This window comes from Type-F symbiont of Plautia stali (assembly GCF_059731105.1).
This window is the reverse complement of sequence record NZ_AP035909.1, coordinates 3,480,146-3,536,697: the sequence shown is the minus strand read 5'-3', so window position 1 is coordinate 3,536,697 and position 56,552 is coordinate 3,480,146. Positions and strand designations below refer to the sequence as shown.

The following is a 56,552-nucleotide window of genomic DNA, read 5'->3' as shown; positions in this document are numbered from 1 at the left end:
CAGGCGTGGCGGGATCGCTGACGGTCGCCATCAGCGGCGGCGACGGCATTGCCGCCTCAGCGTCGGCGGATGCCAGTGAGCAGAGCAACAACGAAAATCTGAAGAAGATGCTCGATATTAAAAACCAGCAGCTGATCGGCAATTCCACCCTGAATGAGGCTTATGCCAGCCTGGTCAGCTCGGTCGGTTCCTCCGTCAATGCCGTGAAAACCAGCAGCGCCACCGCAAAAAGCGTCCTGTCACAATGGAGTCAGCAACAGCAGTCGGTCTCCGGCGTCGATATTAACGAGGAATATATCAATATGCAGATGTATTCCCAGTATTACCAGGCGAACTCTCAGGTACTGCAAACCGCGACCACGCTGCTCGACACCATCCTGAATATTAAATAGACCTTTACCGTAATGCGTTTTATCACCCGGAGAGAATGTCGCGATGCGCTTCAGCACTCACTATATGTATCAGCAGCATATTGAAAGCATCACTCAATCAATGGCGAGCGGAAATGATGTCAGTTCACGTCTTTCAGCAGGACAGACGCTGTTAACACCGTCTGATGATCCTGCGCGGGCATCGCAGGCGGTGACCCTGCAAAATGCGTTATCCGGACTCAGCCAGTTTGACACCGCCAGAACGTATGCCCGAAACGCGCTGGGCCAGGAAGATACCACGCTGAGCACGATTCAGAACCTGCTGTCGGGAAACCTGACGGAAAAAATTGTCGCCGGGGGTAACGGTTCTTATTCCGATCAGGATCGTCAGTCGCTGGCTGATGAATTAAAAGGGATCCGCAGCAGCCTGCTTGATTTGGGCAATACCCGCGACAGCAGCGGCCGTTTTATCTTTGCCGGTTATAAAACGGGCAGTGAAGCGTTCGACAAAACAGGCCGTTATGCCGGCGGCGACACGCCGCTGACGCAAAACGTCAGCGACAACGTTGCATTGCAGGTGGGGCATACCGGACGGCAGCTTTTTATGAGCGGCACCGGCGACGATCTGCTGGCGGCGATTGATCAGGCGGTTAACGCCTTAAATACGCCGGTGACCAGCGATGACGATCGTCAGGCCCTGCAGAATACCCTGGACAGCGTGAATAAAGCGGTAAAGAACAATATCGATAATATCGGGAAAATGCAGTCTGATGTGGGCACCGGCCTGCAACAGCTGGATGCACTCAGTACCACCTCGGATGCAGAAAAAATTAATTTAACCACGCGACTGCAACAGGCGCTGGGCACCGATTCTGAAACGCAGATTAGCCTGATTACACAATCCAGAATGTCTGAGTTTGCCATTACCGCATCGATGACGGTATTTCAGACCATGCAGAAAATGTCGATTTTTAATTTCAGGTGATAAAGCACGTAAATCCATTCTGACGATATGGTAAACGCGTCAGCACGACTTTATTGATCATTTAAATCAGCGGGATCATCATGTTTAAAAATATAAAAATTTCGGCAGGGATAAACTCCCTGATGACGCTCTTTGTCATTTTTCTGGCCACCATCTCCTGTTTCAATATCAGCAGCTCACACCGCTTCGACAGCCAGATCCGCGAGGCTATCAGTATCGCCTCTGCGGATAATCATATTCAGGATGCCACGACCAGTCTGAATAATGCTGTCGGCATCGCGGTCATCGCCACCTTTATTGAAAAAGGTAATTTCGAAAGAACCGGTATCCGCGCGGCTAATAAAGAGTCAATCGAGAGCATCGATAAACTGGTGGCCCTGGCGGATGAAGAATATAAAAAATTTACCCGTCAGCCTGCGCTGTCAACTGCGGAGCGTACTCAGGTTCAGAAGGTGACACAGGCCTATAATAATCTGCTGAATTTCACGCTGAGCATGAGAAGTGCCATGCTCGATCCCGCTCTGCCGCTGAAGGAGGTGGAGGTATTAGAGAAACAGACCAGTGAGTTTCGCGCCGCACTGAAAAGTGAATTAGATGCCTATCATGAGGTGCTGAGCGCCACCATCCTGGAGCACAAAGCGGAGGGCGACAGGGTCAATGCCCGGATGCTGACGGTCGCCATCCTCCTGGTGATCGTCTCGGTCATCATGGTGGTCATCGCGCGGGTCTGGCTGAAAAAAACGCTTTTTTCCCGTCTGCGTCAGACCCGGGAGACCTTTGCATTACTCGCTTCCGGCAATCTGAGTCAGCCTGTGGAAACGGGTGCCCGCAATGAAATTGGCGACATGCTGGTTGAGCTGGAGAAGATGCGCGTCGCGCTCACCCGCACCGTGTCAGACATTCGTCAGGAGGTGACCAGCATCTACGGCAGCGCGCAGGAGATTTCGCACAGCAACAATGAACTCTCTTCCCGTACCGAACAGCAGGCTTCCGCGTTGCAGGAGACGGCGGCCAGTATGGAAGAGCTGAAAATTACCGTTCGCCAGAATGCAGATAATGCGCACAGCGCCAGACAGCTGGTGGAGAGCGCCAGCAACAGCGCGCGCAAAGGCGGTGAGGTGATGGTCAATCTGGATGGCATCATGCAGGAGATCACCGAGAACTCGCGGCAGATTGCCGATATCAACGGCGTGATCGACAGCATCGCCAACCAGACCAATATCCTGGCGCTGAACGCGGCCGTAGAAGCGGCGCGCGCCGGTGAGCAGGGGCGTGGGTTTGCGGTCGTGGCCGGGGAGGTGCGCAGCCTGGCAAAACGCAGTGCGGATGCGGCCAAAGAGATCCGTCAGTTAATTAATGTCTGTGTGGCCAATATGCACACCGGCTCACAGGAGGTGGAGCTGGCGGGCGCAGCCATGGGAGAAGTGGTGAAGTCGGTTACGCAGGTCACGGATATTATGGCGGAGATAACCTCGGCCTCGGATGAGCAGAGTACCGGTATCAATCAGATCGCGCAGGCGGTGAATGAGATGGATTCTGTCACGCAGCAGAATGCCAGCATGGTGGAAGAAGCCGCCTCTGTGGCGCGCAGCGTTGAAGAGTATGCTCACAATCTGGAGCAGGCCGTGTCGCAGTTCCTGCTGCAGGAGAAGGGTGGTAATCACACCGCGCGTGACAGTCATCTCACCGCGCCGCTGGCGACAAAAAAACCGCTGACTCACCAGGAGCCTTCGTTCAGTAAAAATAAAGCAGAAAGTGACTGGACCAGCTTTTAATCAGATCCGCACTGAACAGATAAACAAATAATGGCGGTCTGCGGTTATTTGTTTATCAGAATGTTATCGGTCATGATCAGGCTGGCGAAATAGCTCTGTTTGTTTTCGCTTATCAGGCTATTTGATTTTATTTGTATCGTTAATAATTTCGCATAACCTTTACCTCGTGGAATCGCTAATTTTGGATGGTATCTATACCCCGGACGGTGTCATTGATAAAAAGGGGTTGTGGTTAAAGTATCGTTTCTGGGTGCGCAGAGAAGCCCTTAATTTACAGGTTAAATTACCGGCCTGCGTAGAATTAGACGATCTCATTCAGGCAGGCGCTATCGGGTTATTAAATGCCATTGACGATTATGACCCGAAAAAAGGGATTGCGCTGAATACCTATATTACTCAGCGGGTGCGCTGGGCATTAATTGATGAGCTGCGTGAGCGTGACTGGGTGCCGCGCCGGGTGCGCAGTAATTCACGTCGCCTCTCTGCCGTTATTCAGCGCCTGGAGCAGGCGAGTGGTCAGACGGCCAGCGAGGCTGACGTCGCGAAAGAGCTGGGCGTGTCACTGAGCGAATATCAGTCGATGCTGACCGAAAGTAACAACAGCATGATCTATTCGCTGGACGAACTGCAGGAAGAGTATGGCGATCGTTTCGAACAGCCCGACAGCCATCACGAAGCGTTAAATCCTTTAAACAGCGCCATGTTTTCCCGGCTGGCCGTTCAGATCAGCGATGAAATAAAGCATCTGCCTGAAAGAGAGCAAACGCTGCTGAATCTCTATTATCAGCAGGAGCTGAATATGAAAGAGGTCGGCTATATCCTGGGAATTACCGAAACACGCGTCAGTCAGCTTCATAGTCAGGCGATTAAACGGCTGCGCGCAAGGCTGGATTTACATCAATAACGCCGGGTTGCCCTTTTCCTGCAGGCATATAAACGATCAGCGAGTGAACAGATGATGAAAACAGGGTTGTACAGCTACGGCGATCGGCTGCAAAAAATATACGCCTTCAATCTCTCTTATTTACTGCTTGCCCAGCATCTTATTGCGCAGGATGTCGCGACGGCGGGCTTCTATCTGGGCATCAGTGACAGGCTGCTGACACGGCTGAAAAATCTGCCCCTGCCAGAGCTGCTGCGCATGGCGTCGGTGGACCAGCTGATCTGCCAGCTGCGGTTCGACAACGAATCGATAGTGGACGTGCTTACCCGCCGTTCGCGCCTTGAGGCACTGCAGAGCATTCATACCGGCATTATTTTATCGACCGGGCTGCTGCAGGCGAGACCCGATCCGCTGCTGGCTGATAGCCGCAGTAACGCGGCGGGGCAGCGCAGGTCAGTGTCGCCAGAAATGGTGAAAGTGCCTGACTCCCGGTTCCAGGCCTAATCGCGGATAAGGCGTCATCTGGCCTGACAGGCTGTCCGGACGGGTGCGCCAGGCGGCCCGACTCTGTGGAAACTGTGCCTTTGCCAGCCCCGGATAACCGATTCCGGGTCACACAAAGGCATAAATAATGACGAGGTTATTGTGCTGGTTGTTCTGGGCTATATCGTGGTTCTTGCCTCCGTTCTGGGGGGATTCACGCTGTCGGGCGGCGAAATGGGCGCGCTCTTTCAGCCAAATGAATTACTGATTATCGGCGGTGCAGCCCTGGGGGCCTTTATTGTCGGCAATAATGCCAAGGCAATTAAGATGACCCTGAAAGCGCTGCCTTCGCTGTTTAAAGGATCGAAATATACCCGGGAGGTCTATGTCGATGTGCTGACCCTGCTCTACCTGCTGCTGGTCAGCGCGCGGCAGAAAGGCATGATGTCACTGGAGGGGGAGATTGAAGATCCGCACAACAGCGCGATTTTTGTGAACTACCCGCGCGTACTCAACGATCCTTTTCTGATGAATTTCCTGCAGGACTATCTGCGTCTGATGATCAGCGGCAGCAGTAACGCCTTTGAAATTGAAGCGCTGATGGATGAGGAGATTGAAACCGCCGAGCATGAGGCGGAGATGCCTGCCGACAGTATCGGCGCGCTGGGCGATGGTTTACCGGCATTCGGCATTGTGGCGGCAGTGATGGGCGTGGTCATTGCGCTCGCCTCTGCTGACCGGCCAGCCGCGGAGCTGGGCGAGCTCATTGCACATGCGATGGTCGGCACCTTTCTCGGTATCCTGCTGGCTTACGGCTTTATCAGTCCGCTGGCTAACCTGCTGCGGCAGAAAAGTGCCGAAAAAATTAAGATCCTTTTTTGTATCAAGGCCGTGCTGCTGGCGACCATCAATGAATCTGCTCCGCAGATCGCCGTTGAGTTTGGCCGCAAAACGCTGCTCTCCACGTTGCGCCCCTCCTTTCTGGAGCTGGAAGCGCATATCCAGCAGGTGAAAGCGTCATCGCACACCCCGGCGACGGAAGAGGGCGCATGAGCAGGAAAAATCACGCCCCCATTGTCGTCAGAAAGAAACGTAAAGCAAAACATGGCGGGCACCATGGCGGCTCCTGGAAAATTGCTTATGCCGACTTTATGACGGCGATGATGGCCTTTTTTCTGGTGATGTGGCTGCTTTCAACCTCCACACCTGAAGCGCGCGAGCAGATTGCGGAATATTTCAAAATGCCGCTCAGCGTCGCGCTGTCGAAGGGGGATAAATCAAGCCTGAGTGACAGCGTCATCCCCGGTGGCGGTGATGATATGACGAAGCAGGAGGGCGAAGTCTCCCGACCGCTGCCGGATCATCGGGATCGCGCCAGCAACAAAACCGATCAGAATCTGCAGGCGCTGCGGCAGAAGCTCCAGAGCCTGATTCAGCAGGATCCCCGCCTGAGTAACTACCGGTCAAACCTGCAGCTTTCGCTGTCGGAGAATGGCCTGTTAGTCCAGATCACCGACAGCCGCGACCGGCCCATGTTCAAGGTCGGCAGCCGCGAGCCTGAGCCTTATATGCGGGCGATCCTCGAAGCGCTGGCCCCGGCGCTGAATGAACTGCCTAACCGCATTACGCTCACCGGGCACTCCGACTCGCAGCCCTATGCCGGGGGGGACGCGGCTTACAGCAACTGGGAACTCTCTGCCGACCGTGCCAACGCCTCACGGCGGGCGTTAATTCATGGCGGTCTTTCAGCCAGCAAGTTTCTGCGCATCGTCGGCATGGCGGACAGCATCAGTATCGACAGCAGCGGTCACGATAATCCGCTGAACCGGCGCATTACGATTCTGGTTCACAGCAAAGAAAATCAGCAGGATATCCTGAATCAGGAGTCCATTTTAACCAAAATGCCGGCCGCGCCAGAGAAAGCGTCACTACGTTCGCAGCTGACATTCACGCCTGTTGAGGCGAACGCACCGGGGCAGCCGGATAACGCTTCCGGGAAAACAGAACCGCAGAGGGTCAATAGTGGACATTAGTGATTTTTATCAGACTTTTTTCGATGAAGCTGATGAGTTACTGGCGGATATGGAAACGCATCTGCTGGCACTTGATATTCATTCACCCGATAAAGACTTACTGAACGCCATCTTCCGTGCTGCACACTCCATTAAAGGCGGGGCGGCCACATTCGGGTTTACGGTTTTACAGCAGACCACGCACATCCTGGAAAATTTACTCGATGAGGCGCGCGGTGGAAATCTCACGCTGACCAGCGACATTATCACGTTATTTCTTGAGAGTAAGGACATCATGCAGGAACAGCTGGATGCCTATAAATCATCCCAGGCCCCTGACGAAGAGCGTTTTCACGCTATCTGCGAAGCGCTCCGGCAGATTGCCTTAGAGAGTCACTCATCCCCGGCGCAGGCCGTCTCCCTGCCGCCCGCTGCGCCTGAAACCAGTGAGGTGATGCCACCGCCAGCGGTTTCCACGACGGGCACGCTGCTCGCCGTGACGCTGCGGGAGGTAAAAGCCGCGGACAGAGCGTCACTGAGCGATGAGCTGGCGAACCTGGGAACGGTGGTCAGCCAGCAGCAGGAGGGGGATCAGATGACGGTGATCCTTGATACCCGCGTCACGGCCGATGACATCAGTGCGGTGCTCTGCTTTGTTCTGGAACCGCATCAGATAGCGATTACGGAGGCGGGCACTCCCCGGACGGCGGAAAAGGCCGACGCGGCGTGCCTCGCGCCGCAGGGGGGTGAGGCGACGTCTGCCGTGCAGGCAGCCCCCCCGGCGGCACCCCGGCCTAAAGCGCCGGCGAAATCGTCGGTGAGTGAAAGCGGCAGCATTCGGGTGGTGGTCGACAAGGTGGATCAGATTATCAACCTGGTGGGCGAGCTGATTATCACGCAGACGATGCTGACCCAGCTCTCCTCCCGTCTTGACCCCACGCAGCATGACGCCTTAATCAGCAGCGTGAGTCAGCTGGAGCGGAATGCGCGGGATCTGCAGGAGTCGGTGATGTCGATCCGCATGATGCCGATGGAGTATGTGTTCAGCCGCTTCCCGCGACTGGTGCATGACCTGGCGGCGCGGCTGGATAAGAAAATTGAGCTTACCCTGCGCGGCGGTTCCGCCGAGCTGGACAAGGGGCTGATTGAGAAAATTATCGATCCGCTGACCCATCTGGTGCGAAACAGCCTCGATCATGGCATTGAGTCAGTGGAAACCCGCCTCGCCAAAGGCAAACCCGAAACAGGCAATCTGATCCTCTCGGCGGAGCACCACGGCGGCAATATCGTGATTGAGGTGATTGACGATGGCGCGGGCCTGAACCGCGAGAAAATCCTCGCCAGGGCGCACGCGCAGGGCATGGTGGTGCCGGACAATATCAGTGATGAAGAGGTCTGGATGCTGATTTTCGCGCCGGGCTTTTCCACGGCGGAAAAAGTCACCGACGTCTCCGGTCGCGGGGTGGGCATGGATGTGGTGAAACGTAACATCCAGGCGATGGGCGGCCATGTTGAAATCCGCTCTGTCCGGGACAAAGGCTCCACGATCCGCATTATCCTGCCGCTGACCCTGGCCATCCTCGACGGCATGTCGGTACGGGTTGGCGAGGAGATCTACGTGCTGCCGCTTGGCACCGTCATGGAATCCCGTCTGCCCTCAGAAAAAGCGCTCTATCGCATGGCCGGTAACGAAATGATGCTGCAGGTCCGGGAGGAGTATCTGCCGCTGGTGGAGCTGCGTCAGGTCTTCAACCTGCCGGATCAGCCAGAAGAACCGCATCAGGGGATTGCGGTTATCGTGCAGAGCGCGGGCTGCCGCTATGCCCTGCTGGTGGATCAGCTGATTGGTCAGCATCAGGTGGTGGTCAAAAATCTGGAGCTTAATTACCGCAAGGTGCCTGGCGTCTCCGCCGCGACCATCCTCGGGGATGGCAGCGTGGCGCTCATCCTGGATGTGGCCGTTTTAGCCAGGCTGGCAAAAGAGAAGCGACAGGCTACAAAAGCGGTTTAACAGCGTGCTTTCTTAAGGTGAAAAATGAATTTATCTGATTCGGAAAAGAAGGTTAGCGGCGACAGTGCCGGTCATGAATATCTGGTCTTCAGGCTGGGGGAAGAGGAATATGGCATTGATATTCTCAAAGTGCAGGAGATCCGCAGTTGCGAAAGGGTGACCCGCATTGCTAATTCGCCGGACTTTATTGCGGGGGTCACCAACCTGCGCGGCGTTATTGTGCCGATCGTCGATTTGCGGGTGAAATTCCGGCTCAGCTCGGCGGAATTTGATCATAATACTGTAGTCATCGTCCTCAATTTTACCACCCGCGTCGTGGGCATTATTGTGGATGGCGTTTCTGACGTCTTATCCCTGGCAGCTGAGCAGATTCGTCCGGCTCCCGAATTTTCAGTGACGCTGTCGACAGAATATATACAGGGACTGGGCTCGGTCGATGAGAGAATGTTAATTCTGGTCAACATCGAAAAGCTGCTGAACAGCGAAGAGATGGAGCTGGTCGAAAAAAACAGCGCCCTGCTATCCTGAACCTGCTGCCTCATTGCCCGGTCCGTTTTGCGCTGGCCGGGCCTTTTTTATTCTCCCCGGCATCCTGCCCGATCCGCGTAACAGACGTTTTCCCTCGCCTGCATCCCTCATGAAATAAGCGCCGACCCGGACGCGAAGCACCCGCCACAAAAAAGCCCGAGGCTGGCAGCAAACCAGCCTCGGGCGGGGTGTGACCTGACCCCCCAGAGGGTCAGGTCGGGAGAGCGGACGGGATTAACGCAGCAGTGACAGAATGTTCTGTGGTGACTGGTTAGCCTGTGCCAGCACGGCGGTACCGGCCTGCTGCAGCATATTGCCTTTGGACATATTCGATACCTCCGTCGCCATGTCCGCATCCTGGATACGAGACTGGGATGCGGTCAGGTTAACCACGGTGCTGTTCAGGGTATTCACCACGGAATCAAACCGGTTCTGCACCGCATCCAGACCGGAACGCAGCGAGCTGACGGTGCTCAGCGCGGCGTCAACGGTGGCCAGCAGCGTATCCGTATCCGCGCCGGTGACGTCATAATCGTCCATTTTCAGTTCGGCTGAGTCCATTTTTTTGAGCTCAATGTCGATAGTCTGTTTGTCATCCGCACCCACCTGAATGCTCAGAGACTGATCTTTACTCAGGACTTTGATGCCGTTGAACTCAGTCTGTTCGGAAATACGGTCAATCTCAGCCAGACGCTGTTTGATTTCGTCCTGGATAGACTGTTTATCTGAATCCGTGTTCGTGCCGTTTTTGGCCTGAACGGTCAGGGTACGGATTTTCTGCAGGTTGTCGTTCACTTCGTTCAGTGCGCCTTCCGTGGTCTGCGCAATCGAGGTGCCGTCGTTAGCGTTACGGGCTGCCTGGGTCAGGCCGTTGATTTTCGCGCTGAAGCGGTTACTGATCGCCTGGCCGGCGGCATCATCTTTTGCACTGTTAATGCGGCGACCGGAAGAGAGACGCTCAATCGCGGTGCCGAGGGTCGCCTGAGATTTATTCAGGTTGTTCTGTGCAATTAAGCTGAGGGTATTAGTATTAATTACCTGCATGATTCATTCCTTTAATAAAGTATTAGAGGGAGGGTTGAGTTATGCGTATTCGCTTCGCATGATAATAAATATCGGCGCGAGTGAGATTGACTGAAATTTTTTCTTGTCAGGTTATGTAATCGATCCTGTAAAGAAAAGCAGAGCAGCGAGCTCGCTTTATTGTCGGAAGAGCTTGCGTGAATTCTGTTCCGGCTAAATCACTTCATTTCTGGCGCTATTTCTGACGATGACGCAAAGAAAAGCCAGGGCGCCGTTTTAATCGCTGCTGCAATAAGGTCTTTTACTCAGTTCTGATTTATTTTCGCGGTGAGGATTTTATTTTTTCAGTACGGAGCCGATATTTTATAGCAAAGGATTCATCTTTATTTATTCATTTCACAGGGGGTTAACATGGCAATATCACCCAATGCCAGTGCTGGCGTCGGCGGATGGGATTATTCAGATCTGTTAAATGGGATCGCGCAGAACGAACAGCTGCGTCTGAAACCCTACACCACGCTTCAGACGAAGTGCAAAAATCAAATCTCCGCGTGGGGCAATATCAGCAGCCTGTTAACAAAACTGCAGAGCACCGCGAAAAAACTGGATGGTGAAGCGTTCAATACCCTGACCGTCAGCAAAAACAGCGCCTTTACCGCCACCGCCACCAGCAACGCCAGTGCTGACACGCACGCCGTCAGCGTTCAGCAGCTGGCCGTCGCGCACAAGCTGAGAACCGACCCCTTTGACAGTGCCGACAGTCAGCTGGGGTCCGGCACGGCGGGCACCCGCACCCTTATCATCAAACAGGGTGACGGTTCACAGGTGAAAGTGACCCTCAACGAGGATCAGACCTCGCTCAACCAGATTGCCAAAGCGATTAATACGCAGAACAGCGCGCAGGGCGGTAACATCACGGCGTCGGTTCAGCGTGACGGCAAGGGCACCTATCAGCTGATGCTCAGCTCCAGAAAAACCGGTACCGGCGGTGAAATGTCCGTCAGCGTGGAAAACGATGAAAAACTCGCGGGCATCCTTGATACGAGTAACGGCGGAAAAAGTGCCGATGGCAGCGGAAACAGCAGCGATAAGATGACGGTGGTGTCGGTGGCACAGGACGCAAAACTGACCGTCGACGGGATCGCCTACACCCGCACCAGCAACAACATCAACGACATCATTACCGGCGTCACGCTTAACCTGAATGCCACCTCCAAAGGCGGCGACACCGAGCAGCTGACCCTGACGGTCGACTCCAGCGCGATTAAGACCAGCCTGCAGGATTTTGTGAAGCAATATAATGCGCTGCTGACGGAAACCTCCGCAAACAGTAAGTTTGTTGCCAGCAGTGGCGACAGTGACACCTCAACCGAAAAGAGCGGCGTGCTGATGGGGAACTCAACCCTGCGCGGCCTGGTTAACGATTTTCGCTCGGCGGTCAACGACAGTTATGGCGGTGCAAAGGGCGGCTCCCTCTCTGCGTTAGGCATCACGATCGATTCCCAGACCGGGCAGATGACGCTGGATGAGAGCAAGCTGGATAAAGCCATCGCGGACGATCCTGACACTATCGGGCGAATCTTTAAGGGCAGCGGCACGGACAGTGGCCTGGCCTCCACCCTGAATGACATCGCGACAAAATATGTGGGTGACACCACGACCAAAACCGACGGCATCATCAAGAGCGTCACTAAAGATCTCAATACACAGATCCAGAATGCAGCCACGCAGATCACCAAAACCCAGGCGATGATCGACACCAAAATTGAACTGCTCAGAAGCCAGTATGCCAATGCGGATGCGCTCTATAACCAGATGAACAATCTGAGCAACACGCTGATCGAAATGTTCAAGAAGATGTAAGTCCGCCAGCCAGTAACTTTATCAGACAGGGCGTTGTCCCTGTTTTTCTTTTCGGGAGCAGAGGATGTACGCACGACAGAGCTCTAAGGCTTATGACCAGGTGTCGCTGGAAGCCAGACTGGCGGGTGCCACCCCGCATCAGCTTATCGCGATGCTGTTTGAGGCCGCGCACAGTGCGATGATGTGCGCGAAAATCTATTTTGACAAAGGCATGGTGGCCAGACGGTGCGAGATGATCAGTAAAGCGATCAACATTGTCGACAATGGCTTACGTGCCTCGCTGGATTTTGAAAAGGGTCAGGCGATCGCCGCCGATCTTGAGCGCCTTTATGACTATGTGTCACGGCTGCTGCTGGAAGCCAATACCGGCAGTGATGTGGAAAAGCTGCTGGAGGCGGACAGGCTGCTCATGGAGATGGCTACCGTCTGGGAGGAGATTTTACCCCTGATTCAGGAGCGCAGAGGATGACGGCGATTCCTGAGGAGGGTCAGGCACTGCCCGCGCTGCGCCAGCGCGTGCTGGAAGCCCTGAGCGAGGAGCAGTGGGACGCGGTCGCCGATCTTCTGCCGCGCTATCTCACGGCGACAGCGCAGCTGATGCAGGCCTGGCAGCAGGCGGCGATCCCGGACGAGAAGGCGGCGATCGCCGCGCTTCTGCAGGAGGCGCTGAAGGATCAGGCGGCGATCGCCGGACGGCTGCGCAGCCGGATGGCCTGGCTGGAAGAGAGGATGGTGAAGCTGCAGCAGGGCAAATCGGGCTGCCAGCTCTATGCGGCGCAGCTCCCTGGCAACCTGGCGTGATAAGCAGCCCTGTCTATTGATAATTAAGGGTCAGCTGGTTGCTGACCACCTGCAGGGCCGGGATCAGCGGCCCTGGGTGTGCGACCCGATAGTGAAAACAGAACGTCTGACTGGCCGACAGCGGGCTGCTGATCGGCCGCGTGCCCGACAGGCTTTGCAGCGGATAACAGACGGACGGCGTGCAGAGACGGATTTGCAGCTCTGGCGGCGGCGGACTCAGCAGCGCGATATGCCAGCTCAGACGCCGGACGCGGGTGCTGGCGGGTAATGGCCCCGGCGGGGAGAGCGGGCGGCCGATCAGCGTCTGCTCCCCCACGCTGACCCGCCCGCCCACGCTGGTGGCACTCCAGCTGCCGGCCGGGGCCGGACTGCCCAGGGCCGATAGCGCCACCAGCCCTGCAGTCAGCGCCAGCGCCTTCACGGCGCACCGCCGATGAGGCAGGTTAGGTGCACCGTCCGGTTGGGGCTGATTTCCGCATTCGACAGGACCACCAGCTGCGGATAGACCCGCCGCAGAAAGCGGGAGAGCATCAGCCGCAGCGACGGATTGACCAGCAGCACCGGCGTGGCACCCTGCGCCACCAGCTGAGCGATCGCCTGCCCGGTCTGCTCCATGATCCGTTCAGCAATGCCGGGCTCCAGCGCATTGCCATTCTGCCTGGCCTGAATCAGCACTCCCTCCAGTTGCGGGTCCAGCCCGGCCACATGAATATCGGGATCCTGACCAAAGCAGTGATGTGTGATGGCGCGGCCCAGCCGGATCCGCACCTGCGCAGTCAGCTCATCGGCGTCATACTGATTTCCGGCATGTTCAGCCAGCGTATCGATAATGGTGCGCATATCGCGGATCGAAATCTGCTCTGCCAGCAGGTTCTGCAACACTTTGTGGAACAGGGAGAGTGACAGCGTGCCCGGAATAAAGTCCTCCACCAGTTTGGGCATATCCCGTGAGAGGCGCTCCAGCAACTGCTGTGTCTCCTGACGGCTGAACAGCTCGTCGGTGTGCAGGCCGATCAGGTGGTTCAGATGCGTGGCGATGGCCGACGCCGGATCGACCACGGTGTACCCCATGATCTGCGCATGCTCGCGCAGCACCTCATCGATCCAGATCGCGGGCAGGTTAAAGGTGGGATCGCAGCCCGCGACGCCCTCCAGCTGCCCTTCGGCACAGCCGGGATCGATCGCCATCAGCCGTTCCGGCATCACTTCGCCGCGGCCGATCTCCACGCCCTTCAGCATGATCCGATAGCCCGCCGGTTTCAGATCGAGGTTGTCACAGATGTGGATCGGCGGCGGCAGAAAGCCCATCTTCTGAGCAAACTTCCTGCGGATGCCGCGGATCCGCATCAGCAGCTGGCCATCCTGGGCATCATCGACCATGGCGATGAGCCGGTAGCCCACCTCCAGCCCGAGCACATCCTCGATCTCCACATCGGACCAGGAGGCTTCCGGTGCCTGGGTGGCGTCACTCAGCGCCCCATGCGGTTTGCTGAGGTCGCCTCCCGCGCCTGCGGGTAGCTTCAGCTGCTGGCCGCGTAACCACCAGGCCATCCCCAGCAGCGACAGGGTAAACAGCAGGAAGATCATATTCGGCATACCGGGGATGATCCCCAGCAGCCCGATAACCCCGGCAGAGAGCATCATCACGCGCGGGCTGCGGAACAGCTGGCTGACCATCTGCTCGCCCACATCATCATCACTGGCGACGCGGGTGACAATCACGCCTGCGGCGGTTGAGATGATCAGCGCCGGGATCTGCGCCACCAGACCATCACCGATGGTCAGCAGGGTGTAGGTCTGCGCCGCGTCGCTGAAGGAGAGATCGTGCTGAGCGACACCGATGATCAGGCCGCCGATGATGTTGATCGCCATGATCAGCAGCCCGGCCATCGCATCGCCGCGCACAAATTTACTGGCACCATCCATCGAGCCGTAAAAATCGGACTCCTGCGTCACCTCACGCCGACGCGTTTTCGCCTCTTCTTCACCGATCAGACCGGCGTTCAGGTCGGCATCGATCGCCATCTGCTTTCCGGGCATCCCATCCAGCACAAAGCGCGCGCCCACCTCGGCGATGCGCCCGGCCCCTTTGGTGATCACCATAAAATTGATGATGATGAGAATAGCGAAAACCACAATGCCGATAGCAAAATTGCCGCCCACCAGAAAGTGACCAAAGGCTTCAATCACCCGACCGGCCGCGGCGGCCCCGGTGTGGCCCTCCATCAGAATAATGCGCGTGGAGGCGATATTCAGCGCCAGCCTCAGCAGGGTCGAGAAGAGCAGCACAATCGGGAAGGAGGAGAATTCCAGCGTCTTACGGGTAAACATGGCGACCAGCAATATCATCAGTGACAGCACGATATTGAAGGTGAACAGCGTATCCAGCACGATGGCGGGCAGTGGCAGCACCATCATCGCCAGGATCATCATGATCAATACCGGCCCGGCCAGGATCTGCCACTGCGTCTCTTTAAGCGGGGGCAGGCGGAGTTTAGTGGTTAAATTTGCCATCACTCTTGCGTCTCAGGGGCAAAATCGAGTGCCGCAGGCACGGCGAGATTGCCCGGTTTCTCAGGGGGAATGCCGCCGGTTTTCTGCCAGCGGCGCAGGTTGTACACCCAGGCAAGCACTTCCGCGACCACGCTATAGAGCGCCGCAGGGATCGGCTCGCCGATGTCACAGTGGCGGTAGAGCGCACGGGCCAGCGGTGCCGCTTCCAGCATCGGAACGGTGTGCTGCTGCGCTTTTTCGCGGATACGCAGGGCGATTTCGCCTGCGCCTTTTGCCAGCACCACCGGTGCCGCCATCTTTCCCTCTTGCCAGCGGATGGCGACAGCGTAGTGGGTCGGGTTATTCACAATCACATCGGCATCCGGCACATCGTTCATCATCCGGCTGCGTGCCATGGCGCGCCGCAGCTGGCGCAGCCGGCCTTTGATGTGCGGATCGCCCTCGTTCTCTTTAAACTCATCGCGGATCTCCTGACGTGACATCCGCAATTTTTTCAGGTGGCTCATCACCTGATAAAAGACGTCATAGCCCATCATCGGGATCAGGGCGGCAATCACGATAATCAGGCAGTGGGCGATCAGACGATGGGCCTCGCCGATGGCCGTGGCAGGCGATTCACTGGCGAGCTGGATAAAATGGCTCTTATTGCGGAGGAAACAGAACAGCGCGGCGCTGCCGACCAGCACCGCTTTCATCACGCTTTTTGCCAGCTCAGAAAGCACCTGAAACGAGAACAGCCGTTTAAAACCGGTTAACGGCGACAGGCGTTTCAGATCGACCTTCAGGGATTTGCTGCTGAAATGCAGGCCGCCAATCAGCAGTGACGAGGCGATGCCGACCAGAAAGAGTCCCAGCAGCAGCGGCAGCAGCGCGCTGAACATCAGGGAGAGCAATCCGCGGGTTTTATGCAGCATGGTGCCGGGATCGGAAAGCAGCAGACGATCAAACATCAGGCCGTTGTGCATCAGCTGCGCCAGCCGGTCAGCCATGCGCTCACCGCAGAGCACGATCAGCGCCCAGCCGGCCAGCAGCATCATCAGTGACGTCAGCTCTTTTGAACGGGGAACCTGTCCCTCTTCACGCGCCTTCTGGCGGCGCTGGGGAGTGGGTTCCTCCGTTTTTTCGGCATCATTCTCTTCAGACATAAACTCACCTGGCCTGACTACTGCGCCGCCGTCAGTCGCCGCGCGCCTTGGGGCGGCAATGCGCGTTCCTCAGCGGGGCGGCTGGCGGACACGGAACTCAGAACCCGAGATCCGCCAGCAGGTCGTCCACCTGATCCTGTGTGGCCACCACGCCGGTGCGGGTGTGATCGATCTGCGGGCCGTTTTTCAGGCTTTCCGGCTCCTGAGAGACCGGCAGCGTGATGACCGACATGTTTTCGACCAGCACCTGAATCAGCTCTTTCTCGATGTTCTCAATCAGCTGCATCATGCGCTGGATCACCTGACCGGTCAGATCCTGAAAATCCTGCGCCATCATGATCTCCATCAGCTGCCCGTTGGTCTGATCGGTCAGGGCAGGGACGTCGCGCAGAAAATCGCGGGTGTCGTTCACTAACTCACGGGCAATCGGCAGTTCAATCGGCTCCTTGAACCAGTCGTTCCAGCGTTCGCTCAGCGCGCTGGCCTGCGTGTTCATCCTGTCCTGCAGCGGGCGCGCCTCTTCGACGCAGGTCAGTACCCGATCGGCGGCGGCAGAGGTTTTGCTGACGATATAGCTCAGCCGTTCGCGGGTATCCGGGATCACCTCCGCCGCATCCATAATGGCGCGGTCCAGACCCAGGCTCGACATGCTGGTGCGCAGCTGACGGGTTAAATGGCCGATACGCGAGAAAATGCTTTTAAAATTGTCTGTTTCTGAGGGAGTTATCTGCGTTTCCACGGGCTTACCATCCAATCTTTTCGAAAATCTTATTTAATTTTTCTTCAAGAGTTGCGGCGGTGAAGGGCTTAACCACGTAACCACTGGCCCCGGCCTGCGCTGCCGCAATGATGTTCTCTTTGCGGGCTTCCGCCGTCACCATCAGGACCGGCATCGTGCTGGTTTCGGGCGTGCTGCGGATGGCCGACAGCAGCTCCAGACCATCCATATTCGGCATGTTCCAGTCGCTGATCACAAAGTCGAACGGCATCTGCCGCAGCTTATTCAGCGCATCCTGACCATCTTCGGCCTCTTCCGCGTTATGGAAGCCCAGATCTTTAAGCAAGTTGCGCACGATACGGCGCATGGTGGCAAAATCATCAACGATGAGAAAACGTATATTTTTATCAGCCATAAGAGAGAGATCCTGTTAAAAGGGGTTTTCGCCCGGCCAGGGGGTGAAGCCTGTGCCGTCTGGCGGATCAGCAGAGGACGCGCATTAAATCCGGCGAGCCTGTCCGATAATATTTTTCAGAATGACCTGCGCCATATCCTGCAGATCGACGATTTCGCTGACGGCATTCAGGGCCACGGCCTCACGCGGCATCCCGTAAATCACACAGGTCTGTTCGCTTTGCGCCAGGGTCTTTGCGCCCGTCTGATGGAGTTCCAGCAATCCCTTCGCCCCGTCATGGCCCATTCCGGTGAGGATCGCCCCGACCGCATTTTTGCCCGCCGCTTTCGCCACCGACTGCATCAGGAGATCGACAGAGGGACGGTGACGGTTGATCGGGGGATCGTCGTTCAGTCTGAGGTGATAATTGGCGCCGCTGCGATAGAGCGCCATGTGCCGTCCGCCCGGCGCAATATAGGCGTGGCCTGGCAGTACCCGCTCGCCATCCTCTCCCTCCTTCACCACGATCTGGCACAGCTTGTTCAGCCGCTCTGCAAAGGAGCGGGTGATACCTGGCGGCATGTGCTGCGCAATGACGATGCCCGGACAGGAAGGGGACATCGCCATCAGGATGTGGCGGATCGCTTCCGTTCCACCGGTGGAGGCACCGATGGCGATAATCTTTTCGCTGCCGACCAGCGGCGCTGAAATCATGCGCGGGCGTTCTGCCTGGGGCAGAGCGCGCCGGATCCGCGCTCTCGCGGCGGCGCGGATCTTCTCGGTGATGAGTTCCGCATAGTGCATCATGCCCTCATGCAGACCCATCTGCGGCTTGGCGACAAAGTCGACGGCCCCCAGCTCCAGGGCGCTCAGGGTGATATCGGCGCCTTTAACGGTCAGGGAGGAGATCATCACTACCGGCATCGGGCGCAGGCGCATCAGACGTTCCAGGAAGTCGAGCCCGTCCATTCGGGGCATCTCAACATCCAGCGTCAGGACATCCGGATTGTGCTGCCTGATTAAATCGCGGGCGATAATCGGGTCGACGGCGGTCGCCACCATCTCCATGTCGGGCTGGCTGTTGACGATCTGGGTCAGGATGGAGCGGATCAGGGCGGAATCATCAACGCAGAGAACCTTAATTTTGCTCATACCTTCTCCCTGTCGAGGTAATAGACCGACTGCCCCTGCAGGCGGAACGGGCTATCCGTGTGAGTGAAGTGTTCGGAATGGCCGACAAACAGCAGGCCATCCGGCTTTAATAATTTTGCAAAGCGGTTGAGTAACCGGTTCTGAGTCGGTTTATCGAAGTAGATCATCACGTTGCGGCAGAAAATGGCATCAAAAGGCCCGGTGATCTGCCACTGTGCAGCGATCAGATTCAGCGGCTGGAAGCGGATATCTTTTTGCAGCAAGGTGCGGACTTTAACCTGCTGCTGCTCTTCTGCCGCCACACTGCGCAGGAGATACTTTTTCTTCTGCTCCTGCGTCAGGTTTTCCACATCGGCCAGGCGATAGGTGCCTGCTCTGGCTTTCTCCAGCACGCTGGTATCAATGTCGGTCGCCAGGATACGCGGTCCGGTCAGACTGTTACCCAGCACCTCATCCAGCGTCATGGCGATGGAGTAAGGCTCTTCGCCCGTTGAGGCGGCGGTACACCAGACGCTGTAGTGGCCCGTTTTTCCGCGCGCATGGTCGGCCAGAATCGGGAAGTGGTACGCTTCCCGAAAGAAAGAGGTGAGATTGGTGGTCAGCGCATTCACGAAGTGCTGCCATTCCGCATGGTCCGGCGAACTCTCCAGAGCGCGCAGGTAGTGCCCGAACTGCGTCAGACCCCGTGCGCGTAAGCGCGGCATCAGCCGGTTACAGACCATATCCCGACGCTGCGGCGTAATGACAATGCCCGCACGCTGATAAATCAGCCTGATAATCTTATTTAATTCAGCATCGCTCAGATGGCACGGTGAATATCTGTCAGCGGGAGACGTTTTACTGTTATTTATTATGTCAGACATACGCGATAGCCTTTATTACGGTGTCAGGTAACCCTTAATCGGCCATTCACCATGAAACAGAATTCCGCCCGGCACGATGCTGTCAGGGGAAAAAAGAGATTAGCGCTGGCCGGCACCCTGCGGATAAAATAGCAGCCTGACGGATAATGGTGTGACGCCGCCTGTTTCCGCAGAGCATCATTTTTATCCGGCTGTGGTTATAACGACATGCTCATAATTTCCTGGTAGGCGCTGACCATTTTATTTCTGACCTGAATACCCATGTTCAGCATCAGCGATGACTTTTGCAGCGAAACCATCACATCATTTAACCCGATGTCGGCGGCGCCGCTCATAAAGGCCTGTGAGAGGTTTTTTGCACTATTCTGCGCCTGATTGATATCACGAAGCGTGTCCGCCAGCAGCGCTGAAAAGGGCGTGCCGCCTGCGTTCGCCTCATCTGCGTGATCGGACCCCTTCAGGCCCGACGCCTGGCGGGCCTGAAAATGAATCTGATCGAGAATGGCCGCCATTGAGTGAATCGCCATCGCTTTTTTCCTTCGCTTACGGATTACGTTACCGGGCAGACTTTTCTGCCATTTCACGATCGCTATGATAGCGAGGAAGCGAAAATAAATATAACAGGAATAGCTGACAGAAATTTTCGCTTATTACTGATTAAGGTTTTCATGAGTTTGTACATAATAGCGGGCCAGAATTTTCTTTTTCAGCTGCTATAACGGCACCCGTGCGTTATGAATGCGTAATACATTATTGCGTTATGTCGCGCTGACAGTGTGTCATTATTTTTTACAGGGAAATGGCATGAATGCCACCACGAAAAGCAACAGCATAAAGGATATTTCCGGCCTGCTGGCCGCGTTTGAGCGATTCCGCTCGAATCCGCAAATCATTTTTGTTGTTATTGCCGCTGCCGCGATCTCAGTCGTTATTATCCTCTTTTTCTGGGCGAAAACGCCGGACTATCGCGCCCTGTATAGCAATCTGAGCGATCAGGATGGCGGCGCGGTGGTGGCTCAACTCGCCCAGATGAATGTGCCCTACCGTTTTGATGAACGGCGCGGGGCCATTATGGTGCCGGACGATCAGGTTTATGGGTTGCGCCTGAAGCTGGCGCAGCAGGGGTTACCCCGGGGCGGCACGACAGGATTTGAATTACTGGATCAGGAAAAGTTCGGTATCAGCCAGTTCAGCGAACAGCTCAACTTTCAGCGGGCGCTGGAGGGGGAGCTTTCCCGCACCATCGATACGCTGGGGCCGGTCAGAAGTTCGCGGGTGCATCTGGCGCTGCCGAAAGCGTCCCTGTTTGTCGAGGAGCAGAAACCCCCTTCCGCCGCGGTCACGCTTAACCTGCAGGGAGGACGGTCGCTGGACGCCGGTCAGATCAGCGCCATCAGCCATCTGGTTTCCAGCGCGGTCTCCGGTCTGTCGGCCGATAACGTGACGATTGTCGATCAGAACGGGCAGCTGCTGACCCAGAGTGGGGCGCAGGCCACTCAGACCTCGCAGCTTGGCTATACCAGCAAAGTTGAAAACGACTACCAGCACCGTATTCAGGCCATTCTGGCGCCTGTCGTCGGCAGCAGCAACGTGCGGGCTCAGGTCACGGCCAGAATCGATTTCTCAACCCATGAGCAGACGGCCGAACGCTACCAGCCTAACAATGCCGATGACAAAAAGGCGATCCGCAGCCGGCAGAGCAGCGGCAGCGAGCAGGGCGGCAAAGCGGCGGTGGGCGGTGTGCCCGGCGCGCTGAGTAATCAGCCACCGGTGCCTGCGACCGCGCCTATTGAGACACCTGCCGCGGGTAACAACGGCGCGGCGACGGTCAGCCGCGAGCCCTACAACACCCGCAACGATGAAACCGTTAACTATGAGCTGGACCGCACGCTGACCCATACCCGCCGTAATCCCGGTGAGATCGCACGGCTTACCGCCGCGGTAGTGGTCAACTATCTGCCCGATAAAGAGGGACATCCGGCGGCACTCAGCCAGGCGCAGATGGATCAAATCAACCAGCTGGTGAAAGAGGCGATGGGGTTCTCGGCGCAGCGGGGCGACAGCCTGAGCGTCGTGAATTCACCCTTTACCCATCTGGATGATGAGGTGGCGGTGCCCCTCTGGAAACAGCCGCAGATGTTCGATCTCGCCCTGCAGGGCGGACGCTGGCTGATCCTGATTCTGGTCGCCTGGTTGCTGTGGCACAAAGCGGTGCAGCCATTCTGGATGAAGCATCAGCAGCTGGCGCTGCAGCGACTCGAACTGGAAAAGCAGGCGCGTCAGGCTGAGCTGGATGCAGAAGCGAGCCGAAAAGAGGCGATTGAGAAAAACAAGGTTAAACAACGCGTGGACACGGAGATTACCACCCAGCATTTGCGCAGCATCGCTGAGCAGGAGCCGCACGTGCTGGCGGCCGTGATCCGTAAATGGATGATCAGGGAGCTGAAGCCACAATGAATGCCGCTGAAAAGTGCGCCATGGTCATGCTGACGCTGGGTGATGAGTGCGCAGCCGAAGTCTTTAAACATCTCAACCCGCAGGAGGTGACGCTGCTCAGCAGCGCCATGTTTAACCTCCAGGGCGTCACCCACGACAACCTGGCGGGGGTCATGAAGGAGTTTGAGCGGGACGTCTCGGGCATGGCGGCGCTGAACGTGAATACCAATGAGTATCTGCGGAGTGTGCTGGTCAAGGCACTGGGCGAGGAGCAGGCCTCCAGCCTGCTGGAGGATCTGCTCGACAGCAGTTCCCAGGTCAACGGACTGGAAACGCTCAACTTTATGGAGCCGCAGGCCGTGTTTGATGTGATCCGCGAAGAGCACCCGCAGATCATCGCCACCATTCTGGTGCATTTAAAACGGGGGCAGGCGGCCGACGTGCTGGCCAGATTCGACGATCGGGCACGTAACGACATCATGCTGCGTATCGCCACCTTTGGCGGCGTGCAGCCCGCCGCGCTGCAGGAGCTGACCGAAGTGCTGAATAACCTGCTCACCGGTCAGAATATGAAGCGCAGCAAAATGGGCGGCGTGCGCCCGGCGGCTGAAATTCTGAACCTGATGAAATCCAATCAGGAAGAGGCGGCGATGGAGGCGGTGCGCGAGTTTGACCACGAGCTGGCGCAGAAAATCGTTGATGAGATGTTCCTGTTCGAAAACCTCATCGACCTGGACGATCGCAGCATCCAGCGCCTGCTGCAGGATATCGAAAACGAAACCCTGCTGATCGCCCTGAAAGGGGCGGAGCAGCCGCTGCGCGATGCCTTCTTCCGCAATATGTCGAAACGCCTTGCCGCGATCATGATGGACGACCTCAACTCCCGCGGGCCGGTCAGGATGTCGCAGGTCGAAGCCGAGCAGAAAACCATTCTACTGATTGCGCGCCGGTTAGCGGAAAGCGGCGAGATCGTGCTGGGGGGCGGAGACGATGTCTATGTCTGATCACGAACCGGAAGCGCGCTGGCAGCGCTGGCAGCCGAAAAGCCTGCTGGAGAGCAGTGAGACGGAGACGGCACCTGTGCTGCCTCCGCTCCCCGCCGCTCAGCCAGATAACGATGCGCAGTTTCAGGCGGAGCTTAACCGGCTGCGTCAGCAGGCTGAGCAGCAGGGCTTTGCCGCGGGCGAAGCGCGTGGCCTGGAGCAGGGTTACAGCAGCGGCTATCAGCAGGGATTCAGTGAGGGGGAAAAAGCGGGGTTAGCGCAGGCGGCGACGGAGACGGCTGCCCGGCAGCAGGCGCAGGTCAGCCAGTTTACCCAGCTGCTTCATGACTTTCAGGCGGCCCTCGACAGCCTCGATACGATTATTCCGGCCCGGCTGGTGCAGCTCTCCCTGAACGCGGTGCGCGCCCTGCTCGGTAAGCAGATCGTCATTGATACCGCGGTCGTGTTGCAGAAAATTGAGCAGCTGCTGCAGGAGAATCTCCACTTCACTCCCCCCATTACGCTGTGGGTCAGCGACGCCGATTTTCCGCAGGTGCAGCAGCAGCTGGGCACGGTTCTGGAGGAACATCGCTGGACGTTACGCGCCGATGAAAACATCCTGCCGGGCGGATGCCGTGTCACCGCCGATGAGGGAGAGCTGGACGCCATGCTGTCGACCCAGTGGCAGATGCTGTGCACGCTGAGTAAAGAGTGTTTCGGCGCATGAGTACGCGGCTGAAAACCTGGCTCGAAAGCCTGGTGCAGTGTGAGCAGCGGATCATGGCGCTGCCCCCTTATCAGCAGTATGGCAAGCTGGTGCGTGCCACCGGGCTGGTCATGGAAGTGGTGGGCCTGAAATTGTCGATCGGCACCCTCTGCCTGATAGAGCGAAAACGTCAGAGCGGCAGCGATTTTGTCGAAGCTGAGGTGGTGGGGTTCAATGCCCATCTGCTCTACATCATGCCACTGGAAAACGTCGAGGGGGTCCTGCCCGATGCGCGGGTGTTTGCCCAGCCGGAAACGGGGGGCGGTGGCAAACAGCTGCCGCTGGGCCCGGAACTGCTGGGGCGGGTACTGGATGCCAGTGCACGTCCGCTCGACGGGCTTGCCGCGCCGGGCCGCCATCATGCCGGTTCCCTGTTTACCGCGCCCTTCAATCCCCTGCTGCGGGATCCGATTAAACAGGTGCTGGATGTCGGTGTCCGGGCGATCAACGGTCTGCTGACCGTCGGACGCGGTCAGCGCATGGGACTGTTCGCCGGTTCCGGGGTGGGAAAAAGTGTCCTGCTGGGCATGATGGCGCGTTACACCAAAGCGGATGTGATCGTGGTCGGGCTGATTGGCGAGCGCGGACGTGAGGTGAAAGATTTCATTGAAAACATTCTCGGTGAGGAGGGGCGACGCCGCGCCGTGGTCATTGCCGCGCCCGCCGATGTCTCGCCGCTGTTGCGTATGCAGGGAGCCGTCTATGCGACCCGCATCGCTGAGGATTTCCGCGATCGCGGCAAGGATGTTCTGCTGATCATGGACTCACTGACCCGCTACGCCATGGCACAGCGGGAAATCGCGCTGGCGATCGGCGAGCCGCCCGCCACCAAAGGCTATCCACCGTCGGTGTTCGCGAAGTTACCGGCGCTGGTGGAGCGTGCCGGAAACGGCATCAAAAACGGGGGTTCTATCACCGCTTTCTATACCGTCCTGACCGAGGGCGACGATCAGCAGGACCCCGTGGCGGACTCGGCGCGCGCCATTCTCGACGGGCACATTGTCCTGTCGCGTCAGCTGGCCGAGTCGGGGCACTATCCGGCGATTGATATCGAAGCCTCGATCAGCCGGGCAATGACCGAGCTGATCTCGCCTGCGCACTACCGCAACACCCAGCGTTTCAAACAGCTCCTTTCGGCTTATCAGCACAATCGTGACCTGATCAGCGTGGGGGCCTACGCGGCGGGCAGCGATCCCCGGCTCGATAAGGCGATTGCGCTCTATCCGCAGATGGAAGGGTATACGCAGCAGGGGATTTATGAATGCAGTGACTATGACAGCGCGCTCGGACAACTGAACGCCCTGTTTCCTTCTGACGAATCAATAAGCGAGTAATCGAATGGCATCCCGTGCGCCAATGGAAATGCTGCGTGAAAAAGCCCAGGAGAAGCTGGATGACACGACCCGGCAACTGGGGGAGACGCGACAGATTTATGAGCAAGCCCATGCCCGGCTGCGCGAGCTGGAGCGCTATCAGCAGGAGTATCAGCATCAGCTCACCACCCGGGCTCAGGAGAGCGGTCTGCAGGTGTCCCATCTGCAGAGCTACCAGACATTTATTGAGGCGTTAGACCGCGTAGTGACGCAGTACAGCAGCCACGTCACCGCCTGTGAACACGCGGTTGAGCGGGCGGTGGGTGACTGGAAGCATGACCACCTGCGGCTGAACGCCTTCACCACCCTGATCAGCCGGGCAGAGGATATCGCCAGAGTGAAAGAGAACCGCCACGAGCAGAAACGCATGGATGAGTTCGCCAGCCAGATGTTAGTGAGGAAACGATCCGTATGAAGGTTATGGCCCTGCAGCGTCAGACCACGATGGCTGACACACAAACCGCTAACGGCCAGGTGGCAGATGAGACGCTGCACTTTGCCCGGCTGCTGGATGAGAAAAAAGAGGCCGTGGCTTCCGCCTCTCCCTCCGCAGCGGGGGGACTGCCACAGGTGCAGGTCAGGCCTGTGATTCAGCGGGCGAAATCACCCGACGGCGACCCGGCAGAGGAGAGCGCCGCGCCCCCGGCTGAGGGCACGGATGTTTCACTGCTGGCGTGGCTGAACCCGTGTCCGGTCAGCCGCTCGCCGGAGGCGGAGGCGGGGGAGAAACAAGGCGATCTGACACCGGCGGAGGCGCGTGATGCGTTGCCCGCACCGCTGCCGGTGGAGCGCGCGGTGACTCCGGCTCTGCTGCCGACGTCCGATAGCCGCCCGCAGCCGACCGGGTTATTGCCCTCAGCGCCCCTGACGCCTGTAATGCCGGACAGACCACTGGCCGCGGACGCCGGAACAGAGGAGGGTGAACCGCCTGTGAACGCGCTATTCAGCCTGCCATCTTCATCTACATCCGCATCCGCCCCCGCCGCTGCGGTCAGACCGGGTGCGCGGCAGCCTGCTCAGCCGACAGGGAACTCGTCAGCGGACCCCTCTGTGGCACCCGTGCCGTTATCCTCCTCGCCGGACGTCGCGGCCCTGAAGGCGGAGACATTGCCTGCCATCAACACCCTGACGCCGGTCAGACCGGCCCTGTCGTTCAGGGGGAAAGGGGAGGGCACGCCGCAGCCCGACATGCTGCTCACGTCCTTCAGGGGAGCACCGTCCGCCAGCGAATCGCCAGCCGATCCCTCACCCGCCACCGGTCAGCTGACTCAGGAGATGGGCACCCCTGCCTGGCAGCAGGCTCTGGGGCAACAGGTCGCCTGCTTTACCCGTAACGGCATTCAGCATGCGGAACTCCGGCTGCATCCGAAAGAGCTGGGGTCACTGCAGATCAGCCTGCAGCTGAAAAATGAACAGGCAGAGCTGCATTTTGTCTCGCCCAGTCATCAGGTGCGTGCCGCGATAGAGGCCGCCGTGCCCCATCTGCGCACTTCCCTGGCCGAATCGGGCATTGCGCTGGGACAGAGCAGTGTCGGTGCCGGCTCGTCACAGGATGGAAACCCTTCCGGCTCTGCCGGGCAGTCGTTCCGGCCGCAGGGTATCCCTTCACAGCCCGGCGATCACCCCGCGTCTGCGGAAGAGCCAGCCGACGCAGTGATTCCCGCCGTCAGCTATCGCAACGGAATTAATACCTTTGCTTAGGGAATGACGTTATTCCGGGAAGTGCCGACAGTTGTTTCCGCTTTTAAAACATTAATCCGGGCGGTGAATAGAATAAAATGCCTCGCGCATCCCGGCGGCTAATTACATTTAAACCTGATAGCGTCACACACAGGATAAATTAACAATAATGTCAGAACAAAAAGAGAAGCGATCCGGTAACGGAAAGAAACGCAGTTTCATTATTTTTATTTTGCTGCTCATTATTCTGGGGCTGGGTGGCGCATCCGGCTACCTCTATTTTCAGCTGTCCGGCCTGAAAGCGGCGCCGCAGGAAAAAGCCGCTGAGGTCGCCGCACAGCCAGAGGCGCAGCCCGCCCGGCCGCCAATTTATTACCCGCTGGATACGTTTACGGTCAGCCTGAAACCCGGCACGGATAATGTCGACCGCGTATTATATATCGGATTGACCCTGCGGCTAAAAGATGAGGCGTCAAAAGCGCTGATTGAACAGTTTCTGCCGGAAATTCGCAGCCGGTTATTATTACTTTTCTCCCAGCAGACCGGTGAGGATATGGCGACGGAAGCGGGGAAGCGCGAATTAATTAATCAGATAAAGAAAGTGACGGGTCTGCCGCTGAATAATCACCACACCATTGCGGTGGATGATGTCCTGTTTCATGCCTTTATTTTACGGTGAACCCCGTGTCTGAAAATCTCTTATCGCAGGCTGAAATCGACTGTCTGTTAAATGGCGGATCGGGAACCGACGATAAAGCGGTAACGGGATCTCCCGGTCAGGATGCGATCCGGCCTTACGATCCTAACACCCAGCGTCGTGTGATACGCGATCGCATGCAGTCGCTGGAGATCATCAATGAACGTTTTGCGCGCCAGTTTCGCATGCACATTTTCAATCTGATGCGTCGTAATCCGGATGTCACGGCAGGGCCGATCCGTATTCAGCCCTACCATGAGTTTGCCCGTAATCTGGCGGTGCCCACAAATCTGAACCTGGTGCACCTCAATCCGCTGCGCGGCACGGCGCTGTTTGCCTTCTCGCCACACCTGGTTTCGATGGCGGTGGATAACCTGTTTGGGGGCGATGGCCGTTTCCCGACCAGGGTGGACGGTCGTGAATTTACCCCGACCGAGCAGCGCATTATCCGGCGGATTATGTCGATGGCGATTGACGCTTACGATGAAGCCTGGTGCTCAATCTTTAAACTTCAGACCCAGTTTGTCCGCTCAGAGACCCAGATCAAATTTACCAATATCACCTCTTCCCCGAATGACATTGTGGTGACCACCACGTTCACGATTGAAATCGGCTCGCACATGGGGGAGATGAACATCTGTATTCCGTTCAGCATGATCGAACCGCTGCGTGAATTATTAACGAATCCGCCGTGTGAAAGATCGGTGTATGAAAATGAGAAGTGGCACAACACCCTATCGGTTGAGGTGCAGGAGACCGAACTGGAGCTGGTGGCCAGGCTGGCGGATATCCCGACTCAGGTTTCCCGGATTATGACACTGAAAGTCGGCGATGTGATTTCGCTGGAGAAGCCGGAACGTGTTCAGGTCTTCTCCGACGGGCATCCCGTTTTTAACGGCGAGTACGGACTGCTGAACAAACAGCTTGCCGTCAAAGTCGACAGGATTTTTGCTGCCTCGCGGCTACCCTTCAACAAGGAGACATCACCATGAGTGCGACTATTCCGCCGGTTGAAACCGATGAGCAGGCCATTGACGATCTCTGGGGCGCGGCGATGAATGAGCAGCTGGCGGCAGAAAACAGCCAGAGTGCGGCTGCCGCTGTCAGTGAGGCGCCGGTTGCTGCGTTGTCAGAGGATCTGAATCTGGTGCTCGATATTCCGGTGAACATGACGGTGGAATTAGGCCGCACCCGGATGACCATCAAGGAGCTGCTGCGCCTGAATCAGGGATCGGTGGTGCCGCTGGAGGGCTTAGCCGGTGAACCGCTGGATATCCTGATCAATGGCTATCTGATTGCCCAGGGTGAAGTGGTGGTGGTCTCGGATAAATTCGGGGTGCGCATCACCGATATCATTACCCCGTCAGAACGTATGCAGCGGCTGAGCCGATAATGGGAACCGCTCTCTCATCCCCGCCTCAGGCGGTCGCCACCCTGGGCCATTCCGCCGCTGCCGGATCGATGCTGACCCACCTCAGCATGGCACTGCTGCTGGTCGTCATTGCCATCGTTGTTACCGTCCTCTGGCTCCGCCGGAGCCGGTGGGGCGCGTCACTGAGCCGGGGTAAAAGCCTGCTCAGCGTGAAGCAGAGTCACGCGCTGGGCCAGCATGAACAGGTGGTTATCGTTGAGGTCACCGGACGCTGGCTGCTGCTGGGCGTGACGCCCGGCGGTATCACCCTGCTGACCGAACTGGATAACTGCCACGATGAGGCAGAGAACATCCCACCTCCATCCGGCGGACGCTTTCAGCAGCTTCTGCTGCGGCAGCTGATGAAAAACGCGGAGAACAGGCCATGAAAGGGGGGATGACCGGCTGTGCCCGGCTGCTGCTGATCCTGCTGCTGAGTCTGATCTGCACGCCATCCGCCCTGGCCGCGAGTAGCGACATCGTGCTGGCGCACGGGGCGAATGGCGAGAACTGGTCGTTGCCGGTGCAGACGCTGGTGCTGATCACGTCACTGACGCTCCTGCCTGCGGTGCTGCTGATGATGACCGGCTTTACCCGGATCATTATCGTGCTGGGACTGCTGCGCAACGCCTTAGGCACCGCCTCTTCGCCCCCCAATCAGGTGCTGCTGGGGCTGGCGCTGTTCCTGACTTTTTTCGTGATGTCCCCGGTGTTCACCCAGGTCTATAACAACGCCTGGCTGCCGCTTTCCCAGGAGAAGATCACCGTGCAGGAGGCGCTGCAACAGGGTGCACAGCCGATGCGCACTTTTATGTTCGCCCAGACCCGTCAGACCGATCTGGCGCTGTTTACCCGGATTGCGAAACTGCCGGATTACCGCCGTCGCGATGATGTGCCGATGCGCATCCTGCTGCCCGCCTTTGTGACCAGCGAGCTGAAAAGTGGCTTTCAGATCGGTTTCACCCTCTTTATGCCTTTTCTGATCATCGACCTGGTGGTCGCCAGCGTGCTGATGGCGCTGGGGATGATGATGGTGCCGCCCGCCACCATGTCCCTGCCTTTCAAGCTGATGCTGTTTGTGCTGGTGGATGGCTGGCAGCTGATCCTCGGTTCGCTGGCTCAGAGCTTCTACAGCTAAAGGAGGTGAGAAGATGACACCTGAAAGCGTGATGACGCTGGGATATCAGTCAATCAGGGTCGCCCTGCTGATCGCCGCGCCGCTGCTGCTGGGTGCGATGTTTACCGGGCTGATTATCAGTATCCTGCAGGCGTCGACGCAGATTAACGAATCCACCCTCTCTTTTATTCCCAAGGTGCTGACCGTGGTCGTGGTGAGTATCCTCGCTGGTCCCTGGATGCTGGAGACGCTGATGAATTATATGCAGTCGGTCTTCACCCATGTCGCTTTCGTCATCCGCTAGACGATGCAGAATCTGCTGCCAGACCTGAACATGCTGATCAGCCATGCCTTCTGGCCGCTGATCCGTACCCTGGCCCTGTTCAGTACGGCACCGGTTTTCAGCGAAAAAGCGGCGCCGAAAAAAGTCAGGGTGGGGCTGGCGGTGCTGATCGCCTTTCTGCTGGCACCGACTCTGCCCGAAAACCGCGTGGTGCTGATGTCCGTGACCGGATTGTGGGTAGCGATCAGAGAGCTGCTGATTGGTTCGGCAATCGGCCTGACGGTACAGTTTATTTTTGCTGCGCTGCGGTTTGCCGGTGAGGTGGTGGGTATGCAGATGGGGCTGTCGTTTGCGGCCTTTTTTGATCCCTCCGGCAATCAGAGTATGCCGGTGCTGGCACGCATTCTGAACGTTCTGGCGGTGCTGCTGTTCCTCGCCGGTAACGGTCACCTCTATCTGATTAAGATGCTGGCCGACAGCTATACGCTGCTGCCGATCAGCGGGGCGACGCTGACCCGCAGCAGTTTTTATCGGTTACCCGAGGCTGCGGGCCTGATCTTCAGCAGTGGATTGCAGATTGGGATGCCGGTGGTGACGTTGCTGCTGGCGCTGAACCTGACGCTGGGCTTACTTAACCGCCTGACACCGCAACTCTCTATCTTTGTTATTGGCTTCCCCATCTCCATCACCCTGGGATTGGGGGCGCTGCTGCTGATGATGTATAACCTTCCGACCCTGTTTCAGGATCAGATGAATGAGATTTTCAGTGCGGTGAACAACATTCTGGTGGGGTTTCGCTGAGGGCGCGGGACGCCGCCGGGGTGAGACTCAGCCCCGCGCCAGGGCGTGGGGCTGATGCCGCTTAATCGCGACCGTGCGGCTCATCCCAGTCAAACTCCGGGCCGAGAGAGATAACGCCGTGCGGGTTGATGGTTTTATGGCTGCAGTAGTAGTGATGACGAATATGCGGCAGACTGACCGTCTCCGCGATGCCCGGCATCTGATAGATGTCGCGCAGGAAACCGCTGAGATTCCGGAAGTCACCAATCCGGTGACGATCGCATTTGAAATGCGTGACATAAACCGGATCAAAACGCACCAGCGTGGTCCACAACCGCAGATCCGCTTCGGTCAGCTGATCGCCGGTCAGATAGCGATGCTGGCCCAGAATCTGCTCCAGGCGCGACAGCGAGTGGAACAGGGCGGTGACGGCCTCGTCATAGGCGCTCTGTGAGGTCGCAAACCCCGCTTTGTAGACGCCGTTGTTCACCGTGTCGTAGATCCAGCCGTTCAGCTCATCAATCTTCTCACGCAGGGCAACCGGGTAGTAATCCCCGGCGCGCGCACCCACCGCATCAAACGCACTGTTGAACATGCGAATGATATCGGCAGACTCGTTGCTGACGATGGTGTTCTGCTGCTTGTCCCACAGCACCGGCACCGTGACGCGACCGCTGTAGTGCGGATCGGCGTGCAGATAGAGCTGATAGAGGAAGTCATTCTGATAGAGTTTGTCGCCGGTTGCCTCCGGAAACGTATCGTCAAACGTCCAGCCATTCTCCAGCATCAGTGGATGCACCACCGAGACGTCGATCAGGTTATCCAGCCCCTTCAGCTGACGCATCAGCAGCGTGCGGTGCGCCCAGGGGCAGGCCAGCGAGACATAGAGATGATAGCGGTCGCGTTCGGCGGTAAACCCCGCTTTGCCTGTCGGGCCTGCGCTGCCATCGGCGGTCACCCAGTTGCGGAAGGCGGACTCTGAGCGCTTAAAGCGTCCGCCGGTCGATTTGGTGTCGTACCAGGTGTCATGCCAGACACCATCAATTAGCTGTCCCATAATGGCTCCAAAGCAAACAGGGCGGGGAAATGTCCCCGCCCTGCTAAGTATATGTGGCATTACACGTTATGTGAGATTAGTGCGCAATCGCCTGCGGTTTTCTTTTGCTGATCAGGCGATCAATGCTGTATGCGCCCGGACCCACCAGACCCAGCACCAGGAAACCCCCGGCGATAGAGAGGTTCTTCATGAACATCAGCTGGTTCACGCCTTCGGCAAAGTTACTGTGAAACAGGAACGCGGTCAGGATGGTGAAGCCGGCAGTGAACAGCGCGGTGAAACGGGTCAGGAAACCAAACAGGATAGCCAGACCGCCGCCAAACTCCAGCAGGATAACCAGCGGCAGCATAAAGCCGGGCACGCCCATCGCTTCCATATATTGCTGGGTGCCTGCATAACCGGTGATTTTGCCCCAGCCCGCGGTAATGAACAGGATTGGCATCAGGATGCGAGCCAGTAACAGACCAGTATCTTCGAATTTTTTCATCATTTACTCCAGCGTTATCAGTAGTGCAGGGCAGGCTGCCCGCAGGGTTTGTGCCCGCTGAAAGCAGTGATGCTTTTCATTGGGTTGATAGCTGGAGATGATAATCGCGGCGTGAAAAGGTTGTAAGCAGGAAAAACTGTCAGTGTTTTTCAGAAAAACTGATGAAGAAAGCCGGTCTTTTCAGGACCGGCTTTTCAGAGAGTTAACGCGGAGGCAGGGCGGACTTAATCATGCGCCAGGTACTCCAGGCACCAAATCCTCGCTTGGCCCAGCGCAGCAGCCGGTTGGGACTGCGAATCGAGTAGACGGCCAGCGCGCTGCTGCCAATCGCCAGATAGCGACGTAAGCTCAGGAACGTGAACCAGCCACGATCGTACTGGGCGGTACTTTCCAGCCAGTCGCGCCGCGCCGCGCTTAAATCCAGCCGCTGCTGCTGCACATGCTTAAGCAGTTCATGGATGCGTTCTTCACGCTCGCGGCGGCTCATCAGCGCTGCTCCTCAAGCAAATTACGGTCAGTCTCCAGCTCTTTACGCGTGTGGCGTAACAGCGTGGACTGACGGGATTTGTGAAGGGTCCAGAGTCCGAAGACAACCGCCAGCAGGAACAGGGTTCCGGTGGTGATCCCGATGGCCATCAGGCGATACTGCGCATCCACTGCCCAGATAATCAGCACCATCAGGCTCATCAGACCAAACGCCGTGAACAGCATAGTCAGGCCCACCATCAACAGCAGCTGTATCAGGTTGGCTTTCTCATGCTCCAGTTCCACCACTGCCAGACGAACGCGCGTCTCGACCATGCCAACCAGCGTGGTGACAATACGCTGGCCGATGTTAATGACCCCTTTAGCCGGGCCGTGGTTCTGCTGTGAATCAGCCATAATCAGCGACGCGAAATGAGCATGCCCAGTGCGACGCCAATCGCTGCACCGATACCCACACCATGCCAGGGATTTTCACGCACGTAGCCTTCCGCCTTCTGCGCCGCTTCGCGGGTTGTCGCCGCAAGGCGTTCGCCTGATTCACCCAGGCGCTCACGTGAGCTGTCCAGCGCCACACGCGCTTTATTACGAAGCTTATCCAGCTCCCCTTTCGATTTTTCAGTGCTGCTGCTAAGCACCTCTTCCAGGGTATCAGCCAGATTTTTCAGTTCAGCACGCAGATGTTCCGATGATGTGTCTTTAGACATAAAATACTCCTTTAACATCAGTAGATTAATTCCGATTAATAGGGCTCCGCCTGTAACTTTTTCAGCTCCCGGCGCGCTTCATCCAGTTTTTGTTGTCGCTTCGCAATCTTCTCCCTGTCGTGGCCCTCATCACGCTCTTCCCTGAGTTCGTGCTCGCGCTCAGCCACTTTCTGCTTCTGCGCGTTAATTCTTTCCAGATGGGCGGCTTCCAGCTTTTTGTCGCTGCAGTCCGCCTGGACTTCGGTCAGCGCCCGCTCAAGGCCGTTGACCCGGCGCAGATTGTTATGCTTCTGCGCCATCTCAATTTCGTGCTTAATGTCCTGCTCTTTCTGCTCGCACAGCGATTCGGCGGCCAGCAGTGAGCCAGACAGCGAAAAGAGGGCGACGCCCAGTAATAGGTGATATTTCATCCGTTTGGGTACCTTCCTTTGCGACCTGATTGTTCAGCAGCGGGATCATAGGCAAATCGCGGATGCTGAGAATCGACTCTCCGTTAAGCATAGACACGCAACGTAAAAAGTTCAAAGAAGACCGGGAGATAGAGAGTCTGTCAGGCCGCCACGCGATGCCGCGACGGCCTGAAAAGCAGGGATGGGGCGTATCAGGCCAGGGAAAGGTGCTGAGCGTGATCGTGCTGCGCCACGATAAAGCCCTGTGGCAGCAGGCGGCGTAACACCTTTTGTGCCGCCAGACTCTGTTCTTCGCTGTCAAAGTGAATAATCAGTGCATCGCCCGCTGGGGTAATGCTTTTGATACGGATACCCTGCGCGCTGAGCTGCTGATAGAGATAAAAGCCATCGGGCAGAGTCGCACCCGCATGGGAAACCCGGATCTGCACCACCGTCTCGTGCTGCATCAGGGCGGGAACCACGCAAAGCGCGATCAGCGCCAGCGCGCCCGCCATCAACCACGGCATCCACCGTTTTGGAATCGCCTGCAACGCTTTCATCACTCGGCTTTCCCGTTCTGATTCGCCTGACGTTTACGCCATAAAACGACCAGCGAACCTACCAGCCCGAAGACCAGCAGCGCCAGCGGCAGCATCATCAGGAAGAACATCATCTCATCTTCATAGCGCCGGAAAATCGGTGTTTTACCCAGTGCAAAGCCGATAACGGTCAGAATCACCACCCAGAGCAGCGCGCTGACCCAGTTGAAAAACTGAAAGCGGGCGTTGCTCAGACCGGACAGGCCGGCGATGGTAGGCAGCAGGGTGCGCACAAAGGCGATAAAGCGGCCAATCAGTAGGGCAGAGAGGCCGTGGCGGTGAAACAGGCTGTGCGCGCGCAGGTGATACTGGGCGGGCAGATGGGAGAGCCATTTCTGTACCGTGGGGGTATTGCCGAGCCAGCGACCCTGGATATAGCTCACCCAGCAGCCCAGACTGGCCCCGGTGGTTAAAACCAGAATCGTTAAGGGGAAACTCATGGTGCCTTTGGCAATCAGCACGCCGACCAGAATCAGCAGACTGTCACCCGGCAGAAACGCGGCAGGAAGCAGGCCATTTTCCAGAAACAGAATCATGAACAGCACGCCGTAAATGGCCCATACCAGCGTGGGGTCGGAAAGGGTCTCGTAATCCTGTTGCCACAGGGCATGCAGCAACGCTTGCAGAATATCCATCAATCATTCCTGAACATCATTGTTAAACATGTCCCACAGGGACTTAAACGCAGACCGGCATGTCGTTATAAATTTTAGGAGCGCAGCCTGGGCGGGATTTTCCGGATCCTTCCAGAATTGATTGTTAAATCAGCGATTTTATAACCCCCTGTCTCAAAGGGTAATAAAAGGGCGATAACTGTAACAAAAATCACCTGTCTGAGACAGGAAAACTCGCTGATGAACAGGAGTTTTACCTTGTGAAACGGCGTGTAAAAAGGAGCTTTACATGACCTGACACTATTGCAGATTAACTGACCCTCACCGGCGCGTTCAGGCTGTTTAGCGGGCGTGGCTGGAGCCGTCAGGGAGGATGACCGGATTCTCACCGAACATGTATCGGTCGACATTAAATTCAAAATCATCCGCCGTCGCGTTAAACAGCATCTGTTTAGTATTTTCCAGATGTTGCCACATCGCCAGTTTGCTGGCGGCGGGATCTTTACGCATCAGGGCCTTGAGGATCTGATCGTGGTCGTCGCACCAGCTGAGAATGCTGCGCTGGTCGATATGTTCGTGAAGTTTCAGCCAGTAGGGATTGTGCTGACGATGCAGCCACATTTTTTCAACGATGGCGGCTAACGCGCTGTTCTGCGTGGACTGGGCGATGCGGACATGAAACTGCATATCCCACTCTGAATCGCGGAAGTGATCTTCCTTACGGGCATTCTCCTGAATCGCCATCAGGTCGATGATGTCCTGTCGCGTCACCTGCGTGGCGGCAAACTCCGCCACGTTACTCTCAATCAGCTGACGTGCCTGCAGCAGTTCAAACGGACCGAACGTCGCGAACTCCAGCTGGCTGCTGGTCGGCGCGATGCGATTCTGCTGCTGGCTGGCAATGACGTGGATGCCCGACCCTTTACGGACCTCCACATAGCCTTCCACTTCCAGCATGATGATCGCTTCGCGCACCACGGTGCGGCTCACTTCCATCTCTTCGGCAATCAGACGTTCAGCGGGCAGCTTGTCACCGACCGGGTAGATCCCGGTTTCAATACGGCTTTTCAGCTCGCTGGCCAGCTTCTGGTAGAGTCGACGGGATTCGGTGAGGTCCATGGCACAGTCCTGATAGCAAAACAGATAAGTTGTTATACCACTTCAGGCGGCGGGAGGAAATGGGCTGGCGTATGCCAGCCCGGTGGGTTAGCTGCGAACGGCATTCGCAGGCGGCAGGGCGGCCTCAGCGGTCAGTTCGGCAACCGGTTTGTTTTTCAGTACGGTCCAGATCACCACCGCACCCAGCAGGTCGAACACCGCCAGCGCGGCAAACAGCGGGCTGAAGCCCAGCGTATCAGCCAGTGCGCCGACCACCAGCGCAAACATCGTACTGGCGGTCCAGGCTGCCATGCCGGTCAGGCCATTGGCCGTGGCAACCTCATTGCGGCCAAAAACGTCAGAGGAGAGGGTGATCAGCGCACCGGAAAGCGCCTGATGAGCAAACCCGCCCACACAGAGCAGCGCGATGGCGACATAGGGGCTGGTGAACAGGCCGATGGTGCCAGGCGCAATCATCAGGACCGCGCCCATCGTCACCACCAGCTTGCGGGAGACGATCAGGTTGACGCCAAACCAGCGCTGGAACAGCGGCGGCAGGTAGCCACCCAGAATGCAGCCGAAATCCGCAAACAGCATCGGCATCCAGGCGAACATCGCAATCTCTTTGAGGTTAAAACCGTAAACCTTGAACATAAACAGCGGGATCCAGGCGTTAAAGGTGCCCCACGCCGGTTCGGCCAGAAAACGTGGCAGAGCAATCCCCCAGAACTGGCGGTTGCGGATAATCTCCAGCGCCGACATTTTGCGGGTGTTGCCGGTCTGATGCTGCGCCTCCTGACCGGAGATAATGTAATGGCGCTCCTCCTCACTCAGTTTCTTCTGCTGTTTCGGGTGTTTATAAAACAGCAGCCAGCACAGCGCCCAGATCATGCTCAGCACGCCGGTGATGATAAAGGCCATCTGCCAGCTGTGCGCCATGATGGCCCAGACCACCAGCGGCGGAGCCAGCATCGCGCCGATGGAGGAGCCGACGTTGAAGTAGCCGACCGCCACCGAACGCTCTTTGGCCGGAAACCATTCGCTGCTCGCCTTCAGGCCCGCCGGGATCATCGCGGCCTCAGCCGCCCCGACGGCGCCGCGCGCCAGAGCAAAGCCGCCCCAGCTGCCCGCCATCGCCGTGGCCGCGCAGAAGATCGCCCACAGCACGGCAAACACCGCATAGCCAATTTTGGTGCCGAGCAGATCGAGCACATAGCCTGCTACCGGCTGCATCAGTGTGTAGCAGGCCGAATAGGCCGCCACGATATAGGAGTACTGTTGCGTGGTGATATGCAGCTCGGTCTGTAGTGTCGGTGCCGCCACCGCAATCGTGTTGCGGGTCAGATAGCCCAGTACCGTGCCGAGCGTCACCAGCCCAATCATGTACCAGCGTAACCCTTTGATCTTACGCATCCTCTACCTCTTCCAGTTCTGTATGCGGTCATGCCGCTGTTGTTATCTGGAGCGGGACAGCACGTGATACAGCTCGGCTCACGCCCGCAGGTTCTGTGTCAGCAACCCCGTTTTTACCCTGCCATGTGTGGGTCGCCTGCGACCTCACGATGGGGCCAGAGCCTAACTTGTTATACAACTTTAAAAGTTGAGAGCCATCACAAAAACCCTTTCTGCGCTGTGGGATACTGGAAACCTGACAGATGACAGCCATTTAGCGCGCTGTGGGCGACAGAAATGTCCATGACGGCGGTGAGTGGCCGCGGTTTATGTGAGCAGGATCGCAAATAATTCCGTCACGGACCAGAATTGGTATGATAACTTTGAGCCATACGTGGTTCAGCTGATGAGGATGTCTCTATGTCGCGTTTTATGACCGAGGATTTTTTACTGGATAGTGAATTCGCCCGTCGTCTCTACCACGACTATGCGAAGGATCAGCCGATTTTCGACTATCACTGCCACTTACCGCCGCAGCAGATTGCCGAAAATTATCGCTTCGCCAACCTTTATGACATCTGGCTGAAGGGCGATCACTACAAGTGGCGGGCGATGCGCGCCAACGGTGTGGCTGAGGCGTTCTGTACCGGTAACGCCAGCGACCGCGAGAAGTTTGATGCGTGGGCAAGGACCGTACCGCACACCATCGGCAATCCGCTCTATCACTGGACGCACCTGGAGCTACGTCGTCCTTTCGGCATCACCGATACCCTGCTGTCTGAAAAAACCGCTGACAGCATCTGGCATCGCTGCAACGAGCTGCTGGCGCAGGACGCTTTTACCGCGCGCGGCATCATGCAGCAGATGAAGGTGAAAATGGTCGGCACCACGGACGATCCGCTGGATGACCTGCGCCATCATCGCGCTCTGGCAGAAGATGCCAGCTTCAGCGTGAAGGTGCTGCCGAGCTGGCGGCCGGATAAAGCCTTTAACATTGAAGCCGAAACCTTCCTGCCGTGGATCGGAGCGCTGGAGCAGCTGACCGACATCAGCGTGCAGCGTTTTGATGACCTGCGCCGGGCGCTGTATCAGCGGCTGGATCACTTTGCGGCGCACGGCTGTAAGGTGTCCGATCACGCACTGGATGTAGTCTGTTATGCCGACGCCGATGACGTCACGCTGGATAACATTCTGGCGCGCCGCCGCAGCGGCACCACGCCCACGCCACACGAGACGGCCCAGTTCAAAACCGCAGTGCTGGTCTGGCTGGGCAGCGAATATGCCCGTCGCGGCTGGGTGCAGCAGTATCACATTGGCGCGCTGCGCAACACGAACCCGCGTCAGTATCAGCTGCTGGGGCCGGACGTCGGCTTTGACTCGATCAACGATCAGCCGCTGGCCGAACCGCTGGCACGCCTGCTGGGCGCTCAGAACCTCAATAACGCGCTGCCGAAAACCATTCTTTACTGCCTGAACCCGCGCGACAACGAAGTGCTGGCTACGATGGCGGGCAACTTCCAGGGTGAAGGAGAGGCGGGCAAAATGCAGTTCGGCTCCGCCTGGTGGTTCAACGACCAGCTGGATGGCATGCAGCGCCAGCTGACCCAGCTGTCGCAGATCGGACTGCTGAGTCGCTTTGTCGGGATGCTGACCGACAGCCGCAGCTTTCTCTCCTACACCCGCCACGAATATTTCCGCCGCCTGCTGTGTCAGATGATCGGTCGCTGGGTAGAGCAGGGTGAGGCGCCGGGCGATGAAGCCTTGTTAGGGCAGATGGTGCAGAACATCTGCTTTAACAACGCCCGCGATTACTTCGGCATTGAGCTGGGAGCCTGATGATGCAGAGGCTGAACCGCCGCGACTTTCCGGGCGCGCGCTATCGCGACCGGGTGATCCAGTTTGGCGAAGGCAATTTCCTGCGCGCCTTTATCGACTGGCAGATCGACTGGCTGAACGAGCATCAGGGCACCGATGCCGGGATCGTGGTGGTGCGGCCTCGTAACCGGGACGTCAGCGATACGCTGAATCAGCAGGAGGGACTCTACACCACGCTGATTCGCGGGCTGAACGCGCAGGGTGAGCCGGTCAGCGAAACCCGTCTCATCCGCAGTCTGAACCGTGAGATCCACCCTTATCAGCAGTTCGGCGACTTTATGGCGCTGGCGCAAAATCCTGACCTGCGCATGGTTTTCTCGAACACCACCGAGGCGGGTATCGCCTTTGCGGAGGCGGACCAGCTCACCGACCAGCCCGCCAGCAGCTTCCCGGGTAAACTGACGCAGCTGCTATGGGCGCGCTACTCCCACTTCAGTGGGGCCAGCGACCGCGGCTGGCTGGTGGTGCCGTGCGAGCTGATTGACCACAACGGCGACACGCTGCGTGAGCAGGTGCTGCGCTACGCCGATCACTGGCATCTGCCGACCGAATTTAGAAGCTGGGTGCATCAGCACTGCGCTTTCTATAACACCCTCGTCGACCGCATCGTCACCGGGTTCCCGGCGGAGAGTGAGCAGCTGCAAAGCGAGCTGGGCTATGAAGATCGCTTTCTGGTGGCGGGCGAAGTCTACTACCAGTTTGTGATTCAGGGGCCGTCGGCGCTGTTCAGTGAACTGAAGCTGGAGGCGCTGTCGCCGCAGGTGCGGCATGTGGACAACATCGCGCCCTATAAAGCGCAGAAGGTGGCGATCCTGAATGGTGCCCATACCGCGATGGTGCCGGTGGCGTTTCTGGCCGGTCTGGAGAGCGTGGGCGAGGCGATGGCCGATCCGGCTATCGCCGGGTTTGTGGCGTCGTTACTGCGCGAGGATGTCATCCCAACGCTGGATCTGCCTGCTGCGGAGCTCCATGCCTTTGCCGATGCGGTCCTGCGCCGTTTCCGTAATCCCTTTATTCGCCATGCGCTGCTGTCGATTGCCCTGAACAGCATGACCAAATTCCGCACCCGTCTGCTGACGCCGCTGCTTACCGCACATCAGCAAACAGGGCAGTGGCCGGTGCACATTACCTTTGCGCTGGCGGCGCTAATCGCCTTTTATCGCGGCGAGCTGGCCGGAAAAGCGTGGCCGCTGCAGGATGATCCCCACTGGTTACAGCGCTATGCCGATGCCTGGCAGGCGCAGGAGAGCGGGGCGATGTCGCTGCAGCAGCTGGTGGAGAACGTGCTCAGCGATGCGCAGCACTGGGGCGAAGATTTAACCCGTCAGCCCGGGCTGGCTGAGACGGTTACCCGGCACCTGCAAAACATTACCGTCCACGGCGTTCGTGAGGCGCTGAGTCAACTGAGGGCACGCGATGCAAGACGCAATTAAAATCGATCCCCGCGACAATGTTGCCGTGGCGTTACGTGACTTAGCCGCGGGCGCGACGGTTGAGCTGCCACCACAGCGTGTGGTGCTGCACCAGGCCGTCGGGCGCGGGCATAAATTTGCCCTGCAGCCTGTCGGGCAGAATGAGTTGGTAATCAAATATGGCCTGCCGATTGGCCATGCCACGCAGCCGGTGGCGGCCGGAGAGCTGATCCATTCACAGAATGCCCGCACCAATCTCAGCGATCTGGACCACTATGCATATCAGCCCGACGTCGTGACGCTGCCGCCGCAGCATGGCGATCGGGAGGTGCAGATCTACCGGCGCGCCAGTGGCGAGGTCGGCATCCGCAACGAGCTGTGGATCCTGCCCACCGTCGGCTGCGTCAACGGCATTGCGCGTCAGATCCTGCAGCGTTTCCTGCAGGAGACGCAGCAGGCGGAAGATATCGATGGCGCGTTCCTGTTCAGCCACACCTTTGGCTGCTCGCAGCTGGGGCAGGATCACGACAACACCCGCACCATGCTGCAAAACATGGTGCGGCATCCCAACGCGGGCGCGGTGCTGGTGATTGGTCTGGGGTGTGAGAACAATCAGGTCGATGTCTTCCGTGACACCCTCGGTGCTTTTGAAAGTGACCGGGTGGAATTTATGGTGTGTCAGCAGCATGACGATGAGGTGGAAGCCGGACTGGAACGTCTGCATGCGCTCTATCAGAAGATGCGTCACGATCGGCGTGAACCGGGCAGGCTCAGCGAGCTGAAGTTCGGGCTGGAGTGTGGCGGCTCGGACGGCTTCTCCGGCATCACGGCCAACCCGCTGCTGGGACGTTTCTCCGACCAGATGATCGCCAACGGCGGCACCACCGTGCTGACCGAGGTGCCGGAGATGTTTGGCGCGGAGCGGATTCTGATGAGCCGCTGTCGCGACGAGGAGACCTTCCATAAAACAGTGGCGATGATCAACGACTTCAAGCAGTACTTTATCGATCACCAGCAGCCGATCTACGAGAACCCCTCGCCGGGCAACAAGGCGGGTGGCATTACTACGCTGGAGGAGAAGTCGCTGGGGTGCACCCAGAAAGCGGGGCAGAGCCAGGTGGTCGATGTCCTGAAATATGGCGAGCGGTTAACCACACCGGGGCTGAATCTGCTGAGTGCACCGGGTAACGATGCGGTCGCCACCAGCGCCCTGGCGGGTGCCGGATGCCACATGGTGCTGTTCAGTACCGGACGCGGCACGCCCTATGGGGGTTTTGTGCCTACGGTGAAGCTGGCGACGAATACGCCGCTGGCGGAGAAAAAACCGCACTGGATAGACTTTAATGCCGGACGGCTGATTGAGGGGATGAGCATGGAGGCGATGCTGGAAGATTTTGTCGATACCATCGTGGCGATTGCCAGCGGTCAGCCCACCAACAACGAAAAGAACGACTTCCGTGAGCTGGCGATTTTCAAAAGCGGGGTGACGTTATAATTTGCGGGCAAAAATGACGATCCAGAGGTCGTCATTACCGTCTGTTGATTCGGTGCACTTCGCGGGTGGCAGAGTCCGATCGCAAAGTCGCTTAAAGCATCCCTGCTCGCTCGGCCCGCGCCTTCCCTGGCGCGGGACGCTTTGCTCTTCGGACTCTGCCACCCACTCTTTGAACTGCTGAGCTATCTGAAAGATTAAGCCCGGCTGGTTTCGCGCTCCGCTTCTGCCTGACAGACAGCGGCGGTAAACAGAATATCCGTTGACGAGTTCAGCGCGGTTTCTGCCGAATCCTGCAGGACGCCGATAATAAAGCCGACAGCCACCACCTGCATCGCCAGGTCATTCGGAATACCAAACATGTTGCAGGCCACCGGGATCAGCAGCAGTGAACCGCCCGCCACACCCGATGCGCCACAGGCACAGAGAGAGGCTACCAGACTCAGCAGAATGGCAGTCGGCACATCAATGCTGATCCCCAGCGTATTCACCGCCGCCAGCGTCAGCACGGTAATGGTGATTGACGCGCCCGCCATACTGATGGTCGCGCCCAGCGGAATCGACACCGAATAGGTATCCTCATCCAGCTTCAGACGTTTCGCCAGCGCCATATTCACCGGAATGTTGGCGGCAGAACTGCGGGTAAAGAAGGCGGTGACGCCACTTTCGCGCAGGCAGGTGAAGACCAGCGGATAGGGGTTACGGCGGATCTTCCAGAACACCAGCAGCGGGTTCACCACCAGTGCCATCAGCACCATACAGCCCAGCAGCAGCGCCAGCAGATGCGCATACTGCCACAGCGCACCAAAGCCGGTGGAGGCCAGAATTGACGCCACCAGACCGAAAATACCGACAGGCGCACAGCGGATGACGCAGCGCACCAGCCAGGTCACGGCTTCGGACGCGTCATTAAGAAAGGCGCGGGTGGTGTCACTGCTGTGACGGAACGCCAGACCCAGACCAATCGCCCACACCAGAATACCGATATAGTTCGCCTGCATCAGCGCGGTGATCGGATTCGACACCATGCTCATCAGCAGCCCGTGCAGGACTTCCGTGATGCCGGAAGGGGGAACGATTTCGGTACTCCCGACCGCCAGCGTCAGCGTCTGCGGGATCAGATGGCTGAACAGCACCGCGACTACTGCCGCGAAAAAGGTGCTCAGCAGGTAGAGCATGATAATCGGCCGGATGTTGGTTTTCTGGCCCTGCTGGTGGTTCGCAATCGAGGCGATGACCAGCACCAGAACCAGTAAGGGGGCCACCGCTTTCAGCGCACTGACAAACAGTTCGCCCAGCAGGCCGACCGCTAACGCGGCATCGTGTGAGATCCAGGCGAGCGCGACACCGGCGACCAGCCCAATCATGATTTGCTTCACCAGGCTACCGGCGAGCAGCGTACCCAGACGTGCGGAGAGAGTTTTCTGCATAATAGTTTCTATATTTTGTCGCGAATGTAGTTTCAGGCGCGATGTTTTGCATCGGCTAAAACGGTTTGCCCGGCGGAGTATAAGGAAAAGATCGGACGAGAAAAGAGAAAGTTCTGCCGCTGTGGAGCGCGTCAGATTTTTATTATGCTGAATAGTGGAAGTGTGACAGAGGGATGAAACGGCGCGGCAGGCTGCCACAAAATAAAACAGGGGCATCCGCTGCCCCCGCAGGTAATTATGGTGCGAGCTTTTTCTGGTCTCTTTTGCGGTTAACCCAGGCATTAATCAGCAGGGTTGATGCCAGAATGAGACCGACCACACTCAGCGAGATGCCGACCGGGATGTGGTAGAGGTCGACAATCAGCATCTTAAAGCCGATGAACACCAGCACAATCGCCAGGCCATACTTCAGCATCGAGAAGCGTTCTGCCACGTTCGCCAGCAGGAAGTACATGGCACGCAGACCCAGAATGGCAAACAGGTTGGAGGTCAGGACGATGAACGGGTCGGTGGTGACGGCAAAGATCGCCGGAATACTGTCGACCGCAAAGATCACGTCGCTCAGCTCCACCATGATCAGCACCAGCAGCAGCGGTGTCGCAAACAGCACGCCGTTTTTGCGGGTAAAGAACTTCTCGCCGTCGAGATCGTCCGTCATGCGCAGATGCTTACGCAGCCAGCGCACCACCGGCTTGTCGCCTACTGCGCCATCATCCTCTTTCGCCAGCGCCATTTTCACCCCGGTAAACAGCAGGAAGGCACCGAACACATAGAGGATCCAGCTGAACTGGGTGACCAGCCAGCTACCGGCGAAAATCATGATGGTACGCAGCACGATAGCGCCTAATACCCCGTAGATCAGCACGCGACGCTGCAGGTTGGCCGGAATAGAGAAGTAGCTGAAGAGCATCAGCCAGACAAAGACGTTATCCACCGCCAGTGCTTTTTCCAGCACGTAACCGGTCAGGAAGGCGAGTGTCTGGGTGTTAGCCACTTCGCGTCCTGCGCTGCCTTCCAGATACCACCAGAAAGCGGCGCTGAACAGCAGTGAGACGGAAACCCAGATCAGCGACCAGATCGCCGCCTGTTTAAAAGACATGGTCTGCGCGCCGCGGCGTCCCTGCAACAGCAGGTCGATAGCCAGCATGATAAGCACCACAACCGCAAAGCTGCCCCAGAGTAAAGGTGTCCCCACAGTTTGCATATTCGTATCCTGTCTGAAAAATAAAAAAAACGGCTGAAGTCAGAAGACATCAGCCGCTTATTTTTGTGTAAGCAAACCTCGCCTTCCGGCAAGGTCTCACTTACAACACAGAAATCGATTCCGGGTTGCCTGACGACCGGATGCTTGCGCAACGTAGTGACGATCAATCAGATTACAAGTTACTCCCCTTTGCAGAAAGCTACGTTACGGTTTCACCGCCCAGGAAGCAACAGCTCGCAGACATATTTAGAAATATTTACACAAGCGTCCGGTCGGCCGGGAAGATAACACCGGTCTGCCGACGGATTTCAGTCAGCAGTGCCGCCGTGGTGCGTGAGATCGCAAGCCCGGGATGCGCCACCTGACGCTGCGCCACCAGCCGGGCAAATTCGGCCGCCTCATAACGCATCGTGTTGCTATGCTGCGGCTGACTTAACACCTGCTTTTCTCCGCCGCGGGGCATAAAGGTCAGCTGCTGACACTCCGATAACTTCTCAATAAGCAGCGATCCGGCTTCTCCCTGAATCTCGCTGGGCAGGCTGGAGTCACTGACTTTCGAGTGCAGAATCGTCACGTCGAAATCGCCGTAGTCGAGCACCACCACCCCATGTCCGTCCACGCCGCTCTCAAGCAGGGTGGCGCTGGCCTGCACCCGCTGCGGCGCGCCCCACAGTGCCACCGCCGAGGCCAGGCAGTAATAACCGATATCCATGATTGAGCCGTTCGACCAGCGCGGATCAAAGGTGTTGGGGTTTTCACCGTTGAGATAGCGCGGGTAGCGCGATGAATACTGACAGTAACTCAGCAGGGCTTTCCGCATCCGCCCCACGGCGGGCAGTGCTGCTTTTAAATGCAGGAAATTGGGCATGCTGGCTGTTTTGAACGCCTCAAACAGCACCACCTGATGTTCCCGGGCGCAGGCGATCATCTGCTCCGCCTCGGCCAGATTGGAAGCCAGCGGCTTTTCACAGATGACATGCTTGCCGTGCGACATAAACAGCAGCGCCTGCTGGCAGTGCAGGGCGTTAGGGCTGGCAAGATAGACCGCATCGATCGCCGGGCTGGCGGCCAGGGCCTCCAGCGAGGTAAAGGTTGCCTGGCAGGGATAGTCGGCGATAAAGGCGTCCGCCTGCTGCTGACTGCGCGAATAGACCGCACAGAGTTGCATCCCGCCGGTTTCATGCGCGGCATCAATAAACTGGCGTGTTATCCAGTTTGTTCCCACAATGGCAAAACGAATCACGTTTTCTCTCCGGCAGCGGTAAAGCGGCAGAGTAACATCTCTCCGGCGCGGTGCAATGGGGAGGGGCGGGCAGGGATTGATCCTGCGATCCCGATTCCAATACTATGCGGGAGCGATGAATGTCAGGCACCAACCAGGGAGCGCAGGTGAAAGCAAGTAAGCACGCATTAAACTGGACCACACTGCTGATCGCCATTCCGGTCGGATGTGCCGCATCGCTGGTGACGCTGGCTTTTCGCGGCGTGATTGAACTGATCAACCATCTGCTGTTTGCCCGCAGCGGGGAGATTAGCGGGTTACTGCCGCTCTGGCCGTGGATTTTCTGGCCGCTGCTGGTGGGGGCTGGCGGTGTGCTGGCGGGCTTTTTTCTGCGTTATGCGGTCGCCATTGAGCAGCAGCAGACGGTGAAAACCGACTACCTTGAGGTGATCAATGCCCGGCTCGATGCGGTGCCGACCCGAACCTCACTGTTCCGCGCCTTGTCCTCCATCGCCAGTATCGGCAGCGGCGCGTCGATAGGGAAAGAGGGGCCGATGGTGCAGCTTTCGGCGCTGTGCGGCAGCGCGATTGGTCGCCTGCTGCCCGCCTCGCTTAACCTGAAAAACAGTGACGTGGTGGCGATGGCGGCGGCGGCGGGGCTCTCTTCGGTCTACCATGCGCCGCTGGCTTCGGCGATCTTCGTCGCCGAAATCGCCTTCGGCATCTCCGCCCTGCAGCGGCTGATCCCGCTGATTATCGCCTCCGCCACGGCGGTGATGACCATGTGGACGCTGGGCTTTCGCAGCGCGCTCTACCCGCTGGCGGAGGCGAACTTTGCCATGGATCTCAGCAGCCTGCTGATGACGGTGCTGATTGGTTTGTGCGCCGGGCTGGCGGGCTGGCTGCTGATTAAGTGCATTGCCCGCAGTAAAGCGCTGTTCAGCCGGGTCGCCTCCCTGCCGCTGCGCCTCGGTGCAGGCGGACTGGCCGTGGGCTTACTGGCACTGCTCTCGACCGATATCCTCGGCAACGGCTACGAAGTGATAGTGAAGGTGATGGCGGGCCACTATCTGCTGCCGGGCCTGCTGCTTCTGCTGCTGCTGAAAACCGTTGCCACCAGCCTCTCGGTGGGCTCGAATGCGGTCGGCGGGCTGTTTACGCCGTCACTGCTGATTGGCGCGCTGCTCGGCGTGATCCTGGCAACGCTAGGGGCGATGCTGCATCTGCCGCTCGGCAATGTGCTGCTCTATGCCGCCATCGGCATGGCGGCGGTGCTGGCGGCGGTCAGCCAGGCCCCGCTGATGGCGATGCTGATGGTGCTGGAGATGACCCTCAACAGCAGCCTGCTGTTTCCGCTGATGATCGCCACGGTGCTGGCCTCCATGGTGGTCTATCGGCTGCAATCGGCCAGCACCTACCCGGTAGTAAGCCATCACTTCAGCCGTTCAGAAGCGAAATATGATTTCGATAACATGCGCATTGCCGAGCTGATTATTCCCGGCGCGGCGTTGCAGCCAGAAGCGTCGGTGGGGCAGGCGCTGGCGGTCAGTTCACTGAAGCGCGAGCGCTACGTCTATGTGATCAACGCTGAGGGGGCTTTCCTCGGCGTGGTCTCCATTCATGAGATTTCACGCCGGGTGCTGGCACAGGAGATCACCCTCGACTCGCCGGTGCAGTGCGTGATGGATCAGGATTTCCCGGTGATCTATCAGAACCAGAGCATGCGTGAAGGGTGGGAAGCCTTTGCCGCCGTCACGCTGGAGCGGTTGCCGGTGCTGAACAACCCCGCTGAGCGCCATTTTGAGGGCGCGCTGACCAAAACCAGTCTGATCCAGAAAGCGCAGGAGTTTCTTTAAGCCGCGTTGCCGCGCATCGCCTGGTCGGTCATCCAGAGCCGCGCATCAAATTCGAGCTGGTGGTAATCCGGCTCCATATGGCAGCAGAGCTGGTAAAACGCCTTATCGTGATCTTTCTCTTTCAGGTGAGCCAGCTCATGCACCACGATCATGCGCAGAAAAGGCTCCGGCGCGAGGCGGAAAAAGGTGGAGATACGGATTTCCGCTTTTGCCCGCAGTTTGCCGCCCTGCACGCGCGAGATAGCGGTGTGCAGCCCCAGCGCATGCTTCATCACTTTAATTTTGTTGTCCCACACCACCTTACTGATCGGCGGCGCGTTGCGCATAAAGCGGTTCTTCAGCGCCTGGGTGTAGTCATACAGCGCCTTATCGCTCACGACATCGTGGGTATCGGGATAGCGCTCCTGCAGAAACGCGCCTAAGCGCTGATGGGTAATCAGGGTCTGCACCTGCTCAAGAAGGGGAGCAGGGTAACCCTGAAGGTAGATGAGTGAGGACATTAGGGATTCCAGGCGAAAAAGAGTATACTGCGCGCCCTTTTTATCGGGGCGAAAATTAATCAAAGTGTACCACGCCGGAGAATTCATGAGCCAACTTGAACTGAACGATCGCACACTGATCCTGCATCGCTTCCCGCAGATGCGTGACGAAAGTCCATTACAAGCCTGGGATGCGGCTGATGAGTATCTGTTGCAGCAGGCGCTGCCAGAGGGGCCGGTGCTGGTATTCAACGACAGTTTTGGTGCCTTAACCTGTGGTCTCAATCCGCGTCCCGTCTGGCACGTCAGCGACTCCTGGCTGAGCCAGCAGGCCGCCCGGCAGAACCTCTCTTTCAACGGGATGGATGACAGCGACGTCCACTTTATTGACAGCCTGGCGGCGCTGCCTGCTTCCCCGGCGGCGGTGCTGATTAAAGTGCCGAAGACGCTGGCGCTGCTGGAGCATCAGCTGCGCGCGATTCGTGAAGTGGTGACCCCGGAGACGGTGATTCTGGCGGCGGCCCGCGCCAAAGAGATCCATAACTCCACCCTGCAGCTGTTTGAACAGATCATCGGCGAGACGAAAACCTCGCTGGCGTGGAAAAAAGCGCGGCTGATCTTCAGTCAGTTCAGCCAGCCTGCGCTGCGCGAAGCCCGTCCCACGCAGGTCTGGCCGCTGGATGGCACTCCTTATCAGATCCACAACTACGCCAACGTTTTCTCACGCAGCTCGCTGGATATCGGCGCACGCCTGTTTGTGCAGCATCTGCCGGAAAATATCGAAGGCGAGATTGTCGATCTGGGCTGCGGCAACGGCGTGGTGGGGCTGATGGCGCTGGCACAGAACCCGCAGGCTGAGGTGCATTTTCTGGATGAGTCCTACATGGCGGTCGCCTCCAGCCAGCTTAACGTGGAAGTAAACCGTCCGGAGGATCTGTCGCGCTGTCAGTTCCTGGTCAACAACGTGCTGAGCGGCTATCCCTCGGACCGGCTGCACGCGGTGCTGTGCAACCCGCCGTTTCACCAGCAGCACGCCGTCACCGATCACCTGGCGTGGCAGATGTTCCGTGATGCCAAACGCTGTCTGCAATATGGCGGCGAATTGCGCATCGTCGGCAACCGCCACCTCGACTATCACCAGAAGCTGAAAAAGCTGTTCGGCAACTGCACGCTGGTCGCCTCTAACCAGAAGTTTGTAGTGCTGCGCGCGGTAAAAATGCGCTAGTCAGACACGCAGCGCCAGCGCGGTCGCCTGTGCGATGGCGCGGCGCGCATCCAGTTCCTGCGCCACATCGGCACCGCCGATCACTGTCACCTTCTGTCCCCGTGCACGCAGCGCCGCTTCCAGTTCGCGCTGCGGCTCCTGTCCGGCGCAGATAATCACATTATCGACCGCCAGCAGCAGGGTTTCACCGTTGCGCCGCAGATGCAGCCCGCGATCGTCAATCGCCAGATACTCCACGCCGCCCCACATCTCCACGCCGCGCGCCTGCAGACTGGCCCGGTGGATCCAGCCCGTGGTTTTTGCCAGCCCGGCGCCGGGTTTGCCTGTGCGGCGCTGCAGCAGCCAGATCTGCCGTAATGCGGCGGGCGGCTCGGGGGCCACCACACCACCGCGCTGCGTCAGGCTCTGATCGATACCCCACTCAGCGTAAAAGGCCGCGCGATCCGCGTCATGCGAAGGCTGCGACAGAAACTCCGCTACGTCAAAACCGATACCACCGGCTCCGATAATCGCCACCCGTTTCCCCACCGGACGCCGATCGCGCAGCACCTCAAGGTAGCTCAGGACGCTGGGGTGATCGATGCCCGGAATATCCGGCGTGCGTGGCTGAATGCCGGTGGCCAGCACCACCTCATCGGCATCACCCAGCCCCTCGGCCGTGACCCGGCAGCCGGTCCTGACCGTCACCCCGGCGGCCGCCAGCTGGTGGCGGAAATAGCGCAGGGTTTCACTGAACTCCGCTTTGCCGGGGATCAGCCGGGTAATATTGAACTGGCCGCCGATATCGGCGGCGGCTTCATACAGCGTCACCTGATGTCCGCGCCCGGCCGCCTGCAGGGCAAAGGCCATTCCGGCCGGGCCACCCCCGACCACCGCCAGCCTGCGCGGAGCGCGACTGGGGATCACCGGCATCAGCGACTCGTGGCAGGCGCGCGGATTGACCAGGCAGGAGGTGATCTTTCCGGCGAACACCTGGTCTAGGCAGGCCTGATTACAGGCGATGCAGGTGTTAATGCTGTCCGGTTCGCCGCGCTGCGCTTTGCTGACAAAGGCGGCATCGGCGAGGAAAGGGCGCGCCATCGACACCATATCGGCGCAGCCTGACTGCAGCAGCTCTTCGGCGACGGCGGGGTGGTTGATGCGGTTAGTGGCGATGACCGGCACTGACACGTGAGCACGCAGGCGCTGCGTGACCCAGGCAAAGGCCGCGCGCGGCACGCAGGTGGCGATGGTCGGGATGCGCGCTTCATGCCAGCCGATACCGGTATTGAACAGCGTGACCCCACACTGCTCCAGCTCGCCCGCCAGCAGCAGCGTCTCCTCCAGCGTGCTGCCCTCTTTGATCAGATCGAGCATCGACAGCCGGAAGATAATGATAAAACGGTCGCCGGTGGCGGCACGCACCGCGCGGGTGACCGCCAGGGCAAACTGCATTCGCTGGCGGAAGTCGCCGCCCCAGCGGTCGCTGCGCTGGTTGGTGTGCTTCACCAGGAACTGATTAATCAGGTAGCCTTCAGAGCCCATGATCTCCACGCCGTCGTAGCCGGCCTCTCGGGCCAGGCGGGCGCAGCGCGCAAAGTCATCAATAGTCTGTTCAATCGCCGCCTCGCTCATCGCCTGGGGCGTAAACGGATTGATCGGCGCCTGAAGGGCAGAGGGGGCGACCAGATCGGGCTGATAGCTGTAACGGCCGGTATGCAGGATCTGCAGGGCGATTTTGCCCTGATGCTGATGAACGGCATCGGTAATCTGCCGGTGCCAGTGACACTGCGCCTCCTCTGTCAGCATCGCGCCGTGGGCGGTGGTAACACCCTGCGCATTAGGGGCAATACCGCCGGTGACAATCAGCGCGACGCCTTCGCGCGCGCGCTCGCCATAGAAAGCCGCCAGCCGGGCTGCGCCATCCGGGTGCTCTTCCAGGCCGGTGTGCATGGAGCCCATCAGGAAACGGTTTTTCAGTCGGGTAAAACCCAGGTCCAGCGGCCTGAACAGCGCGGGATATTCGGAATGAACGGCCATGATCATCACTCACGATAAAGTGGTCGGATGAGTTAACTCTAGCCATTTCTGTGTTAAAAAAAAGTGAAAGAGTGTCAGGGTGTGAGTGAAATCAACATCAGCCGCGACAGGCCGTGAGTCCGCCGTGGCCGATTTTCAGGGCGGGCGCGATTATCGCCGCCGGATCCAGGAGTAGCGGGAGTGATAGCCGCTGCCCGTATGGGTGTTGAAGCGGTAGCTTGAACCGCTCTCGGCCATACAGTAGGTGCAGACGCCGACATTATCGATCTGCGCAGCCGGAACGCCCGCATCGACCAGCATCTGCGTCGCCAGCGCCGGCAGATCGAACCAGAGACCCTGCTGACGCGCCGTCGCCTGCGGGCGCTGAGCCTCACCATTGAGCGGCTGCTGCCTGTGCCAGCGCAGCCCGCGGGCCAGCGCCGGATTCCGGGCGATCTCCGCCAGCTGAGGTTCGGCCAGCTCATAACAGCAGGGGCCGAGTGCCGGGCCGATCGCCACCAGCAGATTCTCTGGCGCGCTGCCCTGTTCGCACAGTTTTTCCACGGCGCGGATCAGCACGCCCGCCAGCGTGCCTTTCAGTCCGGCATGCACCGCCGCCACGATGCGCTGCTGAGGATCGGCGATCAGCACCGGCAGGCAGTCAGCGGTATACACCGCCACCGGGCGCGTCCCGCTGCTGATAATGCCATCCGACTCGCAGCTTTTGGATGGGGTGTTTTCGACGTCGAAGACGACCGTGGCACTGTGGCGCTGATGCCCCCAGGCGGCGTCGGCGGGCGGTGGCTCACCGGCGGGCTGAAAGGCATAATCGACCCAGTCCAGCGAGTCGAGCAACGGCGAGCGCGGGATAACAGCCATAGGAATCTCCTGTGATAACAGCGTGCGCTGGGCTGCCAACAGCTTACGTTAACTGCTACATTTTTGAAGCGTCTCCTCAGCCCTTTCTCACCTTAAGGATGAAATGATGAAAACCTCCGCAAAACTTGCCGCCTCCGGACTGGTTGCCCTGCTGCTGACCGGCTGCGCCTCCTCGTCACATCAGACCGCTCAGCAGCAGCTCGGGCAGCAGTCGGTGCTGGCGGTCAACTGGTTCCAGCAGTCCGGCGAATATCAGGCGCTGACCTGGCAGGCGTTTAACACCGCACGCATGGCGTTCGATCAGGCGCCGTTGCTGACCGGCAAACCGAAAGCCGTAATTGTCGATCTGGACGAAACCATGCTGGATAACAGCGCCTACAGCGCCTGGCAGGCGAAAAACGGTCAGCCGTTCAGCAGTAAGAGCTGGTCAGCCTGGACCCAGGCGCGACAGGCGAAAGCGGTGCCCGGCGCGGTTGAGTTTGCACGCCACGTCACCCAGAACGGCGGCACGCTGTTCTACGTGTCGAACCGCGATCAGAAAGATTACGCCGCCACGGTGGCGAATATGCAGCAGCTCGGTTTTCCTGACGTCAGTGAAAAAACGGTGCGTCTGAATACCGACAGCTCCAACAAGCAGGCGCGTTTCGATGCCATCAAAAATGCGGGCTACAACGTGGTGCTCTACGTGGGCGATAACCTCAACGATTTCGGCGGGGCGACCTGGCATCAGGGCAATCAGCAGCGTCGCGACTTTGTTAATCTCAATCATCAGCAGTTTGGCACGCAGTTCATCGTGCTGCCGAACCCGCTTTACGGCGACTGGGAGAGCGGTATGGCGGAGAATTACAATAAGCTGACGCCGGAACAGCAGCTCTCCGTGCGGGAATCGCGCCTGCAAAGCTGGAACGGTAAATAATTCGTCAAGAAAAAGAGCCTGACCCGTTCAGGCTCTGCTAAATTCTGGTCCTGATTTACTTTCCGCTGTCACTATTTTGCTGCGAATTAAATTAATCATCTCTCGCTTTATTCTTATCTCAAAGCAGGCGTATTTAACTGGCTCTATGCTATTAAGATGGTTGATTGTGCTAATGGTTAATTTTTTAATTAAGAGTAATCCTGGGAAAAGTGGGGCGAACGGGCAGGGCAAGAAAAAGCCATGCGCTTAGTGTTTGTATTTATTTGTCAGCAATAAATTAAGTCTTTTATTTTAAAGTTTTTAACTGACTGATATATCTTGTCTTAATCTAATCTGTTTATGTCTCCTCATTTTTCTCCTGCTGAATTAAATTTACTTTCCTCTGACTTTTGCTGACGTTTAATTGACAAATCACGCCATGTTAAAGCGTTGTGAAATATTGCTCGTGCATTGGCAATGGTTAACGTCTATAACCTTTTTCTGTGACCTTGTTCTTATTTACCTGGCGGCTCTCACGCTATTTGTGAGCCGATACACTTTGTGATCAGCCAGGATGCGACATCCCGGTAGTAGAGAGAAGATGAATGTGACGACACTTAAACCCTTATTAGCGAAAAATCGCAGTTGGGCATTACAGCGCCGCCAGCGTAATCCAGACTATTTCAAAAAATCCCTTCATCAGCAAAAACCGCACTCGCTCTGGATTGGCTGTTCAGACAGCCGTGTTCCGGCCGAAGTGCTGACCGGCTCCCACCCAGGCGAACTCTTTGTGCACCGCAATATCGCCAACATGGTGCTGGAGGAGGATGACAATCTGCTGAGCGTGCTGCAATACGCGCTCTTCTTTCTCAACGTGAAACGCATCGTGCTCAGCGGCCACTACGGCTGCGGCGGGGTTGAAGCCGCACAGAACCTGCCAGGCAGCGTGCTGGAAGGGCAGGACACCGCACTGGGAAGGCGTATTCAGCGGCTGCGTGATGACATTCAGCAGGGGCTGGCCGAGGAAGGGCCAGCAGACGCCACCCCCGATGAACAACGCGATCGGCTGGTTGAAGCCAACGTTAAAGCGCAATTCGCCAGGCTGGTGAAGTCTGAGCCGGTCAGGCAAATCTGGCAATCGGGCCAGGAACTGGAGGTGTTTGGTTGTGTTTATGACCTGCGCTCCGGCCATCTCAAAGAGCTGATTCATCAATCTTCAGAGGAGCCTTCATGATGAATTCTGATACCCTGCGCCGCGACATCCCGGCGGGTCTGGTGGTTTTCCTGGTGGCTTTACCGCTCTGTCTGGGTATCGCTCAGGCCAGCGGACTGCCGCCGTTTGCTGGTCTGCTGACCGGGGTGATTGGCGGTCTGGTCGTCACCTCGTTAAGTCCCTCCCGCTTTGCCGTCAGCGGTCCGGCGGCGGGTCTGGTCACTATCGTTGTCGCCTCGATGGCGACGCTGGGCAGCTTCTCCGCCTTCCTCACCGCGCTGATTATTGCCGGGGCATTGCAGTGCCTGTTGGGTCTGCTGCGCGCCGGACGGTTTATCTCGCTGGTGCCGGGCAGCGTGATTAAAGGCATGCTGGCGGCGATTGGCCTGCTGCTGATCATGCAGCAGATCCCGGTGGCGCTGGGCGCGGCGGGCGATGCGGAGCTGGTTTCGCTGGTCAATGGGCAGATGACCTTCTCACTGCCGTCGATAGTGGTGGCGGCGGTCGGTTTAGCCATTCTATGCCTCTGGACAACCGCCCCGATCAAACGCATTAAGGCGCTGGCCTGGATCCCTGGGCCGCTGATTGCGGTGCTGGTCGGCTGCGTCGCTACGGTGGCAGGCGGAAGGCTGTTCCCGGAGATGGCGCAGGGGCTGGCACGCATCTCGCTGCCCGCCTTTGACAGCGTCTCTGCGCTGGTGGCTGAGCTGGAAACGCCTGACTGGATGGCCTGGCAGAATCCGCAGGTCTGGGTCGTCGCCGTGACGCTGGCTCTGGTTGCCAGCCTGGAAACCCTGCTGAGTCAGGAAGCGCTGAAAAAGCTGCGTCCGCAGACGCCCGCGCCGTCGCCCAACAAAGAGATGTTCGCTCAGGGCATCGGTAATCTGACCGCCGGTTTTCTGGGCGCGATGCCGATAACAGCGGTGATTGTGCGTAGTTCGGTCAACGTCAGCGCGGGGGCGCAGACAAAGCTCTCCATCTTCATTCACGGTGTGCTGCTGCTGATCTGCGGCATGTGGTTCAGTGAGATGCTGAACGCCATTCCTCTGGCCAGCCTGGCCGCGGTGCTGCTCTACACCGGCTATAAACTGGCGACCCCTAAACTCTTTGTCGAACAGTTCCGGATGGGGGCCCAGCAGTACGTGCCGTTCCTGGCGACCATCGTCGGCATTATTACGCTGGGGATGCTGGTCGGTATCGGCATCGGTATCGCCACGCAGATCCTCTACAGCATCTATAAAAGCCATCGCAACGCGCTGCAGCTCACCCGTTATGACGACCACTACGTCCTGCGCTTTCAGCAGAACCTGACGTTTATGCACAACCCAAAGCTGCAGGGATTGCTGGATGAGATCCCGGAGAACAGCGTGGTGATTATCGATAATGACAATGCGGAATATATCGATCCCGATGTGAAAGCGGTGCTGAAAGATTTTGGCGACAACGCGGACAAGCGCGGCATCCGCCTGAGTCAGTGGCCGGTGGCCGTAAAATAGCCC

The 56,552-nt window shown here is 58.0% G+C and carries 58 protein-coding genes (1 of these 58 cut by a window edge); 33 read left to right on the top strand and 25 right to left on the bottom strand.

Going from position 1 to position 56,552, the window contains the following annotated elements; translation table 11 throughout:
* From flgK to cheW, 9 genes are all read left to right on the top strand, one after another.
* Positions 1-392, top strand: partial view of a flagellar hook-associated protein FlgK gene (flgK, locus tag AC6I7A_RS16765; protein ID WP_058956482.1) — the 3' end only. It extends 1,252 nt beyond the left edge of the window; the window shows 392 of its 1,644 coding nt (coding positions 1,253-1,644); the start codon falls outside the window, past its left edge; it ends in the stop codon at positions 390-392.
* 43 nt (positions 393-435) lie between these two features.
* On the top strand, positions 436-1,356 hold the full coding sequence (flgL, locus tag AC6I7A_RS16760; protein WP_058956481.1) for a flagellar hook-associated protein FlgL: 921 nt from the start codon (positions 436-438) through the stop codon (positions 1,354-1,356).
* Positions 1,357-1,436: 80 nt separating this feature from the next.
* Positions 1,437-3,131, top strand: a complete 1,695-nt coding sequence (locus tag AC6I7A_RS16755; RefSeq protein WP_058956480.1) for a methyl-accepting chemotaxis protein — start codon at positions 1,437-1,439, stop codon at positions 3,129-3,131.
* A 181-nt stretch (positions 3,132-3,312) separates the two neighbouring features.
* Positions 3,313-4,035 (top strand): RNA polymerase sigma factor FliA, encoded by a 723-nt coding sequence (locus AC6I7A_RS16750; protein ID WP_058956479.1) that lies wholly within the window; start codon positions 3,313-3,315, stop codon positions 4,033-4,035.
* A gap of 51 nt (positions 4,036-4,086) precedes the next feature.
* Entirely contained in the window at positions 4,087-4,518 is a 432-nt protein-coding gene (gene flhD / locus AC6I7A_RS16745) for a flagellar transcriptional regulator FlhD (RefSeq protein WP_064484494.1), read from the top strand.
* Positions 4,519-4,659: 141 nt separating this feature from the next.
* Positions 4,660-5,550: a flagellar motor stator protein MotA gene (gene motA / locus AC6I7A_RS16740; protein ID WP_058956478.1), complete on the top strand. Its 891-nt coding sequence runs from the start codon at positions 4,660-4,662 to the stop codon at positions 5,548-5,550.
* On the top strand, positions 5,547-6,530 hold the full coding sequence (motB, locus tag AC6I7A_RS16735; RefSeq protein WP_064484493.1) for a flagellar motor protein MotB: 984 nt from the start codon (positions 5,547-5,549) through the stop codon (positions 6,528-6,530). The genes motA and motB overlap by 4 nt, the downstream gene beginning before the upstream one ends.
* The gene (cheA, locus tag AC6I7A_RS16730) at positions 6,520-8,520 is read left to right on the top strand and encodes a chemotaxis protein CheA (RefSeq protein WP_058956477.1); all 2,001 of its coding nucleotides are present in this window, start codon (positions 6,520-6,522) and stop codon (positions 8,518-8,520) included. The genes motB and cheA overlap by 11 nt, the downstream gene beginning before the upstream one ends.
* 24 nt (positions 8,521-8,544) lie before the next feature.
* The gene (cheW, locus tag AC6I7A_RS16725; RefSeq protein WP_058956476.1) at positions 8,545-9,048 is read left to right on the top strand and encodes a chemotaxis protein CheW; all 504 of its coding nucleotides are present in this window, start codon (positions 8,545-8,547) and stop codon (positions 9,046-9,048) included.
* 234 nt (positions 9,049-9,282) lie between these two features.
* Here the strand turns inward: cheW and AC6I7A_RS16720 are convergent, their stop codons facing one another.
* Positions 9,283-10,095, bottom strand: a complete 813-nt coding sequence (locus AC6I7A_RS16720; protein WP_064484492.1) for a flagellin N-terminal helical domain-containing protein — start codon at positions 10,093-10,095, stop codon at positions 9,283-9,285.
* A 387-nt stretch (positions 10,096-10,482) separates the two neighbouring features.
* Between AC6I7A_RS16720 and fliD the strand changes: the two genes are divergently transcribed.
* From fliD to AC6I7A_RS16705, 3 genes are all read left to right on the top strand, one after another.
* On the top strand, positions 10,483-11,934 hold the full coding sequence (fliD, locus tag AC6I7A_RS16715; RefSeq protein ID WP_058956474.1) for a flagellar filament capping protein FliD: 1,452 nt from the start codon (positions 10,483-10,485) through the stop codon (positions 11,932-11,934).
* A gap of 64 nt (positions 11,935-11,998) precedes the next feature.
* Positions 11,999-12,403, top strand: a complete 405-nt coding sequence (gene fliS / locus AC6I7A_RS16710; RefSeq protein ID WP_058956473.1) for a flagellar export chaperone FliS — start codon at positions 11,999-12,001, stop codon at positions 12,401-12,403.
* Positions 12,400-12,735, top strand: a complete 336-nt coding sequence (locus AC6I7A_RS16705) for a flagellar protein FliT (RefSeq protein ID WP_058956472.1) — start codon at positions 12,400-12,402, stop codon at positions 12,733-12,735. The genes fliS and AC6I7A_RS16705 overlap by 4 nt, the downstream gene beginning before the upstream one ends.
* Positions 12,736-12,748: 13 nt before the next feature.
* Here AC6I7A_RS16705 and AC6I7A_RS16700 read toward each other — a convergent pair whose 3' ends face one another.
* From AC6I7A_RS16700 to fliE, 8 genes are all read right to left on the bottom strand, one after another.
* Positions 12,749-13,156, bottom strand: coding sequence for a flagellar protein FlhE (locus AC6I7A_RS16700; protein WP_064484491.1), 408 nt, complete (start codon positions 13,154-13,156; stop codon positions 12,749-12,751).
* Positions 13,153-15,249, bottom strand: coding sequence for a flagellar biosynthesis protein FlhA (flhA, locus tag AC6I7A_RS16695; protein WP_058956471.1), 2,097 nt, complete (start codon positions 15,247-15,249; stop codon positions 13,153-13,155). The genes AC6I7A_RS16700 and flhA overlap by 4 nt, the downstream gene beginning before the upstream one ends.
* Entirely contained in the window at positions 15,249-16,394 is a 1,146-nt protein-coding gene (gene flhB, locus AC6I7A_RS16690; RefSeq protein ID WP_058956470.1) for a flagellar biosynthesis protein FlhB, read from the bottom strand. The genes flhA and flhB overlap by 1 nt, the downstream gene beginning before the upstream one ends.
* A 97-nt stretch (positions 16,395-16,491) precedes the next feature.
* Positions 16,492-17,133, bottom strand: a complete 642-nt coding sequence (cheZ, locus tag AC6I7A_RS16685) for a protein phosphatase CheZ (RefSeq protein ID WP_058956533.1) — start codon at positions 17,131-17,133, stop codon at positions 16,492-16,494.
* 4 nt (positions 17,134-17,137) lie between these two features.
* Positions 17,138-17,527 carry a chemotaxis response regulator CheY gene (cheY, locus tag AC6I7A_RS16680; protein WP_058956469.1) on the bottom strand — a complete coding sequence of 130 codons (390 nt, stop codon included), beginning with the start codon at positions 17,525-17,527 and terminating at the stop codon, positions 17,138-17,140.
* 84 nt (positions 17,528-17,611) lie between these two features.
* Positions 17,612-18,658 carry a protein-glutamate methylesterase/protein-glutamine glutaminase gene (locus AC6I7A_RS16675; RefSeq protein ID WP_058956468.1) on the bottom strand — a complete coding sequence of 349 codons (1,047 nt, stop codon included), beginning with the start codon at positions 18,656-18,658 and terminating at the stop codon, positions 17,612-17,614.
* Positions 18,655-19,521, bottom strand: coding sequence for a CheR family methyltransferase (locus AC6I7A_RS16670; RefSeq protein ID WP_058956467.1), 867 nt, complete (start codon positions 19,519-19,521; stop codon positions 18,655-18,657). Before AC6I7A_RS16670 ends, AC6I7A_RS16675 begins: the two co-directional genes overlap by 4 nt.
* A gap of 197 nt (positions 19,522-19,718) precedes the next feature.
* Positions 19,719-20,048, bottom strand: coding sequence for a flagellar hook-basal body complex protein FliE (gene fliE, locus AC6I7A_RS16665; RefSeq protein ID WP_058956466.1), 330 nt, complete (start codon positions 20,046-20,048; stop codon positions 19,719-19,721).
* Between the two features lie 277 nt (positions 20,049-20,325).
* Between fliE and fliF the strand changes: the two genes are divergently transcribed.
* The 13 genes from fliF (at position 20,326) to fliR (ending at position 31,068) form a co-directional block, all read left to right on the top strand.
* Positions 20,326-21,978, top strand: coding sequence for a flagellar basal-body MS-ring/collar protein FliF (fliF, locus tag AC6I7A_RS16660; RefSeq protein ID WP_058956465.1), 1,653 nt, complete (start codon positions 20,326-20,328; stop codon positions 21,976-21,978).
* Positions 21,975-22,961 carry a flagellar motor switch protein FliG gene (gene fliG / locus AC6I7A_RS16655; protein WP_058956532.1) on the top strand — a complete coding sequence of 329 codons (987 nt, stop codon included), beginning with the start codon at positions 21,975-21,977 and terminating at the stop codon, positions 22,959-22,961. The genes fliF and fliG overlap by 4 nt, the downstream gene beginning before the upstream one ends.
* On the top strand, positions 22,954-23,667 hold the full coding sequence (locus AC6I7A_RS16650; protein ID WP_058956464.1) for a flagellar assembly protein FliH: 714 nt from the start codon (positions 22,954-22,956) through the stop codon (positions 23,665-23,667). Before fliG ends, AC6I7A_RS16650 begins: the two co-directional genes overlap by 8 nt.
* Positions 23,664-25,040, top strand: coding sequence for a flagellar protein export ATPase FliI (gene fliI / locus AC6I7A_RS16645; RefSeq protein WP_058956463.1), 1,377 nt, complete (start codon positions 23,664-23,666; stop codon positions 25,038-25,040). The genes AC6I7A_RS16650 and fliI overlap by 4 nt, the downstream gene beginning before the upstream one ends.
* 4 nt (positions 25,041-25,044) lie before the next feature.
* Positions 25,045-25,494, top strand: a complete 450-nt coding sequence (fliJ, locus tag AC6I7A_RS16640) for a flagellar export protein FliJ (protein WP_064484490.1) — start codon at positions 25,045-25,047, stop codon at positions 25,492-25,494.
* Positions 25,491-26,780, top strand: a complete 1,290-nt coding sequence (locus tag AC6I7A_RS16635) for a flagellar hook-length control protein FliK (RefSeq protein WP_058956461.1) — start codon at positions 25,491-25,493, stop codon at positions 26,778-26,780. Before fliJ ends, AC6I7A_RS16635 begins: the two co-directional genes overlap by 4 nt.
* A 148-nt stretch (positions 26,781-26,928) precedes the next feature.
* A complete protein-coding gene (gene fliL, locus AC6I7A_RS16630; RefSeq protein ID WP_058956460.1) occupies positions 26,929-27,438 on the top strand; it encodes a flagellar basal body-associated protein FliL in 510 nt (169 codons plus the stop codon).
* Between the two features lie 5 nt (positions 27,439-27,443).
* The gene (gene fliM, locus AC6I7A_RS16625) at positions 27,444-28,448 is read left to right on the top strand and encodes a flagellar motor switch protein FliM (protein ID WP_058956459.1); all 1,005 of its coding nucleotides are present in this window, start codon (positions 27,444-27,446) and stop codon (positions 28,446-28,448) included.
* Positions 28,445-28,849, top strand: coding sequence for a flagellar motor switch protein FliN (gene fliN, locus AC6I7A_RS16620; protein ID WP_058956458.1), 405 nt, complete (start codon positions 28,445-28,447; stop codon positions 28,847-28,849). The genes fliM and fliN overlap by 4 nt, the downstream gene beginning before the upstream one ends.
* Positions 28,849-29,256 (top strand): flagellar biosynthetic protein FliO, encoded by a 408-nt coding sequence (gene fliO / locus AC6I7A_RS16615; protein ID WP_058956457.1) that lies wholly within the window; start codon positions 28,849-28,851, stop codon positions 29,254-29,256. The genes fliN and fliO overlap by 1 nt, the downstream gene beginning before the upstream one ends.
* Before the next feature lie 8 nt (positions 29,257-29,264).
* The gene (fliP, locus tag AC6I7A_RS16610; protein ID WP_153009171.1) at positions 29,265-30,005 is read left to right on the top strand and encodes a flagellar type III secretion system pore protein FliP; all 741 of its coding nucleotides are present in this window, start codon (positions 29,265-29,267) and stop codon (positions 30,003-30,005) included.
* 13 nt (positions 30,006-30,018) lie between these two features.
* On the top strand, positions 30,019-30,288 hold the full coding sequence (gene fliQ / locus AC6I7A_RS16605) for a flagellar biosynthesis protein FliQ (RefSeq protein ID WP_058956455.1): 270 nt from the start codon (positions 30,019-30,021) through the stop codon (positions 30,286-30,288).
* A gap of 3 nt (positions 30,289-30,291) precedes the next feature.
* Entirely contained in the window at positions 30,292-31,068 is a 777-nt protein-coding gene (gene fliR / locus AC6I7A_RS16600) for a flagellar biosynthetic protein FliR (protein ID WP_058956454.1), read from the top strand.
* 61 nt (positions 31,069-31,129) lie between these two features.
* Here fliR and AC6I7A_RS16595 read toward each other — a convergent pair whose 3' ends face one another.
* The 10 genes from AC6I7A_RS16595 to AC6I7A_RS16550 all read right to left on the bottom strand — a co-directional run bounded on the left by AC6I7A_RS16595 (position 31,130) and on the right by AC6I7A_RS16550 (position 37,894).
* On the bottom strand, positions 31,130-32,104 hold the full coding sequence (locus AC6I7A_RS16595) for a glutathione S-transferase family protein (RefSeq protein WP_058956453.1): 975 nt from the start codon (positions 32,102-32,104) through the stop codon (positions 31,130-31,132).
* A gap of 76 nt (positions 32,105-32,180) precedes the next feature.
* On the bottom strand, positions 32,181-32,591 hold the full coding sequence (locus AC6I7A_RS16590; RefSeq protein WP_009087370.1) for a DoxX family protein: 411 nt from the start codon (positions 32,589-32,591) through the stop codon (positions 32,181-32,183).
* Positions 32,592-32,793: 202 nt separating this feature from the next.
* Positions 32,794-33,078 (bottom strand): YqjK-like family protein, encoded by a 285-nt coding sequence (locus tag AC6I7A_RS16585; protein ID WP_009087368.1) that lies wholly within the window; start codon positions 33,076-33,078, stop codon positions 32,794-32,796.
* Positions 33,078-33,473: a phage holin family protein gene (locus AC6I7A_RS16580; RefSeq protein ID WP_082668164.1), complete on the bottom strand. Its 396-nt coding sequence runs from the start codon at positions 33,471-33,473 to the stop codon at positions 33,078-33,080. The genes AC6I7A_RS16585 and AC6I7A_RS16580 overlap by 1 nt, the downstream gene beginning before the upstream one ends.
* A gap of 2 nt (positions 33,474-33,475) precedes the next feature.
* Positions 33,476-33,781 (bottom strand): ElaB/YgaM/YqjD family protein, encoded by a 306-nt coding sequence (locus AC6I7A_RS16575; RefSeq protein WP_009087364.1) that lies wholly within the window; start codon positions 33,779-33,781, stop codon positions 33,476-33,478.
* Positions 33,782-33,816: 35 nt separating this feature from the next.
* Positions 33,817-34,191, bottom strand: a complete 375-nt coding sequence (locus AC6I7A_RS16570; protein ID WP_009087362.1) for a DUF1090 domain-containing protein — start codon at positions 34,189-34,191, stop codon at positions 33,817-33,819.
* Between the two features lie 191 nt (positions 34,192-34,382).
* Positions 34,383-34,730 carry an EnvZ/OmpR regulon moderator MzrA gene (mzrA, locus tag AC6I7A_RS16565; RefSeq protein WP_009087359.1) on the bottom strand — a complete coding sequence of 116 codons (348 nt, stop codon included), beginning with the start codon at positions 34,728-34,730 and terminating at the stop codon, positions 34,383-34,385.
* Positions 34,730-35,404, bottom strand: a complete 675-nt coding sequence (locus AC6I7A_RS16560) for a DedA family protein (protein WP_009087358.1) — start codon at positions 35,402-35,404, stop codon at positions 34,730-34,732. Before AC6I7A_RS16560 ends, mzrA begins: the two co-directional genes overlap by 1 nt.
* A gap of 321 nt (positions 35,405-35,725) precedes the next feature.
* Complete coding sequence (gene exuR / locus AC6I7A_RS16555; RefSeq protein ID WP_009087356.1) at positions 35,726-36,502, bottom strand: transcriptional regulator ExuR; 777 nt, start codon at positions 36,500-36,502, stop codon at positions 35,726-35,728.
* A gap of 87 nt (positions 36,503-36,589) precedes the next feature.
* Positions 36,590-37,894, bottom strand: coding sequence for an MFS transporter (locus AC6I7A_RS16550; RefSeq protein ID WP_058956451.1), 1,305 nt, complete (start codon positions 37,892-37,894; stop codon positions 36,590-36,592).
* Between the two features lie 399 nt (positions 37,895-38,293).
* Here AC6I7A_RS16550 and uxaC point away from each other — a divergent pair, with 399 nt between their 5' ends.
* The 3 genes from uxaC to AC6I7A_RS16535 are packed head-to-tail and all read left to right on the top strand — an operon-like array spanning position 38,294 to position 42,655.
* Positions 38,294-39,709: a glucuronate isomerase gene (uxaC, locus tag AC6I7A_RS16545; RefSeq protein ID WP_058956450.1), complete on the top strand. Its 1,416-nt coding sequence runs from the start codon at positions 38,294-38,296 to the stop codon at positions 39,707-39,709.
* A 2-nt stretch (positions 39,710-39,711) separates the two neighbouring features.
* The gene (locus AC6I7A_RS16540; RefSeq protein WP_058956531.1) at positions 39,712-41,181 is read left to right on the top strand and encodes a tagaturonate reductase; all 1,470 of its coding nucleotides are present in this window, start codon (positions 39,712-39,714) and stop codon (positions 41,179-41,181) included.
* Positions 41,165-42,655, top strand: coding sequence for a UxaA family hydrolase (locus AC6I7A_RS16535; RefSeq protein WP_058956449.1), 1,491 nt, complete (start codon positions 41,165-41,167; stop codon positions 42,653-42,655). The genes AC6I7A_RS16540 and AC6I7A_RS16535 overlap by 17 nt, the downstream gene beginning before the upstream one ends.
* A 194-nt stretch (positions 42,656-42,849) precedes the next feature.
* Here the strand turns inward: AC6I7A_RS16535 and sstT are convergent, their stop codons facing one another.
* The 3 genes from sstT to AC6I7A_RS16520 form a co-directional block, all read right to left on the bottom strand.
* Positions 42,850-44,082: a serine/threonine transporter SstT gene (gene sstT, locus AC6I7A_RS16530; RefSeq protein WP_058956448.1), complete on the bottom strand. Its 1,233-nt coding sequence runs from the start codon at positions 44,080-44,082 to the stop codon at positions 42,850-42,852.
* 235 nt (positions 44,083-44,317) lie between these two features.
* A complete protein-coding gene (locus AC6I7A_RS16525; protein WP_009087344.1) occupies positions 44,318-45,286 on the bottom strand; it encodes a TerC family protein in 969 nt (322 codons plus the stop codon).
* Between the two features lie 256 nt (positions 45,287-45,542).
* The gene (locus AC6I7A_RS16520) at positions 45,543-46,529 is read right to left on the bottom strand and encodes a Gfo/Idh/MocA family protein (RefSeq protein ID WP_058956447.1); all 987 of its coding nucleotides are present in this window, start codon (positions 46,527-46,529) and stop codon (positions 45,543-45,545) included.
* 146 nt (positions 46,530-46,675) lie between these two features.
* Between AC6I7A_RS16520 and AC6I7A_RS16515 the strand changes: the two genes are divergently transcribed.
* Entirely contained in the window at positions 46,676-48,364 is a 1,689-nt protein-coding gene (locus tag AC6I7A_RS16515) for a chloride channel protein (protein ID WP_153009170.1), read from the top strand.
* Here AC6I7A_RS16515 and AC6I7A_RS16510 read toward each other — a convergent pair.
* Entirely contained in the window at positions 48,361-48,864 is a 504-nt protein-coding gene (locus tag AC6I7A_RS16510) for a M48 metallopeptidase family protein (protein WP_009087337.1), read from the bottom strand. The genes AC6I7A_RS16515 and AC6I7A_RS16510 overlap by 4 nt on opposite strands.
* An 85-nt stretch (positions 48,865-48,949) precedes the next feature.
* Between AC6I7A_RS16510 and rlmG the strand changes: the two genes are divergently transcribed.
* Positions 48,950-50,068: a 23S rRNA (guanine(1835)-N(2))-methyltransferase RlmG gene (gene rlmG, locus AC6I7A_RS16505; protein ID WP_058956445.1), complete on the top strand. Its 1,119-nt coding sequence runs from the start codon at positions 48,950-48,952 to the stop codon at positions 50,066-50,068.
* Here rlmG and AC6I7A_RS16500 read toward each other — a convergent pair whose 3' ends face one another.
* On the bottom strand, positions 50,069-52,087 hold the full coding sequence (locus AC6I7A_RS16500) for an NADPH-dependent 2,4-dienoyl-CoA reductase (RefSeq protein ID WP_058956530.1): 2,019 nt from the start codon (positions 52,085-52,087) through the stop codon (positions 50,069-50,071).
* A gap of 150 nt (positions 52,088-52,237) precedes the next feature.
* On the bottom strand, positions 52,238-52,945 hold the full coding sequence (locus tag AC6I7A_RS16495) for a purine nucleoside phosphorylase YfiH/LACC1 family protein (RefSeq protein WP_058956444.1): 708 nt from the start codon (positions 52,943-52,945) through the stop codon (positions 52,238-52,240).
* A gap of 106 nt (positions 52,946-53,051) precedes the next feature.
* Here AC6I7A_RS16495 and AC6I7A_RS16490 point away from each other — a divergent pair, with 106 nt between their 5' ends.
* From AC6I7A_RS16490 to AC6I7A_RS16480, 3 genes are all read left to right on the top strand, one after another.
* Positions 53,052-53,861, top strand: a complete 810-nt coding sequence (locus AC6I7A_RS16490) for a 5'-nucleotidase, lipoprotein e(P4) family (protein WP_058956443.1) — start codon at positions 53,052-53,054, stop codon at positions 53,859-53,861.
* Positions 53,862-54,441: 580 nt separating this feature from the next.
* Positions 54,442-55,074, top strand: coding sequence for a carbonic anhydrase (locus AC6I7A_RS16485; protein ID WP_033736060.1), 633 nt, complete (start codon positions 54,442-54,444; stop codon positions 55,072-55,074).
* Positions 55,074-56,549, top strand: a complete 1,476-nt coding sequence (locus AC6I7A_RS16480) for a SulP family inorganic anion transporter (RefSeq protein WP_009087324.1) — start codon at positions 55,074-55,076, stop codon at positions 56,547-56,549. The genes AC6I7A_RS16485 and AC6I7A_RS16480 overlap by 1 nt, the downstream gene beginning before the upstream one ends.
* Positions 56,550-56,552: the final 3 nt, after the last annotated feature.

Bases quoted from the DNA above. Each gene is read 5' to 3' on its own strand.
- flgL (WP_058956481.1), top strand. From the start codon at position 436: ATGCGCTTCAGCACTCACTATATGTATCAGCAGCATATTGAAAGCATC.
- AC6I7A_RS16755 (WP_058956480.1), top strand. From the start codon at position 1,437: ATGTTTAAAAATATAAAAATTTCGGCAGGGATAAACTCCCTGATGACG.
- flhD (WP_064484494.1), top strand. From the start codon at position 4,087: ATGATGAAAACAGGGTTGTACAGCTACGGCGATCGGCTGCAAAAAATA.
- motB (WP_064484493.1), top strand. From the start codon at position 5,547: ATGAGCAGGAAAAATCACGCCCCCATTGTCGTCAGAAAGAAACGTAAA.
- cheW (WP_058956476.1), top strand. From the start codon at position 8,545: ATGAATTTATCTGATTCGGAAAAGAAGGTTAGCGGCGACAGTGCCGGT.
- fliD (WP_058956474.1), top strand. From the start codon at position 10,483: ATGGCAATATCACCCAATGCCAGTGCTGGCGTCGGCGGATGGGATTAT.
- fliS (WP_058956473.1), top strand. From the start codon at position 11,999: ATGTACGCACGACAGAGCTCTAAGGCTTATGACCAGGTGTCGCTGGAA.
- AC6I7A_RS16705 (WP_058956472.1), top strand. From the start codon at position 12,400: ATGACGGCGATTCCTGAGGAGGGTCAGGCACTGCCCGCGCTGCGCCAG.
- flhA (WP_058956471.1), bottom strand. From the start codon at position 15,249: ATGGCAAATTTAACCACTAAACTCCGCCTGCCCCCGCTTAAAGAGACG.
- flhB (WP_058956470.1), bottom strand. From the start codon at position 16,394: ATGTCTGAAGAGAATGATGCCGAAAAAACGGAGGAACCCACTCCCCAG.
- cheY (WP_058956469.1), bottom strand. From the start codon at position 17,527: ATGGCTGATAAAAATATACGTTTTCTCATCGTTGATGATTTTGCCACC.
- AC6I7A_RS16675 (WP_058956468.1), bottom strand. From the start codon at position 18,658: ATGAGCAAAATTAAGGTTCTCTGCGTTGATGATTCCGCCCTGATCCGC.
- AC6I7A_RS16670 (WP_058956467.1), bottom strand. From the start codon at position 19,521: ATGTCTGACATAATAAATAACAGTAAAACGTCTCCCGCTGACAGATAT.
- fliE (WP_058956466.1), bottom strand. From the start codon at position 20,048: ATGGCGATTCACTCAATGGCGGCCATTCTCGATCAGATTCATTTTCAG.
- fliF (WP_058956465.1), top strand. From the start codon at position 20,326: ATGAATGCCACCACGAAAAGCAACAGCATAAAGGATATTTCCGGCCTG.
- fliG (WP_058956532.1), top strand. From the start codon at position 21,975: ATGAATGCCGCTGAAAAGTGCGCCATGGTCATGCTGACGCTGGGTGAT.
- AC6I7A_RS16650 (WP_058956464.1), top strand. From the start codon at position 22,954: ATGTCTGATCACGAACCGGAAGCGCGCTGGCAGCGCTGGCAGCCGAAA.
- fliI (WP_058956463.1), top strand. From the start codon at position 23,664: ATGAGTACGCGGCTGAAAACCTGGCTCGAAAGCCTGGTGCAGTGTGAG.
- fliJ (WP_064484490.1), top strand. From the start codon at position 25,045: ATGGCATCCCGTGCGCCAATGGAAATGCTGCGTGAAAAAGCCCAGGAG.
- AC6I7A_RS16635 (WP_058956461.1), top strand. From the start codon at position 25,491: ATGAAGGTTATGGCCCTGCAGCGTCAGACCACGATGGCTGACACACAA.
- fliL (WP_058956460.1), top strand. From the start codon at position 26,929: ATGTCAGAACAAAAAGAGAAGCGATCCGGTAACGGAAAGAAACGCAGT.
- fliN (WP_058956458.1), top strand. From the start codon at position 28,445: ATGAGTGCGACTATTCCGCCGGTTGAAACCGATGAGCAGGCCATTGAC.
- fliO (WP_058956457.1), top strand. From the start codon at position 28,849: ATGGGAACCGCTCTCTCATCCCCGCCTCAGGCGGTCGCCACCCTGGGC.
- fliP (WP_153009171.1), top strand. From the start codon at position 29,265: ATGACCGGCTGTGCCCGGCTGCTGCTGATCCTGCTGCTGAGTCTGATC.
- fliQ (WP_058956455.1), top strand. From the start codon at position 30,019: ATGACACCTGAAAGCGTGATGACGCTGGGATATCAGTCAATCAGGGTC.
- fliR (WP_058956454.1), top strand. From the start codon at position 30,292: ATGCAGAATCTGCTGCCAGACCTGAACATGCTGATCAGCCATGCCTTC.
- AC6I7A_RS16595 (WP_058956453.1), bottom strand. From the start codon at position 32,104: ATGGGACAGCTAATTGATGGTGTCTGGCATGACACCTGGTACGACACC.
- AC6I7A_RS16590 (WP_009087370.1), bottom strand. From the start codon at position 32,591: ATGAAAAAATTCGAAGATACTGGTCTGTTACTGGCTCGCATCCTGATG.
- AC6I7A_RS16585 (WP_009087368.1), bottom strand. From the start codon at position 33,078: ATGAGCCGCCGCGAGCGTGAAGAACGCATCCATGAACTGCTTAAGCAT.
- AC6I7A_RS16580 (WP_082668164.1), bottom strand. From the start codon at position 33,473: ATGGCTGATTCACAGCAGAACCACGGCCCGGCTAAAGGGGTCATTAAC.
- AC6I7A_RS16575 (WP_009087364.1), bottom strand. From the start codon at position 33,781: ATGTCTAAAGACACATCATCGGAACATCTGCGTGCTGAACTGAAAAAT.
- AC6I7A_RS16570 (WP_009087362.1), bottom strand. From the start codon at position 34,191: ATGAAATATCACCTATTACTGGGCGTCGCCCTCTTTTCGCTGTCTGGC.
- mzrA (WP_009087359.1), bottom strand. From the start codon at position 34,730: ATGAAAGCGTTGCAGGCGATTCCAAAACGGTGGATGCCGTGGTTGATG.
- AC6I7A_RS16560 (WP_009087358.1), bottom strand. From the start codon at position 35,404: ATGGATATTCTGCAAGCGTTGCTGCATGCCCTGTGGCAACAGGATTAC.
- exuR (WP_009087356.1), bottom strand. From the start codon at position 36,502: ATGGACCTCACCGAATCCCGTCGACTCTACCAGAAGCTGGCCAGCGAG.
- AC6I7A_RS16550 (WP_058956451.1), bottom strand. From the start codon at position 37,894: ATGCGTAAGATCAAAGGGTTACGCTGGTACATGATTGGGCTGGTGACG.
- uxaC (WP_058956450.1), top strand. From the start codon at position 38,294: ATGTCGCGTTTTATGACCGAGGATTTTTTACTGGATAGTGAATTCGCC.
- AC6I7A_RS16540 (WP_058956531.1), top strand. From the start codon at position 39,712: ATGCAGAGGCTGAACCGCCGCGACTTTCCGGGCGCGCGCTATCGCGAC.
- AC6I7A_RS16535 (WP_058956449.1), top strand. From the start codon at position 41,165: ATGCAAGACGCAATTAAAATCGATCCCCGCGACAATGTTGCCGTGGCG.
- sstT (WP_058956448.1), bottom strand. From the start codon at position 44,082: ATGCAGAAAACTCTCTCCGCACGTCTGGGTACGCTGCTCGCCGGTAGC.
- AC6I7A_RS16525 (WP_009087344.1), bottom strand. From the start codon at position 45,286: ATGCAAACTGTGGGGACACCTTTACTCTGGGGCAGCTTTGCGGTTGTG.
- AC6I7A_RS16510 (WP_009087337.1), bottom strand. From the start codon at position 48,864: ATGTCCTCACTCATCTACCTTCAGGGTTACCCTGCTCCCCTTCTTGAG.
- rlmG (WP_058956445.1), top strand. From the start codon at position 48,950: ATGAGCCAACTTGAACTGAACGATCGCACACTGATCCTGCATCGCTTC.
- AC6I7A_RS16500 (WP_058956530.1), bottom strand. From the start codon at position 52,087: ATGGCCGTTCATTCCGAATATCCCGCGCTGTTCAGGCCGCTGGACCTG.
- AC6I7A_RS16495 (WP_058956444.1), bottom strand. From the start codon at position 52,945: ATGGCTGTTATCCCGCGCTCGCCGTTGCTCGACTCGCTGGACTGGGTC.
- AC6I7A_RS16490 (WP_058956443.1), top strand. From the start codon at position 53,052: ATGAAAACCTCCGCAAAACTTGCCGCCTCCGGACTGGTTGCCCTGCTG.
- AC6I7A_RS16485 (WP_033736060.1), top strand. From the start codon at position 54,442: ATGAATGTGACGACACTTAAACCCTTATTAGCGAAAAATCGCAGTTGG.
- AC6I7A_RS16480 (WP_009087324.1), top strand. From the start codon at position 55,074: ATGAATTCTGATACCCTGCGCCGCGACATCCCGGCGGGTCTGGTGGTT.